The sequence below is a fragment of the Limosilactobacillus caviae genome (assembly GCF_014635905.1).
Lineage (GTDB): Bacteria > Bacillota > Bacilli > Lactobacillales > Lactobacillaceae > Limosilactobacillus > Limosilactobacillus caviae.
Window position 1 is genome coordinate 230,687 of sequence record NZ_BMDS01000002.1, and the last position, 57,671, is coordinate 288,357.

Annotated in this window: 55 protein-coding genes and 1 pseudogene (2 of these 56 running past the window's edge); 28 read left to right on the top strand and 28 right to left on the bottom strand. The window is 37.8% G+C overall.

What is annotated here, in order from left to right:
- From parE to IEU90_RS03895, 6 genes are all read left to right on the top strand, one after another.
- Positions 1-1,021 carry the 3' portion of a DNA topoisomerase IV subunit B gene (parE, locus tag IEU90_RS03870; RefSeq protein ID WP_220477787.1) on the top strand. Its footprint begins 1,001 nt before the window's first position, so 1,021 of the gene's 2,022 nt are visible here — the last part of the coding sequence; its start codon lies off the left edge, out of view; it ends in the stop codon at positions 1,019-1,021.
- Positions 1,022-1,042: 21 nt separating this feature from the next.
- Positions 1,043-3,508, top strand: coding sequence for a DNA topoisomerase IV subunit A (gene parC / locus IEU90_RS03875; protein ID WP_188357754.1), 2,466 nt, complete (start codon positions 1,043-1,045; stop codon positions 3,506-3,508).
- 16 nt (positions 3,509-3,524) lie between these two features.
- The gene (locus IEU90_RS03880) at positions 3,525-3,983 is read left to right on the top strand and encodes an NUDIX hydrolase (protein ID WP_188357755.1); all 459 of its coding nucleotides are present in this window, start codon (positions 3,525-3,527) and stop codon (positions 3,981-3,983) included.
- Positions 3,984-4,099: 116 nt separating this feature from the next.
- Complete coding sequence (locus tag IEU90_RS03885) at positions 4,100-5,035, top strand: manganese-dependent inorganic pyrophosphatase (RefSeq protein ID WP_153709694.1); 936 nt, start codon at positions 4,100-4,102, stop codon at positions 5,033-5,035.
- A 127-nt stretch (positions 5,036-5,162) separates the two neighbouring features.
- Positions 5,163-5,552 (top strand): iron-sulfur cluster biosynthesis family protein, encoded by a 390-nt coding sequence (locus IEU90_RS03890; protein ID WP_308738381.1) that lies wholly within the window; start codon positions 5,163-5,165, stop codon positions 5,550-5,552.
- 735 nt (positions 5,553-6,287) lie between these two features.
- Positions 6,288-6,782, top strand: coding sequence for a GNAT family N-acetyltransferase (locus IEU90_RS03895; RefSeq protein ID WP_153709690.1), 495 nt, complete (start codon positions 6,288-6,290; stop codon positions 6,780-6,782).
- A 153-nt stretch (positions 6,783-6,935) separates the two neighbouring features.
- Here IEU90_RS03895 and IEU90_RS03900 read toward each other — a convergent pair whose 3' ends face one another.
- The 7 genes from IEU90_RS03900 to IEU90_RS03930 all read right to left on the bottom strand — a co-directional run bounded on the left by IEU90_RS03900 (position 6,936) and on the right by IEU90_RS03930 (position 13,831).
- On the bottom strand, positions 6,936-7,319 hold the full coding sequence (locus IEU90_RS03900) for an Asp23/Gls24 family envelope stress response protein (protein ID WP_153709689.1): 384 nt from the start codon (positions 7,317-7,319) through the stop codon (positions 6,936-6,938).
- 18 nt (positions 7,320-7,337) lie between these two features.
- Positions 7,338-7,529: a hypothetical protein gene (locus tag IEU90_RS03905; protein WP_153709688.1), complete on the bottom strand. Its 192-nt coding sequence runs from the start codon at positions 7,527-7,529 to the stop codon at positions 7,338-7,340.
- Between the two features lie 11 nt (positions 7,530-7,540).
- On the bottom strand, positions 7,541-8,086 hold the full coding sequence (gene amaP, locus IEU90_RS03910) for an alkaline shock response membrane anchor protein AmaP (RefSeq protein ID WP_153709687.1): 546 nt from the start codon (positions 8,084-8,086) through the stop codon (positions 7,541-7,543).
- Between the two features lie 176 nt (positions 8,087-8,262).
- Positions 8,263-9,792, bottom strand: a complete 1,530-nt coding sequence (locus IEU90_RS03915) for a gluconokinase (protein WP_188357756.1) — start codon at positions 9,790-9,792, stop codon at positions 8,263-8,265.
- Between the two features lie 51 nt (positions 9,793-9,843).
- The gene (locus IEU90_RS03920; protein WP_188357757.1) at positions 9,844-10,863 is read right to left on the bottom strand and encodes a LacI family DNA-binding transcriptional regulator; all 1,020 of its coding nucleotides are present in this window, start codon (positions 10,861-10,863) and stop codon (positions 9,844-9,846) included.
- 81 nt (positions 10,864-10,944) lie between these two features.
- Complete coding sequence (locus IEU90_RS03925; RefSeq protein WP_153709684.1) at positions 10,945-12,288, bottom strand: gluconate:H+ symporter; 1,344 nt, start codon at positions 12,286-12,288, stop codon at positions 10,945-10,947.
- Between the two features lie 13 nt (positions 12,289-12,301).
- Positions 12,302-13,831: a gluconokinase gene (locus IEU90_RS03930; RefSeq protein ID WP_188357758.1), complete on the bottom strand. Its 1,530-nt coding sequence runs from the start codon at positions 13,829-13,831 to the stop codon at positions 12,302-12,304.
- Positions 13,832-14,060: 229 nt separating this feature from the next.
- On the opposite strand from IEU90_RS03930, the gene IEU90_RS03935 reads away from it, so the two are divergent.
- Positions 14,061-14,594, top strand: coding sequence for a GNAT family N-acetyltransferase (locus tag IEU90_RS03935; protein ID WP_153709682.1), 534 nt, complete (start codon positions 14,061-14,063; stop codon positions 14,592-14,594).
- A gap of 10 nt (positions 14,595-14,604) precedes the next feature.
- Entirely contained in the window at positions 14,605-15,348 is a 744-nt protein-coding gene (locus IEU90_RS03940; RefSeq protein ID WP_188357759.1) for a zinc ribbon domain-containing protein, read from the top strand.
- A 42-nt stretch (positions 15,349-15,390) separates the two neighbouring features.
- Here the strand turns inward: IEU90_RS03940 and IEU90_RS03945 are convergent, their stop codons facing one another.
- Together IEU90_RS03945 and IEU90_RS03950 are read right to left on the bottom strand one after the other, a co-directional pair.
- The gene (locus IEU90_RS03945; protein ID WP_153709680.1) at positions 15,391-15,702 is read right to left on the bottom strand and encodes a hypothetical protein; all 312 of its coding nucleotides are present in this window, start codon (positions 15,700-15,702) and stop codon (positions 15,391-15,393) included.
- A 152-nt stretch (positions 15,703-15,854) separates the two neighbouring features.
- Positions 15,855-16,085 (bottom strand): hypothetical protein, encoded by a 231-nt coding sequence (locus IEU90_RS03950; RefSeq protein ID WP_153709679.1) that lies wholly within the window; start codon positions 16,083-16,085, stop codon positions 15,855-15,857.
- A gap of 381 nt (positions 16,086-16,466) precedes the next feature.
- On the opposite strand from IEU90_RS03950, the gene IEU90_RS03955 reads away from it, so the two are divergent.
- Positions 16,467-16,742 (top strand): hypothetical protein, encoded by a 276-nt coding sequence (locus tag IEU90_RS03955; protein ID WP_153709678.1) that lies wholly within the window; start codon positions 16,467-16,469, stop codon positions 16,740-16,742.
- 63 nt (positions 16,743-16,805) lie between these two features.
- Here IEU90_RS03955 and IEU90_RS03960 read toward each other — a convergent pair whose 3' ends face one another.
- The 5 genes from IEU90_RS03960 to IEU90_RS03980 form a co-directional block, all read right to left on the bottom strand.
- A complete protein-coding gene (locus IEU90_RS03960; RefSeq protein ID WP_153709677.1) occupies positions 16,806-17,297 on the bottom strand; it encodes a DUF805 domain-containing protein in 492 nt (163 codons plus the stop codon).
- A gap of 100 nt (positions 17,298-17,397) precedes the next feature.
- Positions 17,398-18,153 carry a glucose 1-dehydrogenase gene (locus tag IEU90_RS03965; RefSeq protein ID WP_153709676.1) on the bottom strand — a complete coding sequence of 252 codons (756 nt, stop codon included), beginning with the start codon at positions 18,151-18,153 and terminating at the stop codon, positions 17,398-17,400.
- A 270-nt stretch (positions 18,154-18,423) separates the two neighbouring features.
- Positions 18,424-18,915: a DUF805 domain-containing protein gene (locus IEU90_RS03970; RefSeq protein ID WP_153709675.1), complete on the bottom strand. Its 492-nt coding sequence runs from the start codon at positions 18,913-18,915 to the stop codon at positions 18,424-18,426.
- Positions 18,916-19,246: 331 nt separating this feature from the next.
- Entirely contained in the window at positions 19,247-19,732 is a 486-nt protein-coding gene (locus tag IEU90_RS03975) for a hypothetical protein (RefSeq protein WP_225431262.1), read from the bottom strand.
- 101 nt (positions 19,733-19,833) lie between these two features.
- Positions 19,834-20,073 carry a hypothetical protein gene (locus IEU90_RS03980; RefSeq protein WP_229723579.1) on the bottom strand — a complete coding sequence of 80 codons (240 nt, stop codon included), beginning with the start codon at positions 20,071-20,073 and terminating at the stop codon, positions 19,834-19,836.
- Positions 20,074-20,246: 173 nt separating this feature from the next.
- Between IEU90_RS03980 and IEU90_RS03985 the strand changes: the two genes are divergently transcribed.
- Genes IEU90_RS03985 through IEU90_RS03995 form a run of 3 tightly spaced genes read left to right on the top strand, consistent with a single transcriptional unit; the run spans position 20,247 to position 26,234 of the window.
- Entirely contained in the window at positions 20,247-23,363 is a 3,117-nt protein-coding gene (locus IEU90_RS03985) for a type I restriction endonuclease subunit R (protein WP_153709674.1), read from the top strand.
- 11 nt (positions 23,364-23,374) lie between these two features.
- The gene (locus IEU90_RS03990) at positions 23,375-25,036 is read left to right on the top strand and encodes a type I restriction-modification system subunit M (protein ID WP_188357760.1); all 1,662 of its coding nucleotides are present in this window, start codon (positions 23,375-23,377) and stop codon (positions 25,034-25,036) included.
- On the top strand, positions 25,029-26,234 hold the full coding sequence (locus IEU90_RS03995; RefSeq protein WP_153709672.1) for a restriction endonuclease subunit S: 1,206 nt from the start codon (positions 25,029-25,031) through the stop codon (positions 26,232-26,234). The genes IEU90_RS03990 and IEU90_RS03995 overlap by 8 nt, the downstream gene beginning before the upstream one ends.
- A 74-nt stretch (positions 26,235-26,308) precedes the next feature.
- Here the strand turns inward: IEU90_RS03995 and IEU90_RS04000 are convergent, their stop codons facing one another.
- Both IEU90_RS04000 and IEU90_RS11505 read right to left on the bottom strand, forming a co-directional pair.
- Positions 26,309-27,160: a restriction endonuclease subunit S gene (locus IEU90_RS04000; protein WP_153709671.1), complete on the bottom strand. Its 852-nt coding sequence runs from the start codon at positions 27,158-27,160 to the stop codon at positions 26,309-26,311.
- The gene (locus tag IEU90_RS11505; protein ID WP_188357761.1) at positions 27,148-27,474 is read right to left on the bottom strand and encodes a restriction endonuclease subunit S domain-containing protein; all 327 of its coding nucleotides are present in this window, start codon (positions 27,472-27,474) and stop codon (positions 27,148-27,150) included. The genes IEU90_RS04000 and IEU90_RS11505 overlap by 13 nt, the downstream gene beginning before the upstream one ends.
- Before the next feature lie 139 nt (positions 27,475-27,613).
- On the opposite strand from IEU90_RS11505, the gene IEU90_RS04010 reads away from it, so the two are divergent.
- Positions 27,614-28,528 carry a restriction endonuclease gene (locus IEU90_RS04010; protein WP_369932692.1) on the top strand — a complete coding sequence of 305 codons (915 nt, stop codon included), beginning with the start codon at positions 27,614-27,616 and terminating at the stop codon, positions 28,526-28,528.
- Positions 28,529-28,901: 373 nt separating this feature from the next.
- On the opposite strand, the gene IEU90_RS04015 is transcribed toward IEU90_RS04010, so the two are convergent.
- The gene (locus IEU90_RS04015; RefSeq protein WP_188357763.1) at positions 28,902-29,744 is read right to left on the bottom strand and encodes an Rpn family recombination-promoting nuclease/putative transposase; all 843 of its coding nucleotides are present in this window, start codon (positions 29,742-29,744) and stop codon (positions 28,902-28,904) included.
- A 150-nt stretch (positions 29,745-29,894) separates the two neighbouring features.
- Here IEU90_RS04015 and IEU90_RS04020 point away from each other — a divergent pair.
- Together IEU90_RS04020 and rihA are read left to right on the top strand one after the other, a co-directional pair.
- A pseudogene (locus IEU90_RS04020) lies at positions 29,895-32,161 on the top strand (phospholipase D family protein).
- Positions 32,162-32,547: 386 nt separating this feature from the next.
- Positions 32,548-33,489, top strand: a complete 942-nt coding sequence (gene rihA / locus IEU90_RS04025; RefSeq protein WP_153709668.1) for a pyrimidine-specific ribonucleoside hydrolase RihA — start codon at positions 32,548-32,550, stop codon at positions 33,487-33,489.
- A 69-nt stretch (positions 33,490-33,558) separates the two neighbouring features.
- Here rihA and IEU90_RS04030 read toward each other — a convergent pair whose 3' ends face one another.
- From IEU90_RS04030 to IEU90_RS04045, 4 genes are all read right to left on the bottom strand, one after another.
- Positions 33,559-34,281, bottom strand: coding sequence for a potassium channel family protein (locus IEU90_RS04030; protein WP_188357764.1), 723 nt, complete (start codon positions 34,279-34,281; stop codon positions 33,559-33,561).
- A gap of 72 nt (positions 34,282-34,353) precedes the next feature.
- Positions 34,354-37,242 carry a YfhO family protein gene (locus tag IEU90_RS04035; protein ID WP_153709667.1) on the bottom strand — a complete coding sequence of 963 codons (2,889 nt, stop codon included), beginning with the start codon at positions 37,240-37,242 and terminating at the stop codon, positions 34,354-34,356.
- A 168-nt stretch (positions 37,243-37,410) separates the two neighbouring features.
- Entirely contained in the window at positions 37,411-37,953 is a 543-nt protein-coding gene (locus IEU90_RS04040) for an RNA polymerase sigma factor (protein WP_225431259.1), read from the bottom strand.
- A gap of 355 nt (positions 37,954-38,308) precedes the next feature.
- Positions 38,309-38,683, bottom strand: coding sequence for a PaaI family thioesterase (locus tag IEU90_RS04045; RefSeq protein WP_188357765.1), 375 nt, complete (start codon positions 38,681-38,683; stop codon positions 38,309-38,311).
- 33 nt (positions 38,684-38,716) lie between these two features.
- On the opposite strand from IEU90_RS04045, the gene menB reads away from it, so the two are divergent.
- Together menB and IEU90_RS04055 are read left to right on the top strand one after the other, a co-directional pair.
- On the top strand, positions 38,717-39,538 hold the full coding sequence (gene menB, locus IEU90_RS04050; protein ID WP_153709665.1) for a 1,4-dihydroxy-2-naphthoyl-CoA synthase: 822 nt from the start codon (positions 38,717-38,719) through the stop codon (positions 39,536-39,538).
- 14 nt (positions 39,539-39,552) lie between these two features.
- Positions 39,553-40,974, top strand: coding sequence for an o-succinylbenzoate--CoA ligase (locus IEU90_RS04055; protein ID WP_153709664.1), 1,422 nt, complete (start codon positions 39,553-39,555; stop codon positions 40,972-40,974).
- Between the two features lie 55 nt (positions 40,975-41,029).
- Here IEU90_RS04055 and IEU90_RS04060 read toward each other — a convergent pair whose 3' ends face one another.
- Genes IEU90_RS04060 through IEU90_RS04070 form a run of 3 tightly spaced genes read right to left on the bottom strand, consistent with a single transcriptional unit; the run spans position 41,030 to position 43,391 of the window.
- Positions 41,030-41,185, bottom strand: a complete 156-nt coding sequence (locus tag IEU90_RS04060; protein ID WP_153709663.1) for a FeoB-associated Cys-rich membrane protein — start codon at positions 41,183-41,185, stop codon at positions 41,030-41,032.
- A gap of 6 nt (positions 41,186-41,191) precedes the next feature.
- Positions 41,192-43,183: a ferrous iron transport protein B gene (feoB, locus tag IEU90_RS04065; RefSeq protein ID WP_153709662.1), complete on the bottom strand. Its 1,992-nt coding sequence runs from the start codon at positions 43,181-43,183 to the stop codon at positions 41,192-41,194.
- A 1-nt stretch (position 43,184) separates the two neighbouring features.
- Positions 43,185-43,391 (bottom strand): FeoA family protein, encoded by a 207-nt coding sequence (locus tag IEU90_RS04070; RefSeq protein ID WP_153709661.1) that lies wholly within the window; start codon positions 43,389-43,391, stop codon positions 43,185-43,187.
- A gap of 227 nt (positions 43,392-43,618) precedes the next feature.
- Between IEU90_RS04070 and sufC the strand changes: the two genes are divergently transcribed.
- The 7 genes from sufC to IEU90_RS04105 are packed head-to-tail and all read left to right on the top strand — an operon-like array spanning position 43,619 to position 50,084.
- Complete coding sequence (gene sufC, locus IEU90_RS04075) at positions 43,619-44,416, top strand: Fe-S cluster assembly ATPase SufC (RefSeq protein ID WP_153709660.1); 798 nt, start codon at positions 43,619-43,621, stop codon at positions 44,414-44,416.
- 11 nt (positions 44,417-44,427) lie between these two features.
- Positions 44,428-45,717 carry a Fe-S cluster assembly protein SufD gene (gene sufD / locus IEU90_RS04080; protein ID WP_188357766.1) on the top strand — a complete coding sequence of 430 codons (1,290 nt, stop codon included), beginning with the start codon at positions 44,428-44,430 and terminating at the stop codon, positions 45,715-45,717.
- Positions 45,698-46,936 (top strand): aminotransferase class V-fold PLP-dependent enzyme, encoded by a 1,239-nt coding sequence (locus IEU90_RS04085; protein WP_153709658.1) that lies wholly within the window; start codon positions 45,698-45,700, stop codon positions 46,934-46,936. The genes sufD and IEU90_RS04085 overlap by 20 nt, the downstream gene beginning before the upstream one ends.
- Positions 46,923-47,384, top strand: coding sequence for a Fe-S cluster assembly sulfur transfer protein SufU (gene sufU, locus IEU90_RS04090; protein WP_153709657.1), 462 nt, complete (start codon positions 46,923-46,925; stop codon positions 47,382-47,384). Before IEU90_RS04085 ends, sufU begins: the two co-directional genes overlap by 14 nt.
- Complete coding sequence (gene sufB / locus IEU90_RS04095; protein ID WP_153709656.1) at positions 47,377-48,786, top strand: Fe-S cluster assembly protein SufB; 1,410 nt, start codon at positions 47,377-47,379, stop codon at positions 48,784-48,786. Before sufU ends, sufB begins: the two co-directional genes overlap by 8 nt.
- A gap of 55 nt (positions 48,787-48,841) precedes the next feature.
- A complete protein-coding gene (locus IEU90_RS04100; protein ID WP_153709655.1) occupies positions 48,842-49,174 on the top strand; it encodes a metal-sulfur cluster assembly factor in 333 nt (110 codons plus the stop codon).
- 19 nt (positions 49,175-49,193) lie between these two features.
- A complete protein-coding gene (locus IEU90_RS04105; RefSeq protein WP_153709654.1) occupies positions 49,194-50,084 on the top strand; it encodes a helix-turn-helix domain-containing protein in 891 nt (296 codons plus the stop codon).
- A gap of 55 nt (positions 50,085-50,139) precedes the next feature.
- Here the strand turns inward: IEU90_RS04105 and IEU90_RS04110 are convergent, their stop codons facing one another.
- Positions 50,140-50,793: a LuxR C-terminal-related transcriptional regulator gene (locus IEU90_RS04110; protein WP_153709653.1), complete on the bottom strand. Its 654-nt coding sequence runs from the start codon at positions 50,791-50,793 to the stop codon at positions 50,140-50,142.
- Positions 50,794-51,310: 517 nt separating this feature from the next.
- Between IEU90_RS04110 and IEU90_RS04115 the strand changes: the two genes are divergently transcribed.
- Positions 51,311-51,547: a cytochrome b5 domain-containing protein gene (locus IEU90_RS04115; RefSeq protein WP_153709652.1), complete on the top strand. Its 237-nt coding sequence runs from the start codon at positions 51,311-51,313 to the stop codon at positions 51,545-51,547.
- A gap of 56 nt (positions 51,548-51,603) precedes the next feature.
- On the opposite strand, the gene IEU90_RS04120 is transcribed toward IEU90_RS04115, so the two are convergent.
- Positions 51,604-52,416, bottom strand: a complete 813-nt coding sequence (locus tag IEU90_RS04120) for a Cof-type HAD-IIB family hydrolase (RefSeq protein WP_153709806.1) — start codon at positions 52,414-52,416, stop codon at positions 51,604-51,606.
- Between the two features lie 140 nt (positions 52,417-52,556).
- On the opposite strand from IEU90_RS04120, the gene IEU90_RS04125 reads away from it, so the two are divergent.
- Together IEU90_RS04125 and IEU90_RS04130 are read left to right on the top strand one after the other, a co-directional pair.
- On the top strand, positions 52,557-53,924 hold the full coding sequence (locus IEU90_RS04125) for an RsmF rRNA methyltransferase first C-terminal domain-containing protein (RefSeq protein ID WP_188357767.1): 1,368 nt from the start codon (positions 52,557-52,559) through the stop codon (positions 53,922-53,924).
- Positions 53,925-53,941: 17 nt separating this feature from the next.
- The gene (locus IEU90_RS04130) at positions 53,942-54,808 is read left to right on the top strand and encodes an SPFH domain-containing protein (protein ID WP_153709651.1); all 867 of its coding nucleotides are present in this window, start codon (positions 53,942-53,944) and stop codon (positions 54,806-54,808) included.
- 140 nt (positions 54,809-54,948) lie between these two features.
- Here IEU90_RS04130 and scrK read toward each other — a convergent pair whose 3' ends face one another.
- Complete coding sequence (gene scrK / locus IEU90_RS04135; protein WP_163704063.1) at positions 54,949-55,827, bottom strand: fructokinase ScrK; 879 nt, start codon at positions 55,825-55,827, stop codon at positions 54,949-54,951.
- A gap of 122 nt (positions 55,828-55,949) precedes the next feature.
- Positions 55,950-56,963, bottom strand: a complete 1,014-nt coding sequence (locus IEU90_RS04140; protein ID WP_153709649.1) for a LacI family DNA-binding transcriptional regulator — start codon at positions 56,961-56,963, stop codon at positions 55,950-55,952.
- 162 nt (positions 56,964-57,125) lie between these two features.
- On the opposite strand from IEU90_RS04140, the gene IEU90_RS04145 reads away from it, so the two are divergent.
- Positions 57,126-57,671: the 5' end (the start) of an alpha-galactosidase gene (locus tag IEU90_RS04145; protein WP_153709648.1), read on the top strand. 1,644 nt of this gene lie beyond the right edge of the window; 546 of the gene's 2,190 nt are visible here — the first part of the coding sequence; its start codon is at positions 57,126-57,128; its stop codon lies beyond the right edge, outside the window.

Here is a 57,671-nt window from a genome sequence, read left to right on the forward strand (position 1 = left end):
CCGCATTCCAGAGCGGTTACTTCAGTTTGAAGGGCAAACAAAAGATAAATTAGGTACTCCTGAAGCTCGTAAAATCGTTGATGCCATTGTAAGTGAGCAATTAAATTACACTTTAATGGAAAACGGTGACTTTGCTCAAACATTGATTCGTAAAGCATTAAAGGCTCGTGAGGCTCGTGAAGCTGCTCGTAAGGCCCGAAATCAAGCACGTGGCGGTAAACGAAAAGGCAAAAAGGAACGAAACCTTTCTGGTAAATTAACACCAGCCCAATCAAAAAATGCAAAGAAAAATGAACTATTCTTAGTCGAGGGAGACTCAGCTGGCGGTTCCGCAAAGCAAGGCCGTGACCGTAAGTTTCAAGCTATTTTGCCGTTGCGAGGGAAAGTCCTTAATACGGAAAAAGCAAAGTTAGACGACGTATTAAAAAATGAAGAATTAAATACGATTATTTATACGGTAGGTGCAGGAGCAGGTTCAGAATTCAATGTTGAAGATTCTAACTATGATAAGATCATTATAATGACCGATGCCGACGATGACGGTGCCCATATCCAAATTCTTCTTCTTACCTTTTTCTATAAATACATGCGGCCGATGATTGAAGCAGGGAAGGTATATATTGCATTGCCGCCGTTATACCGTCTACAGCGAGGCCGCGGCGCTAAAACAAATATTACGTATGCCTGGACAAATGATGAATTAACCAAACTAACTAAGAGAATGGGCAAAGGTACCCAATTGCAACGTTTTAAGGGTCTTGGTGAAATGAACGCTGATCAGTTATGGGAGACGACAATGAATCCTGAAACGCGGACATTGATTCAAGTACGAATTGAAGATGCTGAATTAGCAGAAAGACGGGTTACCACATTGATGGGTAATAAAGTTGAGCCTCGCCGAGAGTGGATTGAAGAAAACGTTCAATTTACGTTAAGTGATGATCAGGAATCTGATAAGTTAGTAGAGAATAAGGGACAATTGCCACCATCAAAAGAACCAACGATTAATACATGGAATTAATAGAGAAGGGAATCAAGCTTTGTGAGAAACGGTAAAATTGAACATATGACGCTTGAACAGATCATGGGCGATCGTTTTGGGCGCTATTCAAAATCAATTATTCAAGAACGGGCCTTACCTGATATTCGAGATGGCTTAAAACCAGTTCAGCGTCGAATACTATTTGCAATGAACAAAGACGGCAATACTTATGATAAGGGATTTCGGAAATCTGCTAAATCAGTCGGTAATGTCATGGGTAATTTTCACCCGCATGGGGATAGTTCCATCTATGAAGCATTAGTACGGTTGAGCCAAGACTGGAAACTTCGAGAGCCATTGATTGAAATGCATGGTAATAATGGATCGATGGACGGGGACCCTCCAGCTGCAATGCGTTATACAGAAGCACGGCTGAGTAAAATTGCCGGATTAATGCTTCAGGATATCGATAAAGATACTGTTGAAATGACGCTAAACTTCGATGATACAGAGAAGGAGCCAACAGTTTTACCAGCCCGGATTCCTAATTTACTCGTTAATGGAGCTACGGGAATTTCTGCTGGGTATGCAACCGAGATACCTACTCATAATCTTAGTGAAGTTCTTGATGCATTGATTTATTTAATCAAACATCCAACTGCTTCTCTTGATAAGCTAATGGAATTTATTCCGGGACCTGATTTTCCAACTGGGGGAATTATTCAAGGAATTGACGGAATCCGTAAAGCCTATCAAACAGGTCGCGGACGAGTAGTGGTTCGGGCTAAAACCGAAATTGAAACTTTACGTGGTGGTCGTCAGCAGATTAACGTGACTGAGATTCCTTATGAAGTAAATAAGGCACAGCTAGTTAAGCGGATTAATGATTTGCGGCTTGCCAAGAAGGTAGAGGGAATCGCTGAAGCTCGTGACGAAACTGACCGAAGCGGGTTACGGATTGCAATTGAATTAAAACGTGGTGCTAATGCTAATGGTATCCTTAATTACCTTTTAAAAAATACTGATTTGCAGATCAACTATAATTTTAATATGGTAGCAATTGATGATCAGCGACCGATGCGGGTTGGCTTAAAGCGAATCCTAACATCATATCTGGAGTTCCAGAGAGAAATTATTCGACGTCGAACACAGTATAATTTAACTAAAGCACAGCACCGCCTTCATATTGTTGAAGGATTAATTAAGGCTTTATCTATCCTTGATAAGGTTATTAAGACCATCCGGGCAAGTAAAAATCGAAAGGATGCTAAGGAAAATTTAGTTAAAGAATATGATTTTACTGCTGAACAAGCTGAAGCAATTGTTACGTTGCAACTATATCGCTTAACGAATACCGATGTAACTGAATTAAAAGATGAGCAGGACCAATTAAACTCACAAATTAATGAATACCAGTTAATTTTGACAGATGAGAAAGAATTAGATAAGGTTCTTGCAAAAGAAATTCGTGCGATAAAAAAACAATTTGGTAATCCACGCCGAACTAAGATTGAAGACCAAGTTGAAAAATTGGAAATTGATACTAAGGTTACAGTTGCTAATGAAGATGTTGTAGTATTAGTTTCACATGCTGGATATATTAAACGAAGCAGTATTCGATCATTCAAAGCATCTGAAGCCGATGAAAATGGACTGCGTGAGGATGACTATCCATTACTTATTCAGCAAACCAATACATTGTCGCACCTATTTATGTTTACTAATCTTGGTCATATTATTTACCGCCCTGTTCATGAAATAGCTGATGCACGGTGGAAAGATACAGGAGAACATATTTCACAAACAATTGGGCTGGCTGATAATGAGGAAATTATTAAGGCCATGATTTTTGATAAGCTAGCACAACCAGGAACGATTATCATGGGAACAAGTGATGGTCAAGTAAAACAGACATCGTTCACGGATTATAAGCCTGGTTCGCGCTATAAGAGTCATGCTAGTGCTGCAATCAAGTTGAGACCTCATGCACGTGTGGTAAGCGTTGACTACTATGAACCATCAAATGAGAGCCAATCAATCCTAACAATTAGTCGTCAAGGATATGCAGTGCGATATGATGTAGCAGATGTGCCTGTAACTGGTATTCGAACTGCAGGTGTGCGGGCAATTAACTTAAAAGATGATGACCAAGTAGCTGATCAGGTCCTAGTTACAGAAGGCCAGTCAATTGCCGTGATTACACAACGGGGTGCATTTAAGGAGATGCCTGTTGATGAAATCGAGATAGGTGCACGTGCGCGACGTGGTGAATTAGTACTTCGCCGTCTTAAATCTAACCCTCATGAAATAGCAGATTTCCTTTCTTATGATAGTGATTACAAGGGCGCGTTTGAAATAATCACTAAGCGACCAGCTTTTCAGGATGTAATGGCTACAGATCACCATCTTAGTTCAATCAAATCGAATGGGACGTTTGTAATTGATACTGATACTCAAGGAGAACCAGTAAAACTACGGATAAAACAGACAAATATTTTAGATGAAGAGCCGGTTTCGCAAAGTTAAAAGAAGGTGTAATGCGATGGCCTATATTAAAGATATTAGAGCATTGGTTGGACATCAGCCATTAATTATGACCAGCGCTTCTGGTGCATTATTAAATGAATCAAGAGAGGTGCTTTTGCAAGAACGAGCTGATACCGGTGATTGGTGCTTTCCAGGTGGCTATATGGAATTTGGTGAATCTTTTGATCAGACTGTTAAACGCGAATTTAAAGAGGATGCGGGAATTGAAGTAGTTCCGATAAAACAATTAGCGATACTAGATCAAAATTTTTACACTTATCCAAATGGAGATAAAGTTCAGCCAATTAATGCTTTTTACTTAGTTAAAGAAGAAGGTTCAAAGCGTTCTCAGCCTAAGCCAAGCGAAACAACAACTACTAAGTATTTCTCACTATTAAAGGAGCCGCCGAAGTTGTTTAATGACCAGCATCAGCAAATGTGGCTAATTTTAAAAGAGTTTATTCAAAATAAGTGAGATATTTAATAATTATTCTTTAATCTGCTAACTTCCATGATAGAATAGGAATGTAGATCGGTTCACGTCTTGGAAATAATTATGATTAAAGTAGTGAACAAACAGGAGGAATTAATATGAGCAAAGAATTAGTGTTCGGACACCAAAAACCTGATACAGATGCGATTACTGCTGCAATGGCATTTTCATACTTCCAGAATCAATTAGGATATGAAACTGAAGCAGTTGCTCTTGGTGAACCGAATGATGAGACTAAGTTTGCATTAAAGACTTTCGGAATGAAAGCTCCACGAGTAATTGAAACGGCTGCAAACGAAGTAGACAAGGTAATGCTTGTTGACCATAATGAACCACAACAAAGTGTCAGTGATATTGATAAGGTTACTGTTACTCACTTGGTTGATCATCACCGAATTGCTGGTTTTGAAACTGCTCAACCACTTTGGGCAACAGTACGTCCTTACGGTTGTGTAAGTACTATTATTACTGAATTATTCCAAGAAAAGCACATTAATATTCCTGCTAACTTAGCTGGAATGATGCTTTCTGCAATTATTTCTGATACTTTACTTTTGAAGTCACCAACTACAACTGACCATGATCGTGAAGCAGTTAAATACCTAGCAAAAGTTGCTGGTGTTGAAGATTACGAAAAGTATGGTATTGAAATGCTTAAGGCAGGTACAAACCTTGGTGCCAAGTCTGATGCTGATATCGTTGACGGCGATGCTAAGACTTTTGAACTTGGCGGGAAGAAAGTTCGTATTGGCCAAGTTAATACTGTTGACTTAGATGACGTTTTTGCACGTCAGGCCGACTTAGAAAGTCAAATGCAAAGCTTAATGAATGATAATGGCTACGATTTATTCCTATTGATTGCCACTAACATTTTAAACAGTGACTCTGAATTGTTAGTAATTGGGGATCCTGCTGAAAAGGTTGAAACTGCTTTTGGCAAGAAACTAAACGAAAAGAATCGGATGAACTTACCAGGTGTTGTATCACGGAAGAAACAAGTTGTTCCTCCTTTGACAGATGCCTTTGAAGGTTAATATACAAATAAGAGATCGGGAAAACTTCTCGATCTTTTTTAATATCAATTGTGAGCTTTAAATTTAAAATTTTATTTTTGATTGGTTAAAATATAGGTATTGATTTCAAGAAATGAGGTTGAGATTAATGGATATTACATTTACTAATCAGGCAATTGAACGCTTACAACGTTATAACCCATCAGCCAAGAAGATGCTTCTCGATTTTGATGATGGGGTTGGTCCATTTTCTGCAGTTGGGAGTTGCAGCTTAGACGGCGGTTATCGATTAATCTTTGTCAAAAAAGACTTAGCTACCCCAGACTATGATAAAAAACTTACATCTAATTTGGGCGACGTTTTCATAAAAGAACATACGGCTGTTCAGTTTGACCAAGAGATGGAAGTAAGGTTTAATCCCCAATACTTTACGATGCCCCTTGTTAGCCCTAAGCGTGTTCTAACGAGTAATCTTGAAGTTTTAGATCTTAGTGATACAGAATTAAATTCTCAAATTAACAAGGCTCACGATTGCTAGTAATATCAGTAATTTAAGATTAGTTCAGAACGAAAAATTGTTCTGAGCTTTTTTGTTATTTTACTGAACATAAGAAAAAACGATAAGGATAAGACTTTAATCTATCCTTACCGTTTATTGCAGAACCTCTTTAAAGAATAATTCTAAAAATAAAAGTTATAATGATTGCAAGAATTCCAACAGCTGTTGCATAGGAAAAATGCTTACGGTGGCTTACTTTAATAAAAGCTTGTCTTCCCACGAGAATAGTAAATATGGCCCAGCAAAAAGTTGCGATGATTAAAATATACAATTTCCAACTGGTTGGCAGGTGATGATAGAAATCGCCATAGAATACCATCATTCCTATAAACATTACGAAGGCATAAGCATAATTGTCTCGGCGAAAATTAAAATTAAAGAGATAGGTAAAAATACAAAATAGTAGAATGCTAATAATATCATTTAAGACCATACACTTCACGCTCCCTTATACCCTTTATTATAGCTACTAGCAGGTTAAAGATAAAATATATAAGAAGTAATGTCGGATAATATGATATGATTATCTTGATAGACTTAGTGAAGGTGGTGCTAGCAGTGAAGAAAAAAGCTATGCGACAAGAGATAAAATTATTAACAGAAGAAAACCAACAATTACGCCAATATACCCTATTAGCATTCACGGGAATTATATTAAGTATGATGATAGGATTGGTACGACTAGTGCAAAAACATTAGCTTTTAGGGAAAATTATGAATTTAATATACGAAAAAGCTGCAATAGAAGATCTACCACGAATTGTTGAAATTTATAATCAAATTATCCCATCGCGAATAGCCACTGCGGACCTCAAGCCGGTAACTGTTGACGAACGTAAGAAATGGTTTGCGTCTTTTGACAAAAACCATCCAATATGGGTAATTAAAGATAAAAACGAGATCATTGGTTGGGTTGCGCTTGAACACTTTTATGGTCGGCCGGCTTATAACCATACCAGTGAAATTGCAATCTATCTTGATCAACATTTCCAAAAACAAGGAGTTGGGAAGAACACGTTGCGATTTGTTATTAACCAATTGCCTAATTTAAATATTGAAACAATTGTGGCATATATCTTTGGTCATAACCATCCTAGTTTAAATTTATTTAAATCATTTGGCTTCACTCAATGGGGGCTTTTACCACAGGTGGCAGAGCTTGATAATATTAAGCGTGATTTAGTGATTTTAGGACGACGGTTTAAATAATTACTGGATGACTAAAAATACTAACCACCGTGTTTGACCAACCTAGTTATTTTTAGGAAAGTACAAAATAAACGACCAGAATTAGCTGTTAGCCAATTTTGGTCGTTTGTTCTTATGCTTGATAATTTATAGTGTAGCTGTCTCGAAAATAATCTATTGTGCTTCTTTTTCTACTTCTTCTCTTGTTTTTACGTCATTAATATGCAATTCAAATTTAACTAAATTTAAGCCAGTCATCTTACTGATTGCACGCTCTACCTCGGAGCAAACAGCCTTAAAAATTTCTGGAGCACTTTTTCCGTATTCAATTGTTGCGTCCATTTTTAGCGCCACTTGTTTCTCACCAACATCAGCGCTGATTCCTTTAGTAGGATTACTACCAGAAGTTACCTTGTCTGCTAACTCACTAAACATATTTCCGTCAAGTGAAAGGATACCTGGTACTTTACTAGCGGTAATGCCAGCGATTTTCTCGATTACTTGGTCATCAAAAGTTAATTGCTCGTCGATCGTTTTAGTGTTTGTAGTTGTTGTCATGTTAATTCCTCCTCAGAATTAGTTGGCAAGTTTATCTAACATTTTAGTTGCAAGCTTATTCAATGAATAGCCTTTTGCATCAAGAAAATAGCCGATTCCACCTAGGATAGTTATAGCTACTAGAATTCCAATCATTGGGAGAAATCCCCATATGATCCAACTAACGCTAATAATTAGTCCTAAGATAACACCGATTGTAGCAAGTTTCATGGGGCACCTCCTTAGACAACGACAACTGATTTTTTATCCGTATATGGACTTAACTTAACATGTAATTTATTAAGATCAATGTCGAAATCTTGCTTAAGGTTCTCTTTAATCGTCTGAAGAAGTACAGTGTGAATTAATTTAGGATTGGTTCTGTTTGATAACATTCCATGGACTGTAACGTCTGCTTTACGATTATTTCGGTGCATTTTAAGTTTAATAACCGGGTTATAAAGATCATATTTAGCAATTGAAGTACCTAAGCTATGTTCAACTGCTTGCTGATCAATTTGTACCTTATTAGCACCTTCCTTAGCGATTACCATTTGTTTAGTTGTTGTTGGACGAAAAATAGCAACTGCCATTACGGTTAGGGCAACGATGATTAAGAACATCGCAACACCTGCTGAGAAACTTTGTCCAGTTGAACTATGAAGCCAATCGTTAACTGGGATAGTCCAAGCTTGGTCACGGTAAAACCATAATGACACTACAACAATTCCGACAATTATCTGAAGCAACATTGCAAATGAAATCCACCATTTTTTCCAGGCGGCCATTACAACCACATCCTTTCTATTAACATTTCCTTGCTATGAGGTAATCATAACATGGTAGAAAACGCTTTACCCTAATTAGTAAAACACTAAAGGTAATATTAAGGATGTGTTAACAGAATAGTCATAAACAAGAAAACCATCTTACAATAAGACGATTATTGCAAGATGGTTTTATGCTACTTATTTTGCCGTTCTTGAAGATTTGCTATTTCAGAATAGGCTGGGGAAAGCATTTCTTCTACTTGTTTGAAAAGGGGAGTGTAGCGCTGATATACCTTTACGGCTGCTGGATCTGGTTGATAGGAACTAACATTGCCGATTAATTGTTTAGGTATCTCAAGACTATCAATCATTCCAAGGCTTTTCATTCCCATAATCGCTGCCCCTAGACACCCAGATTCAAATGAGTCTGGAATATTAACCGGACAATTGAGAATGTCTGCTAACATTTGCCGCCAGACTTCAGAACGGGCGAATCCTCCGGTGGCAGTTACACTTGCTGGTTCACCGACAAGCGCACGGACAGCTTGGAAAACAGTTGCGATGTTCATGCTAATTCCTTCCATAACGGCCCGTAACATATCAGCACGTGTATGGATCTGTGACAAACCAAAGAAACTACCGCGAGCTTTTGCATTCCATAATGGAGCTCGTTCTCCTCCAAGAAATGGATGGAAGAGGAGACCGTGAGCTCCAGCGGGAACGCCTTCGATTACGTGATTAGCTAAAGTGTAGGGATCAACATTTTCATTTTTAACGGCACTACTATCAACCAAGTGCTCAACTGCCCACTGATATACATCGCCACCGTTGTTAAGGGGCCCGCCGACTACCCACTGGCCTTTACTAATTGCATAGCAGAACAAACGTCTTTCTGGGTCGATTACCGGATGATCTGTAACAACCCGCACGGCAGCTGAAGTACCGATAGTAATGGCAACTGTATTTTGTTTAGTCGCCCCGACACCAATATTTGAAAGAGCGCCATCGTATGCACCATAAACGAATGGCGTATCAGCTGGTATACCTAATTTTTCCTGTGCTTCTGGAACTAAACCATGTGCTTGGGTAATTCCGTCAACTATTTCTGGAAGCTGGTCTTTGGTAACGCCTGCTAGGGTAAGTGCTTGATCGTCCCACTGGCAAGTTTTAAGATTCATCAAGCCAGTACTGGAGGCGATTGACATATCTACTTTGAATTCGTTGAATAAGCGGTAGAAAAGATATGCTTTAATATCAGCAAAGTATGCTGTGCGGCTAAATAATTCTGGTTCATCTTTTTTTAGCCAGAGAAGTTTAGTCAGCGTTGACATTGGGTGAACGGGAGTCCCGGTCTTCATGTATAGCTGCTGGCCTTCAGTCATCATTTTAAGGTTATCAGCTGCTCGTTGGGCCCGACTATCAGCCCATGTGATTAGACGGGAAATAGGCTTTTTATTTTTATCTAATAAGAGGAGACTCTGGTTTGCACTTGAAATTGAAACCGCAAGTAATTTTCCTTTACTAAGATTAGCCTTAGCAGCGACATCATGGATAGCTTGTTCAGCTGCGTTGATTATTTCTTCAGGCTCTTGTTCAGCCATTCCAGCAGCATTACGATGAAGTTCGTATCCATAGTTAGCCTGGTCAATTACACGGGCATCCTGGTCGTATAATACGGCTTTTGTGCTCGAAGTTCCAATATCAACACCAATTAAATAGTTCATTTATTGTTCTCCTTTAAGTAAGTAATTTAATTCTCTTTGTAATATTATATGCTAAAGTGACTGGCGTGCAACGATTTCAACTGGTAAAAGAGTAGTTGAACTAACAGTACTTGCCCGGTTAATCTGTGTCAATAGTTTATTGGCTGCCAAATTACCCATTAACTCCATGTCCTGCTTTAATAAAAATATCCCATTTGCGACGTACTGCGACCATTCCCAGTCATCGAAGCTAACTAAACCGATGTCCTCTGGGAAAGAAAGGTTCAGTTCCTTGAAAATCGCTAATAAGTCGAATAATATCGGGCCCATTAATGAAACTACGGCTGTCTTTCCTTTAAGCTCATTTAACTGTTGCAGGAATGCTTTTGTAAGCCAATTACGATCATGTCCGCGAGTTTCAATATTATGGTAGCTAAGGCCGTTGTCAGCAGCAGCAACCTTTAACCCAGCAATTCGGGGGATTTGACCTGATGTTTCCGCAAAACGAGCACTAACAGTTAATATGTTTTGATAATTTTTTTGATAAAGAATTTTGCCGAGATTGTAGCAAGCATCACGATTCGCAGAAGTTACTTTACCAACAGTAGAAGGCTGATCGTCAACTTCACGGTCAACAATAACTAGTGGAATATCATGATGGATAGCAGAAGAAAATTGATTGAAGTATCGTGAGTTAGGCTGAACAATGATTCCATCAACCCTTTGCTGGTAAAGACGTTGGAGTGCCCGGCTTTCGTTCTCACGAGAATTATTCGTATTCATGAGTAAAATGTCGTAGCCTGCTTGCTGCAGAACGTCGTCAATCCCTTTGGCGAGTAAAGATGAAAAGGGGTTAGAGATATCACCAACGAGGATTCCGACAACATGACTATGATTTTGTCGGAGTAGGCGGGCAGAAGCAGTTGGAACAAAGTGAAGGTCATTAATCGCCTTTTCCACTCGTTTCCGTGTTGCCGGCCGCATTTTATCGTAATGGCCGTTAAGGATACGTGAAACGGTGGTAGCAGAAACGCCAGCTGCTTTAGCAACGTCGGCGATAGTAGTATGTTGCGTCATTTGTTTATTCATCATCCTTATTAGTTCTACTATTAAGAATACCAAACCATGCAAAAAGCGTCACTAGCTAATTCGCTAGGACGCTTGAATTATAGCTTAAACAAATAGTGAGATGGCATAAACTGCGCCTAATCCTGCAAGAGCTAAGACGGAGGTTAGGGTTGTCCATGAAAGCAATGTTTCTTTTAGCGAAAGGCCAAAGTACTCCTTGATCATCCAGAATCCGGCATCATTAACGTGACCGCAGAAGACAGAACCAGCACCGATAGATAGAACCATCAATGTTGCCATGACGGAATTGCCACCAAATTGATGCGCCATTGGAACGACAAGTCCGGCAGCAGTCATGGCCGCAACCGTTGATGAACCAAGTGACATTCGTAGTAGCGCGGTGATTAACCAGGCAGCTAGGATCGGCGAGATATTAGTTTGAGCGAATAGCCCAGAAATATACTTAGAAATTCCGCCATCAACAAGGACCTGTTTGAAGGCCCCGCCACCACCGATAATTAAAAGCATAACGGAAATTTGTTTAATTGAGTCGGCGAGAGAAGTTGAAATTTCTTCCATCTTCTTGTTGCGTCGTAAGCCCATGGTAAAAATTGCGAAAATTAATGAAAGGAGCATCGCAAGGTCAGGAGCACCAATAAATTGAATAAACTCGTTGACCGGGTTATTTTTAGGGAAAATAAATGAACAGATAGTAGCAACAGCAATTAAGATAACTGGCATCATGGCAGTTAAAACAGAAATACCAAATTTAGGTGTTTCTTCAAGCTTAAATTCTTTATATTCACCAAGAACGGAGATATCGATATTTTTCCGGTAAACACGCGGATATACTTTTTGTAATACCCAGTTATAAACAGGTCCTGCAATGATAATCGTTGGAATAGCAGCTAAAATACCGAGGAGCAAAACATGACCAAGGTTAGCACCAAGAATGTCGGTGATTGCTGTTGGTGCAGGGTGTGGGGGTAGGAAAGCGTGAGTAACGTTTAACGTGGCAGCCATTGGAATACCGAGGTACATTAATGGCATGTCAAGTTCACGCGCGATAATGAAAATAATTGGTAAAACGACAACCAGTCCGACTTCAAAGAATAATGCTAATCCGATAATGAAGGAAGCGAGGATAACGGCCAATTGAATCCAGCGCCGGCCAAATTTATTAATAAGGGTAGTTGCAATTCGGTATCCGCCACCAGCATCGGAAACTAATTTACCAAGCATTGAACCAAATCCAAAGATAATTGCAAGGTGTCCAAGCTGGCCGCCGATACCTGACTCAATTGTTTGGGGGATCTTTGTAAGTGGTAATCCAAGCAATAGACCAACGATGAAAGATGTGATTACTAAACCAACAAAAGTATTCATTTTGAGTTTAACAATCATAAAAATAAGAATAATAACTCCAATTAAAACGATAAGTAAAGGCATAGTAGGTAACCTCCTAGTGAGTGGATTGTTGTTGCAGTTTTGCAATTGTTGAGTAGGCTGGTGTTAATAGCCCTTCAACCTGTTGGAAAAGCGGTAAGTAGTTTTGATAAATATTAACCGCCTCTTGATTTGGCTGATATGAACTGATATCGCCAATAAATGTTTGAATAATTTCGTAGTTTTCAATCATTTCCAAACTTTTCATTGCCATCGTGACTGCACCGAGACAGCCGGATTCAAATGAGTTGGGAATGTTGACTGGACAATTTAAGACATCGGCTAACATTTGGCGCCAGACTTCCGCGCGGGCAAAGCCACCAGTTGCGGGTACGCTTGCGGGTTCACCAACAAGATCTCGTACAGCTTGGAAAACAGTTGCAATGTTCATACAGATACCTTCCATTACGGCCCGGAGCATATCAGCCCGTGTATGCATATGAGAAAGACCGAAGAAACTGCCACGGGCATTAGCATCCCATAACGGGGCACGTTCACCACCGAGGAATGGGTGGAAAAGCAATCCGTGTGCTCCAGCAGGTACGCCTTCAATAACTTGATTAGCGAGCGTATACGGATCAATATTTTCGTTCTTAACTGCACTTGCATCAACTAAGTGTTCGACAGCCCATTGATAGACATCGCCACCATTGTTAAGCGGACCACCGATTACCCACAATCCTTTATCTACGGCATAACAGAAGAGTCGTTGTTGGGGGTCGATTACAGGATGGTCAGTCACAACCCGAACTCCAGCTGAGGTCCCAATTGTAATTGCAACGGTATTTTGCTTAATTGCACCAACGCCCAAGTTAGATAAAGCGCCGTCAAATGCACCGTAAACAAATGGCGTATCAGCTGGAATACCCATTTTTGCTTGTGCTTCTGCCGTTAGCCCAATCGCTTGAGTTGTTCCGTTGACAATTTCTGGTAATTGGTTACGGTTCACCTTTGCAAGTTCTAGTGCCTGTTCATCCCAGTTACAAGTGTTGACGTTCATCATTCCCGTACACGAAGCGATGGAAACATCAACCTTAAATGTATTGAAAAACCGATAGAAGAGGTACGACTTGATATCTCCAAAATATGCTGCTTTTGCAATCTTGTCGGCTTGGGTTTTATTGAGCCACATGATTTTTGTTAATGGGGACATCGGGTGAATCGGTGTACCGGTTTTAGCATAGATTTGCTGCCCAGCAGGACTATGTTTTAACTCATTAGCGACATCACGTGCACGGGTATCAGCCCAGGTAATTACGCGAGAAAGAGGGGTGAAGTTCTTATCAAGCATGATTACGCTTTGATTAGCACTAGAAAATGATACCGCTAACAATTTTCCGTTTGTTAACTTTGCTTTTTCAGCAGCGTCATGAATAACTTTTTCCACTGCTTCAACAATTGCCGCCGGATCTTGCTCAGCCATTCCATTAGCATCGCGGTAAAGAGAATAACCTTGACTAAATTGATCTAAAACAGCTGCGTTTTGGTCGTATAAAACTGCTTTGGTAGAAGTAGTTCCAACATCGACACCGATAAAATAATTCATAGCAAATTCTCCCTCTATTTATTCTTTGAAAACGTTTTAGTTTATCGATACACCTAATAATATAATATTTTATGTAAGCGTTGTCAACACATTATTGAATATCAGTTTATCGATTTCCTAAAAAGCTAAATAAAAAGTAATTGCATATGCATATTAAGGTGTGATACTATTAGTTGCTTAATTTGTTATATTTTAGTTGTAAGCAATGATTTTACGGGGAGGGATTACAATGAAAATCCGAAAAGCAACAATGGCAGATTTAAATGTAGTAGTAGATATTTTACGTGATGGCCGTAACCAGTTGGCTGAACGAGGCGTTGATCAATGGCAGGGAGACTATCCTAACGTCACTCATGTAAGAGAAGATATTGAAAATGGCTATGCTTATCTCGTAAAGGCGGATGATGGACAAACGGTCGGTACACTAGCAATCGTTGAGGCACCGGATCATTTTTATGATAAGCTTAATGGGGAATGGCTAATTAATACTGAAAATTATGTTGTAATCCATCGTGTAGCAATTCATTCACGTCATGCGGGAAAAGGCTATGCGTCAAAATTATTTTTAAGTTTGATTGAATATCTAGAAACAGAACGTCCTGATATTAAGTCAATTCGTTTAAGCACAAATGAAAATAATGCCGCAATGCAACGAATCGCAATAAAAAGCGGTTTTAAAAAGGTGGGGACTTTACATGGGGCGTTCCGACCAAATGAACTTTCGTATGTTTACGAATTGTTAACTAAGGTACGGGTTGCTTAGGAGGAATACAGTGAAAAAGAAATATTGCCCTCAATGCGGAACACAACAGCCAGCTGATGCAAAATTCTGTTCAAAGTGTGGTTATGATTTCGGAAATCTTTTGTCGCGCCGATCACAACGAAGACAAGATAATAAGTGGCGCAAACGGATAATTTTAATTAGTATTATTGTCGTTATTTTAGTGATTAGCGGGGTGATTATTGGTCAACGCAACAATCATTATGCAAGTCATGATGTATCTGAAGCATCAAGTTCGATGACTAGCGGCAGCACTGACCAGGCAACTTCAGCAAGTGAGGATAACGAGACAAATACGCAATCACAACCGCAATCATCTGGTAACGCACTTTCACCTAATATTGGTCCTAAAGTGAGCGCGGCGGCAATTACTTATTACGCGGTAAAGACTAATACTCCTTGGCAAGATTTTTTAACTTTTGATAAAAATGAAGGGATAACAGTCCGTCTTTCAACTGACAGAGACTTGTTGGATAAGTTAACCGAAAAGGGACAGGGGATGGCTTACGAAGTTTTTGGCAATCACGATGCTGATGAAGATAGTGATCCTGAATTTGTTTATACAATTGATAAAGACGACGATATTAATATTTATTATTTATCTCATCGTAGCGATGCTGACAGTTACGATCCTGTTACGACCGTGTCCAGACAAGAGATTGTTGATTACTTAAACACCCATCATTATGCTAATGCAACCCAGCAACTAGGCGAAAAAGTTATTATTGAAAAATAAATGCCAAACACAGCCATGATTGACTGGATTTGACATTTACTGTTATTTTTGATTAATTTGTTTAGCATATTCACGAGCATTGTAAAGTTCATAGACTACCCATGTTTCGATAAGAGTGATAATACAGATAAGAACGGCTGTATACATATCTGGCAATACGAATAAGAGAAGCAAAAAGATCCACGAGATCCATGACCATTGCGTTTCAATAGTAATAATACGTTGAACTCGTTTAGTAGGCTCGATTCGACCTGATTGGTTAAAAATTGTACGAATTTGGTAAAAATAGCGAACTTCAAAAATGCTTTCGATAATAAAAATAACGGTTAAGATGATTAATAAAACATTCATCATAATAAGGACCCCTTATCCTTTAATTTACCTATAATTCTAGAACTATTGGAATGGGGAAGCAATTTAATCGCGTCAAAGAATAAAAAATAGGCTTTTATCAAACATTGATTGAATGATAAAAACCTATTTTTTCAATTCTACATATCAAGAAATTAGACATTCATTGTCTTGCCATATTCATTATTAATGGTGTCAACAACGTCCTTGGCATGCATATCGTCTTCAACAACTGTTTCACCATCACGAAGAGTGTACTTTACACTCTCGTCCAAGTTATCAAAGTCTACATCATTACCATCTGCATCCACAAAATTGAACTTCGAGTTTTGGAAGTTCTTAAGAGCATCTGCATTAATTTCCATGATTATGCTTCCTTTCGCCATTATAGTAACACCAAATTAGCAAAAGGTACAGGGGAGTGCTAAAAGAATTGAAAAATATTATGGGAAACGAACAGTAAGATTAGTTCAGTCGATAAAGAGCTGCACGTATACCCGTTTTTGATGCATGAAATACTTAATGAAACTAGTCGGAAATGGGAAATCTTTGACGAAATTTTGCGGTGGATTAATAAACATCGGTACTAATTAAAGTGAAAGAGCCATTGCTAACGTGATGACTCTTTTTTGCTGGCCATCTATAATAACGTTTAAGAAAAGAAAAATGTAAAAAGTTTATTTAATTTACACCTTTAACTAATGGTGTTCAGAACATATAATAAGAGGTAGGAAGAGAAGATTGTATCTTGATAGGAGGAAAACGAAATGTCTTTAATGCAAAATACCTCAGAAATTAATAAAACTGATAAGCAAGTTTACTTGGTTACTTTAATTCGGCGGAGTACAAATATGCCACAATATATTGATCATATGGTTTATGAAACTGCTGAAGGCGGCCAAAAGTTTATGGCACGTTTGGTTGAAGCATTTTCACGAGCTGGGTATCGGCAACAGAAGATCAGTGATGATAAGTATGATCTTGATAATGGGCTTGATAAAATCACATTGCGGGGTACTACTCAACCGATCTACAAGGATTAATAGAATAAATAACTTTTAATTAGAAAAAACTGATGCTGTATGAAAAATACAACACCAGCTTTTTTAGTCTTTGTTCTGCAATGACGGAATTTTAACGTCATCAGTATAATTTGGACTCCACCAACCATGCTGACTAATGTAGCCAGATGGTAAGCAGCACAGTACTATTTCAATTACGTCAAGGACAAATGATAGTGACACTAAGAAACTATTGTCACCACTACTTAAAACGATTGAAATTAGCCAAAAAGCTAAAACTGCCCACCCGGATAAGCCAGCATCACGGAAGCGGCGAACACTAATGGCGATTGATGGGAAAATATTGGCAATAGCAAAAATTCCAGTAAGAATCATCAACACCATTGCAAAACCGCCAGCGTTAGCATAACCATCTAATAGGTTAGTCACGGCGGAACCAACTGCCATTACAATTAGCAAGGTTAAGATTAAGAAAATAATGGTGGTGACAAGAACGGGCCACCAGAAGTCCGCCCGCGTTGACCGGGCCTTGTACTTGAAAGCGTTTTGCCAGTAGTACTTGTAAGCTTTAAACATAAAATCTACTCCTCCAAAATAATGTCGGACTTGATTATAACATAAAAAGACCAACCAACTAGTGCGCTGATTGATCTCTAATTTATTAAGATGCTAATTTTTATTGGGCAGTGTAGCCACCGTCAGCGACAAATTCAGAGCCGGTGCTAAAGCTTGATTCGTCAGAGGCAAGGTAGAGAGCAAGGTTAGCAATCTCAACTGGCTTTCCTAAGCGGCCCATTGGGTGCAGGCTGATAAGGTGTTCCTTAACCTTAGGATCAGTTTCCATTAAGTGTTCAACTAATGGGGTCACAACATAGCCGGGGTGGATTGAGTTGACCCGAATATCGTAGCCTTTTCGAGCACAGTCAAGGGCAGCAGACTTAGTCATGAGCCGGACACCACCTTTAGAAGCGTTGTAAGCAAAGAGGTCAGGATCACCAATTAGACCTTCAATTGATGAAAGGTTGATGATGGAGTTCTTTTCACCATTATCCTTCATCGCCTTAATACCGAGCTTAATACCCCACATGGTCCCAGTTAGGTTGATGCCGATGGTCTTGTCCCAGTTATCATCGTCCATTTGTTCAACGTCAGCGTAAACACCAATCCCAGCGTTGTTAACGATGATATTAACCTTGCCAAAGTGGTCAATGGTTTCCTTAATTACCTTTTCCCATTCAGCTTTCTTTGAGACATCTTGTTGAATGAAGAGGGCATTTTCACCAAGCTTGTTAGCCAGAGCTTCACCTTCCTCAGTGTGACGGGCAGTAATAACGACCTTAGCGCCTTCCTCAACAAAACGTTCGGCAATTGCTTCACCGATTCCCTTTGAACCACCGGTAACAATCGCAACCTTATTTTCTAAACGTCCCATGACATGCATCTCCTTGAAAATTTGTTATTTTGTTAACGGTTACATTATAACATTGTTTTATGAGATGAGTTGATAAAATTTAGTAAAAATAGGCAGATATTTTACTTATTTTAATTTAGGTTAGTTAGGCCATTTGTATAGCGTACGGTTACAATTAACAGCGCAATTTTCTAAATTATAATAGAATAATTTAGAGGAGAAATAAAAAACTGATATTAGCATAAAAAGTAATATTTTTATACCAACACCAGATATTGTAGCAACCTATTTTTAGTCTTTGCCCTGTAGTGACGGAATTTTAACGTCGTTTGTATAATTTGGACTCCACCAACCATGCTTGTTAATATAACCGGATGGCAAGCAGAGTAATACTAGCATGATGATTTCGAGGATGGCTAATAATGAATTAAGAATGCTGCTATTATTGCTTGAGAAAAGAATTGAGAGTAACCAGTAAACTAGTACTGTCCAACCAGTTAGACCGGTATCACGCAGGCGGCGGACACAAATTGCAATAGCAGGCAAGATATTAGCAACAGCAAATGCCGCAATGATAAATAATAAGAAAACAACAACAAAGCCACCGCTGTTATATCCATGCATGATTGCACTAACAGTTGTATAACCGGCAATTGCTAGTAAGAAATATAGAATAACTAAAATAATAAAATTAACTAATACAGGCCACCAAAAGTCAGCACGGGAAGAAACTGCACGATACTTAAAAGCGTTTTGCCAGTAATATTTGTAAGCTTCAAACATAATTAACTCCTCCTTAAATCTTATTTATTTAAATTATAACATTATTAATAGTGGAGGGTATTAAAAGCTAACATAAAAGGCTGATCTATAATAGTCAGCCTCATTAAAGCTATTCTTTGTTAGTGTTCTGTTGATTGAAATTGATGGGAAAATGTTGGCAATTCCAAAGACGATAGTGATTATCATAAACATTACTAAATTTATTGTTAACTAGTTATAGTAGTTTTTGAAGTTTAGTTATGATATGATAAATAAAATATAGAAGACCAACCGACGCATTTATTACGCTGATTGGTCTTTTGTAATTTAGGGAACAGAATAATTATAAATTTTACTGAAGGTATTTATCTGCTTCTTTATCAGACAAGTCATAGTTTTCTTTTAACTTTGCCTTAATATCTTCATCAGAAACTTTGACATCTCTTAGTGATTTAACGAGGATAGCAATAGCTTTCTCACGTTCTTCGTATTTTGCATCTGCAAGTAGTGTTTGAAACTTCATATAGCCACGCCTCCGCTCTGGATTTTCCTTGATATTTGCTATCTCTGTTTGGATTTGCCTAATAAACTTACTTTTATTGTCTACTTGATTATTCATTAATGCAAGAAAACTTTTGATTAGAATATCACTTTTTGAAAATTCTTTTGCTGTTGCATTAAAGATTATAATAGTCCTTTTGTCACCAAATTTAAGTTCTAATTTATTAGTGCAACGCATTTCAAATTCATAGCGTGCTAGGCCAAGATTGTAATAATCAAAATTGCAAAACATTATTACATTAAGTAGGGTACTTTGCAAGTACTCGATAATCATCATTAGGCTTTAGCAATTCTTGATCAATTTGCCCTAGGTAATATCGTAAACGAAAAGGGAGATTTTTCCGATCTGTAACCTGCATTTCAATAATAAAAATTCTATTATCTTTTATCAAGAACGTAAACATCGTAACGGACCTTCTTTGCAGCAACGTTTCCCACATCCTTTTGTGTTTCGATATTTACTATTTCTTTTAATTGAAGATGGGGAAGTGCTCGCTGGATTAGTTGGATACATATTTCTTTATTTTCTATTACCATTCCAAACATCGGGTCGCTGGTTATAGTCATTTCATTCCATTGTTGTTCATATTTTGCTACTTCATCTAAACTATGATGCACGATAATAACCTTCTCATATATTATCTATATTTGGAATTAAACTTCCTAAAGTATATATACGTAAAAATCTATAGTTTACATTTTTATTTTCGTTCGTTGCAAGCGAGTGATATTTTTTCTTATAATAAGTAATAGTAACTTTAATGAATAAATAACAGAGTAGGGATTTCTTAATGACAGTTGAATATAATGAATTAGAGTTTGAGAACAACTTAATCAATCACCTTGTTAATCTTGGTGGTAGTAAACAATGGGAATATTTACCGCAAGTTAAAACTACTGATCAGTTATGGGATAACTTCAAGCACATTCTTGAACAACATAATCAAGACCGGCTAGATCAACCATTATCAATGACAGAATTTAATCAGGTAAAGGCAGAAATTCAAAAGCAAACAAAAACTCCTTATGACGCCGGCCAATTTCTTTATGGAACTAATGGAATTTCACAAATTGAGATTGATCGTGATGACGGAAAGCATGTTTATTTAACTGTCTTTGATCAAGACCAAATTGGCGCTGGGAATACTGTTTATCAGATTGTTAATCAAATTGAGCGTCCAGCGATTATTCCTGGTCGTAAAGATCGTCGTTTTGATACGACATTATTGATTAATGGATTGCCAATTATTCAAATTGAAGAAAAAGCAGATGGGCGTGATGCCAAAGAAGCGCTAAATCAGATGCATCAGTATATTGAAGAAGAACAATATACTGATATTTTTGGCACTGTTCAAATCCTTGTAGCGTTAACGCCTCACGATGCCCGTTATATGGCTAATACAACTGCCGAAAAATTTAACACTGATTTTGCTTTTCAATGGCAACGGGCAGAAGATAATAAACCTGTATTAGATGCAATGCAATTTGCGGATCTTATGCTATCAATTCCAATGGCACACCAAATGGCTACAAATTATATGATTCTTGATGGTACACCTAAACATAAAATGATAAAAATTATGCGACCATATCAAGTTTATGCTACTAAGCGTGTTATTAGTAAGATTCGTAATCATACGTTTGGGATGGATGATCAACGGATTGGTTACGTATGGCATACAACTGGTTCAGGTAAGACAATCAGTTCTTTCAAAGCAGCATGGTTAGCATCTAGGTTACCTAATGTTGACAAGGTAGTATTCATGGTCGATCGGATCGCTTTAACGAACCAAACTGTTGATGAATATAAAGCTTATGATCCCGAAAACACAGAAGATAGTAATAGTGGAGTGGTTACTGAAACAGCAAATCGATGGGCATTAGCTAATAAGCTTAAACGCAAAGGTAATGGTATCATCGTTACTTCTACTCAAAAAATGGACGCGATGGTTAGAAGTAATGAATTTAAAGCTGTTAATAAAAATATTGTTTTTATTGTTGATGAAGCACATCGGTCTACTTCCGGTGATATGTTACAACGTATAAAACAAGCTTTTCCTAAATCAGCTTGGGTCGGTTATACTGGGACACCAGTATTTCCAGCAGAGAATGGGAAGTCAAAGACTCCGACAACAAGGGATATATTTGGAGATGTAATCCATACCTATACGATTCAGGACGCTATTAAAGATGGAAATGTTCTTGGTTTTAAAGTTGATTTTGAAACCACACTTACAGAAACTGTATTACGTGAACAATACCTACCGGAATATTTTAAGGCCCGTTATCCTAAAATGACAGATGAAGAGATTCAAGAACGAATTGTTAACATGACTGAAGATGACATGGACGACAAAGTAGAGCCGAGTGTCTATGATGAAAATCCTAAACATGTTGAGCTAGTGGTAAAAGATATTTTAAAAAACTGGAATAAGCGATCAGTTAATGGAAAATATAATGCAATTTTAACTACTCACGTTGGTGGCGGCAAAGCATCAACACCAATGGCAATGCAATACTATGAAGAATTTAAAAAGCAAAATGCTAAACGTGAGCAACCACTTAGAATAGGAATTACTTTTAGTCAAGATACATCTAATGGGGATAATCAGTTAAATACTAATAACTCATTACGTAAAGCAATGGCTGACTATAATGAAATGTTTGGAACTAGTTTCGATGATAAACAGGTCAAAGAGTATACCGAACAGGTTGTGTCACGATTAAATCGGACAATTGATGATGGTAAATATTTTGACATTGTAATTGTTGTTGACCAGCTTTTGACTGGGTTTAATGCGCCACAATTAAATACTTTATATGTTGACCGAACATTAAAAGGAGCAGCTTTAATCCAGGCTTATAGTCGAACCAACCGGGTTTATGACATGCAGACAAAACCGTTCGGAAGAATTGTTAATTATCGTTGGCCTAACCATACTGAATTACTAATGAAAAAGGCTCTAGCCAAATATGCTAATAGAGATTCAGCAAGTGTCCAAACTTCATTATTTAATGGTAGTGGTGAAAATGAAGGCGTTATTGCTCCAACTTATGATGAAGTGAAGAAAAAGCTTCATAAAGTAGTAAACAGTTTAGCCAGTTTTTCAGATGATTTTACTGATATACCAGCAAGTGAAGCTGCACAAGAACAAATGTATAAAGATCTGCGACAATATAATCATTTAATGGCAATCGCTAAACAAGATGATAACTATGATGATAAGCATCCAGAAAAGTTATTAACTTCATTGGGAATGTCAGAAGATAATGAAGAAATCTTAACAACAACTTTGGCAAACAAACTAAAGACAAAAATAGCACAAAAACACCATCTTGATCTTTCACAAGTTGACTTACAAATGGAGCACGTCAAGGAAATTAAAGTTAATTGGGACTATCTTGAAGGTTTAATTGCTGAAGTTATGAATAAATACCATGATAATGATATCGAGGGCGCCAAGAAGTCAGCAGAAGAAGTAGAAAAAATCTCAGATAAATTGGAAGACCGAAGCTATGCAGCTAAGATTCTTCGTTTCATTGAAGATATTTTTAACGGAAAGGTAAAGGCTAACGAATATCCGGTCTTGCAAAAGCATATTAAGGGCTTGATTGATAATAATAATGACGATCAACAACGAACCGCTATTTTCAATTATAAGAAGCGCTGGGGATTAGCTGATATTCAAGATTCACATCTAATTAACGAAATTTTAGATAGACATGTCATCGGTGCTGATGATCTTAATGGTAATGGGGAATTAGATAATATCGTTAGAGAAGGTCAAGCTGTTTATAAGACTGATGCAGAAGATGATGAAGTAAAGGGCTTGAGTAAGATTAAGTATCGAACACATTTGCGACGCGACATTAATAAGTTTGCGGATAAATTAAAAAAAGAATATTAGGAGTTTTTTGAATGAGTAAAGCTAAAGAGATAACAAGTCAATTATGGGAAATGGCAAACCGCCTTCGAAGCAATATGGATGCTAGTGAATACCGAAACTATATCTTAGGCTTCATGTTCTACCGTTATTTATCTGAACACCAAGAACAAGCTCTTATAAAAAACGGTGTAATTGATGTCACTGAAGGTCAAAGTATTAATGAAGCATATAAAGAGCAAGCGAACGGTGATGATCTAGAAGATTATTTAGAAGAAATTGCTTCTTCATTAGGATATGCAATTGCTCCTCAATACACTTGGGCAACGATTGTTGATAAAGTGGACAATAACACTATTGCTCCATCAGATTATCAGGATATGCTCGATAGTTTTAACCATAATTTGAACCTTAATCATAATGCTAAAATGGATTTTCATGGTATTTTTGATGATATGAACCTTGGAAATTCACGACTAGGTAATTCAACTTCCGCACGAGCTAAAGCGCTAACAGATATTGTTGTTTTGGTAGATCAAATTGAATATAAAGATGAGAATGGTAAGGATATTTTAGGCGATATTTATACTTATTTGATTGATAAGTTTGCAAGTAATTCTGGGAAAAAAGCTGGAGAATTCTATACTCCAGAGCAAGTATCTGTAGTATTAGCTAAATTAGTTGCTTCAAATTTAGACCCTGAGTTAGAAGCTCCAGAAGTATATGATTTTGCTTGTGGAAGTGGATCATTACTGTTAACTGTAAGAAAACAACTTGAAAACAAAATTGCTCGAAAAAAGTTAAAGTATGCGGGGCAAGAACTAAATACGACAACCTATAATTTAGCACGAATGAACCTTATGATGCATGATGTTCGTTATCAAAATATGACGTTAAAAAATGCTGACACTCTAGAAATGGACTGGCCTGATGGGGTAGACGAACATGGCGTTGATCATCCGCATAATTTTGACATGGTCGTTGCTAATCCGCCGTACTCAGCTCGCTGGGATAATAATGACAATAAGTTGAAAGATCCACGTTTCAAAGAATATGGAGCATTGGCACCAAAGACAAAAGCGGACTATGCTTTCTTACTTCACGGTTTGTATCACTTGAAACAAGATGGAACAATGGCGATTGTCCTTCCGCATGGGGTATTATTCCGTGGTGCCAAAGAAGCTAAAATTCGTCAGGCGTTATTAGAGAAAAATCAAATTGATGCCATTATTGGATTACCAGCCAACCTATTTTATTCAACAGGTATTCCAACGGTTGTTCTTGTATTAAAGAAAAATAAGGAAAATAAAGATGTTTTGTTTATTGATGCAAGCAAGGGCTTTGAAAAGGGGAAGAACCAAAATATCTTACGTAAAGAGGATATTGATAAGATTATTAATACCTATAAAGAACGTAAAGATGTTGATAAGTATGCCCATGTAGCATCAATCGATGAAATTAAGGAAAATGATTATAATCTTAATATTCCACGTTATGTTGATACTTTTGAACCAGAGCCACCGGTTGATCTAGGTAAGTTAACTAAAGAGATGGAAGAAACACAAAAAGAGATTGAAAAGACCCAAAGTGAACTTTTGAGAATGATGAAAGAGCTAACTTCAAAAGACGAAAAGACCCAAAACGACTTAAACGATTTTATCAAAATGTTAGAAAACGAGGTAAAGCGTAATGGATAAAAAGCCTAAAAGAATGGTGCCTGAGGTTCGTTTTAAAGGCTTCACTGATGATTGGGAGCAGCGTAAGTTAGGAGAAGTGGCGAAAATTATTGGAGGAGGAACACCAAACACTAAAAATCCAGAATACTGGAATGGAAAAATAAATTGGTATACTCCTGCTGAAATTGGAAATAATATCTATGCTACTTCTAGTGAAAGAAAAATAACCGAAGAAGGATTGAAACATAGTTCAGCTAAAGTACTACCAATTGAAACTATTCTTTTTACTTCTCGTGCTGGAATTGGTAAAACAGCAATTTTGACAGAATCAGCTGCTACTAATCAGGGATTTCAATCTATTGTTCCTAATAGGCAAATAATAGATAGTTATTTTCTATATTCGCTTTCTAACTCCCTTAGAAAATATGGTGAAACACATGGAGCAGGTTCTACTTTTGTCGAAATTTCAGGACGTGAATTAGCAAAAGCTAATATAAAACTACCAAAACTTTGGGAGCAAAAATTAGTTTCAAAATTAGTTAAGAGTATCGATAAGCTACTTTCTCTCCAGCAACGAAAATTGAAACAACTAAAACAAGTAAGAAAGGCGATGTTAAGGCAATTATTGGGCCCCAAAAAAGATAAATCAATTCCTAATATTCGTTTTAAGAATTTTACTGAAGCTTGGGAACAGCGGAAGTTGGGAGAAGTGGCAACTTTCATAAATGGTCGTGCCTATAAGCAAAGAGAACTATTGGATTCTGGAAAATATAAAGTACTTCGTGTCGGTAACTTCTACACAAATGATTCTTGGTATTATTCTAATTTAGAGTTAGCGGATAAATATTATATTGATAAAGGTGACTTAGTATATACTTGGTCAGCCACTTTTGGTCCTCATATTTGGAATGGAGAAAAGGTTATTTACCACTACCATATCTGGAAGATCGTACTTTCTAAGTTTTTAGATAGAGATTTTACTTTACAAATATTAAAAGCTGACAAGGCTAAACTATTAGTAAATACAAATGGATCAACAATGATTCACGTGACAAAAAAAGATATGGAAAGTAAAATCATCTCACTACCAAATATTGAAGAACAAAAACGAATTGGATCATATTTAATAAAATTTGACTCCCTCATCGCCCTTCAGCAGCGTAAAACAGATAAATTATCTAATCTGAAAAAATTTTGCCTCCAAAAAATATTCATTTAGAAAAATCTCTATCAAATACGCTCGTATTGTTAAATACTTAATTATTTGATGGAGATTTAATTTTATAGAATCAATTATACAAAAAGCTTTTGAAGAAAAAATTTTTTTAGAATCTTGAGTTGGCTAATATTATTATTTTTTTGTGTGATAATTTTATCAATTTTAGCTAATAATTCGTAAATATCATTCTGCTCTTTTAATTGTGGGAGAGCTATAGATAAATCCAAAATGCTTTTTTTGGATATGTTAAATCTTGAAATTCCTTGAGCTAATGGAAATATATTTTTACGCAAAAAGGGAGTTCGTAAATAATAAGACAAAAAGAATGGATTAACTTTATTTTGCATTGGACGATATCCAAAGCAAAAACTATTTAAATATAGATCTTTACCATTATCACCAGGCCAAACAGAATTTAATGCTACTTCTTCAGGAATTTCAGAGGAAATAGTAAACAGTAAATCTCCTTTTTCTACCTTGTGCTGCCTCAAATCCCTTTCAATCCTATCAACGCCTGATGTTTTAGCAACAACATTATCATGAATATTTAGATATGTGATGTATCGAGCTTCACCGTGACCAAAATCATCTTTTGTTTTTCCGGCTATACCTGAATATACAGAAGTTTGCAGTTCGTTAAGAGACTTTATTTGCCATTCACTATTAAAATTATTAAATCTGACTTCTGGCATTGTTTCGCTTTTATTTTGTACAAACAATTGCTGTAACATTGTCTTTTTCAACTGCTTTAGTTGCTCTAATTTTCGTTGCTGGAGAGAAATAAGATTATCTAGCTTTGTTAAAAATGTGCCAATTTGTTTTTGTTCATTAGATTCGGACGGTATTTTTATGTTTATTTGGTATAAATCTTTACTACTTAAATTTGGAGGATCACTGCCTGAAAGATTATTTTCTATTTCAAGCACCACTTTTTTCTTTCGAGAAGATGCACAATGTATTCTAAGTTTTCACTAGTAGTTAACTTTGCCACACGTTGGTTTAATAGTGCATTTCTATCGAGTTTACTTATCTTTAATCGATGCTCTAATATAGGACGAGTCAAAGCGACCACATAGTTACCTCTTTTTAGCTGATATTTAGGATAATCATTCCAAAAATACTCTGGTAGATATGCTTCAGTATTCCAACTAATACCATCAACACCAACATTAACAATTTTTAACCATGGAATACCCTTATTAACACTATCGTTACTCTTGAAAGGACCTCCACCTATCAAGTTAATTACATCCCCTAACTTACGCTGCTCCCATTTGATATTAAATAACCCCACTAAAGAAATAAACGTTAAGTTATAGAAAAAGGATGTAAAAATTACTGTATAATTACTAATGAAATTTATATAGTGGGTGAGAGAAGTGGCAGAATATAAAAGAAGATCAGTCGAGAAAGCAATCATCTTAGCATTACGTGACTTAGGTGGATCAGCTAGTCGAAAGGTAATTAGAAAATCGATGGCTGATAACGGGTATGATGGTCTAACATACGAGCAAGTGTATTCAACAAAGCAGGGGAAGACAGGATTGTATTCACCTTTTATGTTTGATTTTAATTTCGGAATTCGGAACTTACATAGTGTTGGTTATATTGAACAACCGCAACGTGGAAAAGATATTGTGCTAACTCATGCAGGAACAAATGATGATTTAACAAACTATCCAAATAAAGAGCAAGAGAAACTAATAAGAGCCTACTGGGACAAAAAGGATCGGGAACGAGCTGAACGAAATAAAGCTAAGCACAATGATAGAGTAGCGGACAATGGAGATGCAACTACTGGGGTGGAAGATCAAGAAGACACAGATGACTTGAATTGGAAGACACAATTGATTAACCAACTAATGAAATTTGATCCTGGTAAGTTTGAAAGCTTTTCTCGTTTGCTAATTTCAAAAATGGGAGTCGTAATTGATAAAGAACGGGGAATCGTTCGTTCGGGCGACCATGGTATCGATGGGTTTGGCTATTTTACTTCTGATGAATTTAGAACAAATCGGGTTGCTATTCAATGTAAAAGATATACGACTGGGGCTGTTACTGAGCCTGATATAGATAAGTTCAAAGGTGTCATGGATAGTTTTAATGCAGAGTACGGCATCTTTATTACAACCAATTACTACACGGATCGTGCTCGAAGGAAAGCGATGCAGGGAAATAATACTGTGACATTGATTGATGGACAAGAATTAGCAGAATTAGTAGAGAAATATCAATTGCATATCACGCCGGTTCTCACATATGTATTGGATGATTATTATTTTGATTTAAAATAGGGCATTTAGGAGGACAACGAAAAGAAGTGGCGTAGTAATTATTCAATATAAGGTTGGTATGGAAGTACAGGTACAGTATAATCTTTATTGAGTAGATAGAGATATATTTATAGAATAGTCTTTTTAGGGTTAAATCTATTTGTGAAAGCGTTATAATTAAATTAACTTATACAAGGGAGCGATTAGGTATGAAATGTCCATGTCATAATTTATCAAAGAAGCAAAAAATTGTCCTTATTACTTTAGTAGCAGGCGCGGTAATTTGGCCATTGGTATTAATGTGCAAATTATTGAAGAAGTAATTATATTAAAATTGAGAGAAGCAGGCTTATAGTCACGACATAATGGTGAACTACGAGCCTGCTTTTTAGAATTATTTTCTTTCTAAATACTCTGTTGCTTGTTTATCGGTTAAATCATATTGTTTCTTTAATTCTTGCTTAATGGTATCTTGGTCAATGTCTAAATCACGTAATGAACTAATAAGTCGTTTAATTCCTTTCTCACGACCTTCTTCACGGCCTTCTTTAATTGCTTCCTCTAAGCGGCGTTGCTGATCCATTTCATATATTGAGAGTCGCATATATTCTGCCCTCCATTTCCGGTTGTGCTTGACGTATGCTATTCTTTTCTTCAATTTTACGACAAGCTCATCATGAGCATCAACCTTTCGTTTAGCGATTACATCAAGTAAAGTTTGCATTTTGGGGTTAACATTATGTTTTGGTGAAGTAATATTAAATAAAATATCGGTTTGTCCGTCATAAACAATTTCTTCAGGAACGTTATCAATATGTTTATGGAGAGTATAATATTGTAATCCCAATCCAAACGGGTCAAAATTGCAAAAGAAAATAACGTATGAATCGTCAACATGATTATAAGTATTACCTTTTTCATATGATTCAATCGTACTAGCTGTTTGGTAGTAACGAATTCTTTTTGCGATGTTATGCTCGTCAACTACCTGCATTTCCACGTCATAGTGATTACCATTCTCATCGGTAGTATAGATATCGAAACGAACCGCGTGAGCATCGGGAGCAATTATGATTTCTTGTTGAGCGTTGGGGAATTCGATTTCTTTAATATGCAAATGTGGTAAAATTCGTCGTAACACTTCTAAGCAAATATCAGGATCGGTCATCACCCGATTGAAAATATAATTGTCAGTAAGATCAGCATTTTCCCATTTAGGGCGTGCATGATAGGTCATTTGTTAATATTTCTCCTTAAGTGTATTTTGAGGATTACCCTCTAAAATTATATATACGTAAAAAAGCTGCTTTTGCATTTTGTTTTAATCTATTTTGTGCTCATCGCTTCATGATATAATTTGAAAGTTAACTGAAAAGGGGCGGTTAAAATGTTGGATATTCTAGATTACACGAAACAAAAATTGATTTCAGATGCTGACTTTTGGCAATTTGCTGAAGAACACCTTGATAACCCGGTTGAATTTAAAGGTGTTTCGTTTGTCTCATCGATTAAGTTTATTGAAGACCAGCTCTTGCCACGCTATGATAAGGTTACTTTGATCCTAGGACTAAGTGATAATGGAGCAAATTCAATTGGTAAACGGATGATGCAATTAACTGACCGTAATGAATTTGTAAAATATGGTTATGAACACCAGGATAGCGAATTTACGAAACGGATTTTAGATGGGAGTTTACAACTTTTCTTTACGAAAAAAGAATTAATTCACACTAAAATGTACTTATTGACCAATAAAGATGAGTATCTTTCATTTGCTGGATCAATGAACTTAACTGAAGCAGCTATCCATCAAAATTTAGAGCAACTTGATAGTGACTATGGGATGCAGGCTGATCCGCTTTATCAATGTCATTTACAAATGTTTAATGATAATTTTGCCCACGCAGCAACCTATTTAGATGCAAAGAAAATGACTGGTTTCATTAAAGCTAAGAATAATGAGCAGCTTCAGGTTAATGTTTATACTGATACTGTTAATATGTTTGAAAATAAAGATAAAGCCGGTCAAAATACGATTGTTTACCAGCTGCAGAGATAAAAGAATATAAGGATTCTTACAGTTCAGATGAAGAGCTTAAGAATTTATCTGCTAAAGAGAAGTTGAGTGTTGCACAAACGGTTAAGCTCTTTGGGGACGCAGGTTATAAAAAACGTAATCTTGAAAACATTGGGAAAGAACTTTACAGCCTTACCCAAGTAGTTAAACGTGTCACTCGTGACGAGGATAGTTCAGGAAAAATTAGCCGTGAAGAAGATCTCTACCCAAAGCTAGTCCTATTTTATAATGATGGTCAGTTATTTGAGGCACCCCGCGTGGGAGATAATGTGAAATCCGAGTTACTGAAATCCAATTTGTCAGGAGATGCTCTCCGCCAACAACTTCAACTATTTAGCGACATTGCCCATGAGTACGATAGCTATAAAGAAGTCGGTGAGGGTTGGCAGGCCTGTGACTTTATGTGTTTCCTATTTGAAGCACCCTGGCTATGGAAAATTCGGAATATGTATGAAATGTCGCCTAGTAGTAAATCTCGTGAAGATGTTCCGCTGGGGGTAGCCCTAATCGGTCAAGGACGAACAGGAAAGTCAACATTGGGAAAGAGATTAGCAGCCAAATTAACTGGAAGTGGTAATTTCCTTGATGGCGGAATCTTTGATGCCAAAAATTATGCTCTGGGAAAATCAAATATTAATATGACGATTACGAGCGTTTTAAGTGACTATATGTATAGTGACGGACCAGTTAATCCAATGATGATTGATGATATTAGCCCGGATTTAACAACGCGGCCATATTTTGATCGATTCATTAAAGAGATTACAAATAATCGGAGCTTAACTGGGCCGCTTCCATCATTTATTTTTACGATGAATCGGCGTGAAGGGGATAGTAAATCACAATTTTCTCTTAAGCCAGAAATTATGCGGCGGTTATGGTACCTAAGTTTTGAGTCAACTTTTGCTGGAAATGAAAAAGAACGTGAAGATGAATTAAACGATTTATTGGGGAGGGCTAATGACCAGCTCTATCGTTACTGTCAGGTTGAACTTGCAAAGTTTTTCAATAATGTATCACATGAAACGGAACAAAAGATTGAAAAAGATTATCTCTATCCAATCAAGCATGTTTTGAAACAAGCAATGGATCAATTTGGAATGTTTGACCTAGTAAAGGACTATTTTACAGATAATTATGATTATTCGCTTTTTGTTGGGCGTAATGACTGGACTATGCTAATCAATCAGGCTGAAGTAGGTGTTGATGTAACATTTATTAAGCAGGACGGTGAATTAAAGGCACAGATTAATAAGCAGCTCTTTAATAAAGTCTCTGACAGCACGGCGAGAAATAATGGTTCCATGATGATGGAAAGATACTTTCAATACCTGCCACGAAAGTATCGGATCAGCTATCAATATACGAGTACAGGTTTTATTGTTGATGTTAATAACTTTGATCGGTGGTTAAACAGCGATACACTTAGGCAAAAGTATGATAGTAGTAAAGTTGCCTTAGCAGCACAAAAAGTTAATACTGATGCTAAAATGACTGAGTTGCTTACCCGTTTAACGGAGGCCCAAGAAAAGCAGGCACACCGTCATGGCATATTTAGTTGGCTCAAAAAGAAATAGGGTGAAATTATGAAGCACATTTGGAAACTTAACTTATTTCAAAAAATAATTGTCTGGATTTTTATCATTGCCCTTGTCACCTGGCCCATATATTTTTACGTAAAGGCAAAATGGGGCTAAAATAAGAGTGTAGGTAGTGATAGGTTATTTGAAATAAAGGAGCCGATTTTTATGAAGAAAAATAAAACTACACAGCCTAAAAAACATTCTAAAAAGAAATTTGTTGCTTTAGCTCTATTAGCTGGAGCCGTTGCGTTGCCGACATATTTATTTAAGAAAGCCTAAATGATAATTTTTGAGGGTCACGTCTGTGTGGCTCTTTTATTTTGTTATAATTAATGTAACCGCTATATTTATGATCAATTAGGAAAGGATAAGGATAGCAAATGACTAAAAAGATAATTCTTGACTGTGATCCGGGGCACGATGATGCATTAGCATTAACGATGGCTGTTGCTTCACCAAAGATTGATGTGCTTGCTGTAACGACTTCTGCGGGTAATCAGACACCCGATAAAACGCTGAATAATGCAATGAGGATGCTGACCTTGTTGCATCGGGAGGACATTCCGGTGGCTCAAGGAAACCAAACGCCATTAGTGAAACCGCTCGAGACAGCTCCTGAAGTTCATGGAGAAACAGGACTTGACGGTGCCGACTTACCTGATCCAGATTTTAAGGTTCAACCAATTCCGGCTATTGAATTGATTGCTAAGACACTACAGGAAAGTGATGAGAAAGTAACATTAGTTGTTACCGGTCCGATGACAAACGCAGCCTTATTCCTCAGAGTATATCCTGATTTAGCCAAGGAAAAGATTGACCAGATTGTCTTTATGGGTGGCGCTATGGGACTAGGTAATTGGCGACCATCAGTTGAGTTTAATATCTTCGTCGATCCTGAAGCAGCCAAAATTGTGATGAACTTTGGTTTGCCTTTAGTAATGGCTCCATTAAATGTTACTCATAAGGCACAGATCATGAAGAATGAGATTCAAGCAATTAAACAAATTGATAACCCGGTTGGTCAGGCTTTTTATGGACTATTAAATTTCTTTGAGCAATACCACGAAAATCCTAAATGGGGGTTCAAAGGCGCACCGCTTCATGACCCATGCACGATTGCTTGGCTGATTGATCCGGCAATGTTTGAAACCGATAAAATGAATGTTGACGTTGAAACTCAAGGAGATTTAACACGGGGAGAAACAGTTTGTGATTACTATCAATTGACTGGTAAGCCGCAGAATACCGAAGTCCTTCTTGATGTTGATCGAGATAAGTTTATTAACTTGATTATGGACTCAATCAAGAGTTTTGCCAATTAGCCAACATAATTAGTAAGCTAAAAAGACTCAGTTCAATGAATGTTAAATTCACTGGACTGAGCCTTTTTATTAATGCTTATTTTTGATTAGATTCTTAATCTCATCTAATTCTGCTTTTAATTGCTGATTTTCTTGTTGAATCTTAGCTAGTTGAGAAGAGATTTTTCGTTCATCTTTTTTGGCGAAAAACTCAGTGATCGTACTGGTCAACATTCCGATAAAACCAATTCCCAAAAGCATAAGGACAATTGCTGCTGCACGTCCGATTCCGGTCTTTGGAATTACGTCCCCATAACCGATTGTAGTGGCAGTAGTAATTGCCCACCACAATGCCGTCTCATACGATACCTTTTCTGAAATGCAAAACATTGCAGCGGCAACCATAATAACGGCGATACTGATATAGAGATAATATAGTAATTCATTTCGCTCGAAAAATACCCCTAAACGACCAGTGAAACCAACTAATCGCATGATGCGGATAAGTTTGAGCAGGCGGAATGTTCGGCCAATCTGGGCGATGCGGAAAAAGAAGAAAAGACTGCTTGCAGGAATAATCGAAAGAAGATCAAAGATGTTATCTTTAACAAATTCACGCTTATTTGGCGCTATGATAAGGCGAATAAAGTAATCAACGAAGAAAATTAGCCAAATGCTATTATCAATCGTGCTGTATGGATATGCGTCAATATTAATGCGATTTGCGTAATAAGCAATTAGCATTCCAATCGATATAATTGCCAAGATCGCCATGATGATTTGATAGATAACGTAAGTAAACTTTTTATGCACAATCTTTCCCCTGCCCCGTAAATATAATTTTATCTTAAGCGTCCCCGTGAGATGATGCAAGATTTAATTATGTTATTTACGCTTATAATCCCAGATGAGTGTAACAACACCAGCAATTAGCGTCCATCCAAGACCAATTAAACTAATAATAGCCCCAGCTTTTATCCCGGGAAGTTGATAGTTGAAGGTTATTTGATGGGTGCCGGCTGGTAAGTATACTCCTAGGAAAGCTTGATTTGTTCGCAGGGTAGGGGCATCTTTGCCATTAACTTTGACTGACCAGCCAGTAGAATATGGGATAGAAGATGTTAAGACACCTGGACGGGTAGTTTTAATTGATCCTTTAATTTGGTTACGACTAAATTTAACGTTTTTTAGCCGGTCTTTTTGTAATGTCTTAACTTCATGATAATAATTATTATCAAGTTTTTCTGCGACAACACGGTATTTGAGTTGATAAGTTCCTAGCTTTGATGGTTGGAAGGTAAGTGAGGTTGGGAGCTTTCCATCATAATACCCGATATTCAGCGTTGAATTAGTAACATGCTTAAATAAGGATAAGGTACTTTGACGGGCTTGCTCAATCGTTGCCGTACCAAACTTACTACCGATATTCAGCTTAAAACTAATATCAGGTGAGCCGTTTAAGACATGGTAACGCCAGTAACGGTAATGAGTATAGCGTTCATTAATAACGCTGCCAGGGTTATTTGCAGTTTCCTTTAGGTGTGCTTGTTCATATGCAATCTGCTTTTTCATTGAGAATGGCGTGTACTTAATTTTAGAAAATTCAATGTGCAGCTCGCTTCCCCGTAATTTTTGTTGCATTTTCTTGCTTTGTAGTTCCGGCAACTGCAATTGGTAGGTTTCTTCGCTATCAGTATAGTTTAGCTTGGCAGGATTAACCTTATTTAACCGATTAGAAACTAATTCACTCTTAAGCGGGTAAACGTGGCTATTGAACTTGGCTGCCTTCATCCCCCGTAATTCTCCTTGCTTATCAACGAGGACACCCGTAGCTAAAGCCCGTTCCTTTTCGGTTGGTGAGAGTGAGCGGTAATCTTTTTGGCTAATGTAGTTATCTTGCCAGTAAAGTAATGGGAATGCGTAGTTTGTTTTATACCGCATGGTTTGTGTGGGCACAAAGTCATCCTTGCTTTGCGGGTTGCTTGGCTGTCCTTCATCGTAATTAATAACCGGGTCGGTAGCTTTATCTAAAAAGTAGCCAGCAGGAATCTTTGTTGCATTGTCACCGTTACTTTGTACAAAGAGATATTTTACCCCAAAGAAATTATTCATAATTGTCCGGTCATCAGCCTGCCGAATAGGGATATTAGCCTGATACTGATTGTTTTGCAGGCTAGTATTGAATTGCCCCAGATACTTATTTTGTAGTGAGTAATAGGAATCGATATTATGAAGACCCGAAGTAAGGTCATTATCTAAATTAGGACCATCGATAATTTTATTTTGACTGATTGTCGATACGCGATAGAAAGGGTCTTTACCGAGGCCTTGGTTAAGATTTCCATAACGGTTATTAGTAATGGCCTGGTACTCTCCACGGTTAAGCATACTGCTAGAGAAATCCCCGTTATAAGGGAAAGCAGCGTAAATTGCATTAAAGCCGGCATTAAGCATGGTAATCGCTAATAGCCAGCGATAGGGGTGGTCAAGCTTGTTTAAATGAATTAACCAAATCGCCATTAGTGAGATAATGAGAAAAATGACTGGCATAAAGATGTCATCTTCATTTTCAAAAAAGAAGGTCGCAATGAGAACGACAAGGTAGATTGCGGTTGCCCAGCTTAAAATCTGCATGGTCCGGTGATCAAGCGTCAGTGCGTTTTCGGCTAGAATGCAGACGGCCATTGCTAGTGGCAGGTAGATCAAAAGTGTCCACCGATTTGATGCAGACATCATCCCGTTAAAAAATGCGCCAACAGCTGGAATTAATAACATAATGAGGGCTAACCCTAGGCTAATCGTGATCAATGGATATTGCCGTGGACGTGAATAAATGTAAACCAGTGCAATAAAGCCGATTGAGACAATCCCAAGGGCTGACCAAAACATAAAGTACCATTGACCACCGTTAATCAATGATTTTGGCAAGAATAAGTAATAATAAAGCGGGTAAGTTTTTAGCCCATTTGCAAATAAGGACCCGGTTCGCGTTGAATTAGTTACCGCAATTAACTCTGGCACAAGCAAAACTGCTGAGAGAAGCACACTTGTAACCGTGGCAAAAGCAAGCTTCAAAAAAGTCCGGCCATAGTTAAGTGTTCGTCGATACTGAGTTCCTACGCGTAGCACAAGGTAAAGAATGGAACCAATTCCTAAGACGTATGCTAAGTAATAATTACTAATTAGCATCCAGGTGAAAGCGCCTGCGAGTGGCCAAGCGGATCCTCCTTGTAAAATTCGCTCAATTTGCACCACAATTAGGGGAAAGATAATGAACGGGGTAGTAAAGAAAGGCTGGGCAATACAAGCATATAGCAAAAATGAATTAACGAGATAAGTAGTTGCACCGATTAAGATGACGCTATTTCGAAATTTAAAATGCTGGGCAAAATAAATAAACGCTAAGCCTACGCAATACATCCGAATAACATTAATAACCTGGTATGCTAAAGTGATTTTTGCAGCAGGAAAGAGGAGTGCTAGGTAGGCAAAAATATCCCCGATCGTATAATACGAATAGACTTGGAAAGCATCACTCCCTAGACCCATTTGCCATGACCAAAAATTTAAATGGGGGTGGTGAATGAAACTAACTAGCGCTTCACGATATTTGGCTAATAATGGCAGGTGCTGGTTTAAAGCATCCTTGCTGAGAATAAAAGTGTGACCGGTTACTAAATAGGTACCGAAAATACAAATAGCTAAGAAAATAAATAAAATGGAATATTCAATATATAATTTCTTAACTGGTCGTTTTTTAAATGAGAAATCCATAATTACTCCTTGAACTAACAATCATTTTTAGGATATCTTCACTATTCTATCAAAAAAAGACAGATCATGTTGATATTTGAAAGAAAGATAGAAAAGTCAACATAAAAAGCTATGGTCACGTTATTAAAAACATGGTCATAGCTTTTTAGCATTATTTTGTTAATACATTTAGAAGTTTAATATGACAACGATGCAAAGCACTCTGAATGCTGCGCTTAGAGCATTTAAGGGTCGCAGCAATTTCAGTAAGTGGAGATAAACTAATACTTTTCGCTCAAACTTAGAACAATAATTAAGAAGATAATTTAGGCTTTGCCGGCAGTAAATAATATCATCAGGAGAATGGCGCAAATAATCAATAATTATTTCTGAATACTCGTCTGTTAAAGCATAAAGGCGCTCAGCGGGGATGCGTTTATAAGCTTGTGTCTGACGTTGTAGGTCACGAATACGGTTTGTTAAACATTCCTTAAAAAAGCAGCTAAACATTCGCGGACCCTGGTTGTTGTACAAACGAATTACTTCTAGCATGACCACCCTGGCTTCTTGTTCCCAATCGGCAAGTTCTAAGTTGTTGACATTATAACGTTGCCATAAACGTCGGACCAGCGGCCAGTAACATTGAAATAATTCTTTGAAATCCTCATTGCTTCCTCGCCGAGAATTATTAATTAATTTAAGATATTTTTCTTCATTTTCCTTGAAGCGCATCTCAAAATGCTCTCCTTTAAAATTGTAATTTACGCGATATGCTTCCCATCATACTCCTATTTACTCTTTCTCCCAAGAATAGGTAAACTGACGACCTAAAAAAGGGGCTCAATCCTTTATTAGGCAAGATAAAACGTTTTAAATTTTATCACGCAGTTCGCCTCGCGTTGGTACTAATTTATCAAACGTCCCATTTTGAGACAATATTAAAATGAGCGGAATTAGAACGGTCAATCGAACGTTAAGGATTAAAAAGGGCGTGAGATAAAGGCCATAACTATTTTTAATAATTATAATAACTTTGGCTAAGTTAAAGTAGTTAAATAAATGATCAGAAAAATACTGAATTTAACTTCTAAGGATGCGGTCGATTGATCAAAGTAACGATACTTGTGCTAGTTCGCTGGTTATTACAGTAAACATCAGCTTGCCAAGTTTGAATTCGGCGACCACATTTAATTGGTACCGCAATAGTATTTAATTCGCCATCAGATACCGCAATTAAATGCTCTGTGGTAATATTAATTCCGAGAGCTATTTGATCTTGTTGATGATCAGCTAGCCACTGATTTGCACCTAAGGAAGCGGCCGTTTCAGCGAGGACGGCATTCATTCCCCCATGGACGATACCATAAGGCTGTTTGATTTTATCGCTTACTTTGACAGTGATAACGCATTTGCTAGCTGTGACTGATTGAGTTTGAATATCTAAATTTTCTAATAGATTCATTATTATTAACCTCACAAAAGGAGTAGATTGATTATGACAACAGTTGATTGGCAACCAGTTAAGGATTATTCAGAGATCATTTTTGAACGGGCAGGAAAGATTGCGAAAATAACGATGAATCGTCCGCAAAAAATGAATGCCTTCACGCCGGTTACAATCCAAGAAATGATCGATGCATTTACGATCTGTCGTGATGATAGCACAATTGGCGTAATTATCCTAACTGGTGCCGGTGATAAAGCCTTCTCATCTGGTGGTGATCAAGGTGTTCGGGGGAATGGCGGTTACGTAGGTCCAGATAAGATTGCACGCCTTAACGTTCTTGATTTGCAACATTTGATTCGGATCATTCCTAAACCAGTTATTGCGATGGTGAAAGGCTGGTCTGTTGGCGGCGGAAATATTTTACAATTAGTCTGTGATTTAACCATTGCAGCTGATAATGCAAAATTTGGTCAAACGGGTCCTAAAGTTGGGAGCTTTGATGCTGGATACGGATCAGGATATTTAGCACGGGTTATTGGTCATAAGCGGGCTAAGGAAGTATGGTTTCTAAATCACTTTTATAGCGCAGAAGAAGCATATCAGATGAATTGGATTAATAAGGTTGTTCCGCTAGACCAGGTCGAATCGGTTACTCTTGACTGGTGTAATGAGATCCTAAAGAAGTCACCAACAGCTTTACGGTTTATTAAGGCGGCGATGAACGCTGATACTGATGGACTAGCTGGTCTCCAGCAATTAGGCGGGGATGCAACGATGCTCTTCTATACTACTGATGAGGGTAAAGAAGGGCGCGATGCCTTTAATGAAAAACGGGACCCAGATTTTGACCAGTTTCCAAAGTTTCCATAAAAGAAGGTTGTTAAATGGAAACACAAAATTGGCTGCTAAAACAGGCGGCTACTCAACCATATCATGTTGCGGTTGATGATGGAAATGAACAGTTAACTTTTGCAGAATTAAAAAAACAAGTTGAGCTGTTGAAAGGAAAAATTGACCAGCTTAACCCCGGTTCACGCGTGGGGTTGCTTGCAGCTAATACCCTTATCAGCTATCAGCTTGCATTAGCGATTATTTGCAGCGGACGAACAATTGTCTGGCTCAATTGGCGGTTGGCTGATGAAGAATTAAGACGGCAAATTAATGATAGTGAATTACGTTTATGTCTAGTTGAAGACTCTTTATGGCGTCCAAAAATGGAAAAACCATTTAAAGCATATTCGGCATTTATGGCAATTGTGGCTGAGCCAAGTGTACTCGTCCCAACGTTTAACGCCGAACAGGTTGCAAGTATTATGTACACTTCAGGAACAACTGGCAATCCTAAAGGGGTATTACAAACTTTTGGCAATCACTTTTATTCTGCCGTGGCCTCCACATTAAATCTAGGATTATCATCGTCTGATAAATGGTTGTGTGTAGCGCCGATTTTTCACATTAGTGGTTTTTCCATTATTATGCGTGGCCTGATATATGGGATGACTGTTCGGCTTGTAAAAAAATTCCGTGTTGAAGAAATTGAAAAAGTTCTAGCAAACGAAGCTGTAACAATTATGTCAGTTGTCCCGTTTATGCTCAAAAAACTAATCCTGCAACAAGAACACACCAATATTCATTACAACCCGGCATTTCGTTGCATGTTGCTTGGCGGCGGGACCATTGACCGGCAAACGTTAAAAAAGTGTTTTCGGTTATCAATTCCAGTTGTTCAGTGTTACGGGATGACTGAAACATGTTCCCAAATTATTGCATTACGTTCGGCGGATGCATTAGAAAAGGTTGGTTCAGTTGGTCAGCCTTTATTCACTACACAATTAAAGTTAAGTGAAGAGGGAGAAATACTACTAAAAACGCCAGCCTTAACTCCCGGTTACCTTAATCTACCAGCAAAGTTACCAGCCAAAATGATTGATGGCTGGTATAGGACTGGTGATATTGGACACTTAGATGCGGACGGCTACCTTTACATTGATGGACGTGCGGATGAAATGTTGATTTCTGGTGGTGAAAATATTTTTCCGCAAGAGATTGAGCAGGTATATCAGCATTACCGCGGGATTAAAGAGATTGCGGTCGTCGGAAAAAACGATGCCGAATGGGGGCAAGTCCCAGTTGCCTTTATAGTCAGTGAGCATCGCTTTTCACCAGCACAATTGATAGATTATGGATATCAGCACTTGGCCCATTATAAGGTGCCACGATGCTATATTTACGTTGATAAATTGCCTAAAAATGCTAGTGGCAAGATCCGTCGCTTTATTCTTCAAGAAAAACTTAATAAGAACTAGAAAATGAGTGTAATTAACTGCTTGTAATAGTAGCGGTTAGTTACACTCATTTTAATTACTTTTTATTTTTTACCAGCTGTTTCTTTAGCTCGCAATCGTAATCACAGGCAGCACATTTGCCCTGTTTTCCACGTTGAAAGGTCTTGATAAGGAGATAAAGAGCAAACGCGATAATTAACATAATAATAATGATATTAATAATAAGTTTCATTTGAATTCACCCAAAAAATAATTGTCCAACTTGAAAGAAAATAAACGCAATCGCATAAGCAATCACTAAACTTGAAGCAACTGAATATAACATCCATTTAGTTGAACCAGTTTCTTGCTTAATTGTTGCCAAAGTTGCAAAACATGGCGCATATAGCAGAATAAAAATCAATAGTGCATAGGCAGTCAGCGGCGTCATAAATTGGCTTAGTGATGCAATCAAGAATGCTTTACTGCTTGTATGAAACATTACCATCATACTAGAAGTAATAACCTCTTTTGCCAAAATTCCGGTAAAAAGAGCACTAATTGCCTGCCACTGGACGAGGCCAATTGGTTTAAAGACGGGTACAAGAATTCTTCCAAGATCGGCTGCAAAACTATTAGCTGAATTAGTCACAAACCCGCTAGTACCAAAACTTGATAGTACCCAAATTAGCACGGTTCCTGCAAAAATAATGGTACCTGCTTTTTTGATGAATCCTTTACCTTTATCCCAGGTTCCATGCCAAATTATATCTAAGCGGGGGAGGTGGTAGTGAGGTAACTCAACGACAAAAACAGAACTTTCTTTTACCTTAAAAAGTATTTGATAAAACTTTGCCATTCCTAAAGCTACAACTATCCCCAAAAAGTAAATAGACAATACAATTAAGGCCTGGTGACGAGGGAAAAAAGCAGCAACAAACAAGCTATATATCGGCAGCCGGGCAGAACAACTCATAAAAGGCATAATTAAGGTCGTTATCAACCTTTCTTTAGGCTGCTCAACCGTTCTTGCTGCCATAATCCCTGTGACATTACAACCAAAGCCGATGATGAGGGGGATAAAGGATTTACCGTTTAAGCCAATCATTTGCATAATCCGGTCCGTTACAAGTGCCGCCCGCGCCATGTAGCCGGAATCTTCAAGAAGCGAAATGCAAGCAAAAAGCATAAAGATTTGCGGAATAAAGGCAAGGACACCACCAACTCCCGCAATAATTCCATTTACTATTAAGGATCTTAGTGCGGGAATAGCGCCTAAATTGGTTAAAAAATTATCGACCGTTGATGAAACAGGTCCGGAGATAAAATGATCAAGCATATCCGAGAGCGGAGTGCCAACCCAATCAAAGGATAATTTAAACATAATAAAAAAGATTAAGACAAAGATTGGCAAACCTAAAATAGGGTTAGTAACAACTTTATCGATCCGGCTGGTTAATTCTACTTGGTTGCTGCCGCTTAAAGGCTGGCGGGCGCTTTTTAATGTTTCTTCAATGAATTGTAAGCGAACTTCAAAAATTTTATCAGCGAACTTTTGTGCCTCATAATATTTTTGCTGATTAAGCAGTGGTGCTAACTTTTTTTCTTGAGCAAATTTATGAATAACTTTATTTTTACTCATAAACTGGATAGCCAGCCACCGTGCAACTTGGGGCGAGAATGAAAAATCATTAACAAGAGCAGTACTTGCCTGCCTGATTGCCTGCTGAATCATTGGCGGATACTCCAAATTCAGTTGGGCAGGGTGGAGTGCTTCATAACGGATCGTTTCTTCACGAACCTTATTAATTCCTTGGTGTCCCCGCGCATTAGTTGCTGTTACTTTACAACCGAGCGTCTTTTCTAGGATATCTAAATCATATTCGTAACCAGCACGGCGTAAATCATCAATCATATTAAGAACTAAAACAACCGGGTAGCCAAGTTCAAGTACCTCGATTGTTAATAATAGGTTTCGTTTCAGCTGACTAGCATTAGTTACATTTAAAATCATATCTGGATGATTATGCATCAAATAATTAGTCACAACTGCTTCATCTTTGGTAAGCGGGTCAAGGGAATAGACACCGGGCAAATCGATGATTACGATGTCTGTTCCCTTTAATGTTCCTTGTTTCTTTTCAACAGTAACACCAGTCCAGTTGCCAACGTATGCATATTTATCGGTTAAAGAATTAAAAAGCGTGGTTTTACCAGTATTGGGATTCCCAATGAGTGCAACTGTTGCCATATCACTCGGCCTCCGTAAGCGATGTAAAGACAGCATACCGTAAGCCGATTCGTTGGTGGTCATTTTCGATTATAACCGGTCCATGAAAAGGATATTTTTGTACGACTTTGATTGGACAGCCTTCACATAATCCCATGTCGTGAAGCCGAGCAGCCGTTGCGCCATTTAAACAATCAAAAGAATGGAGAATATAATTTTGTTGAGCCATTGTTACTATTCGCCTCACTAAATATTCCTAAAGTATATAAGTGACATATTATATATGTTTATTATACACTTAAGATTATTTATAAGAAAGCGCTTGAAATAATTTAAAATGCATAGTTTTATTTTTTTAATATTCGGATATAATAAGAATGTAAAGGAATTATAAGTATTTTATAGAATATTTACTATGAATATTTTGGAATATTTCCGATCAGGAGGATGAACTATATGGCAACATTAGAGATAAAAGACCTACACGTTTCAGTTAAGGATGAGGAAAGCAAAAAAGAAAAGGAGATCCTTAAAGGGGTTAACCTTAAGATGAAGACTGGTGAGATCCATGCGATTATGGGACCGAATGGGACAGGAAAATCGACCCTTTCACAAACAATTATGGGGCACCCCAATTACCATGTTACGCAAGGAGATATTCTCTTAGATGGTGAAAGTATTGTCGATATGCCTGTTGATGAACGTGCACGAAAAGGCTTGTTCCTCGCTATGCAATATCCGGCTGAAATTCAGGGGGTTACCAATGCCGAATTTCTCCGTGCAGCGATTAATGCTCGTCGTCCTGAAGATGATCAAATTTCGGTTATGGACTTTATCAAGAAACTCGATAAGAACCTTGAATTACTTGATATGAATCAATCAATGACTGAGCGTTATCTTAATGAAGGATTTTCTGGTGGTGAAAAGAAGCGAAACGAAATTTTGCAGCTTTTAATGATTGAGCCTAGTTTTGCCATCTTGGATGAAATTGATTCAGGACTTGATATTGATGCTTTGAAGGTCGTTTCAAAAGGTGTTAATTCAATGCGCGGCGATAATTTTGGATCATTAATTATTACCCACTATCAGCGCCTATTAAACTATATTGTCCCTGATACTGTTCACGTAATGATGGGTGGCCGAATTGTCAAAACCGGTGGACCTGAACTTGCAAAGAAACTTGAAGACGAAGGTTATGCTGGACTACGTGACGAACTAGGCTTAGACATTAAACTTGTAGATGATGAAGACTAGGAGGCAGTTTAATGACAGAATTAAATTCAGCAAAGGAACAAATAATTGCTGCTAGTAAAGAAAATAATGAGTCTCAGCAATTGCTTGATCGCCGCCTGACTGCTCGGGATTTGATGGAAAAACTGCAATTACCACGAATGCAGCGTTTTAACTTCCGTAACTGGCCTTTAATACCTGATCATCCGTTAACATGGCTTAAATCTGACCCGGCCTTGGTTGAAATGCCTGCTTCGGATGATGAAGTGATTAAGGTAACTCAATTTGGGCAAACACTGCTTCATGTTAACTTGCCACAAACGTTGAAAGATCAAGGAATTATCCTCACTGATATCTTTACTGCTGCTCGTGAATATCCTGACCTATTTAATAAGTTTTTTATGACTGCAATAAAGCCGGAAGAAAACTTGTTAACGGCTTATCATCTTGCATATTTAAACTCGGGGTTATTTTTATATATTCCTAAAAATGTTGAAATTAAAAAGCCAATTGAAGCAGAGATTATCCAAGACAGTACAAGTAATGAACCACTAATTTCCCATATTTTAGTGATTGCAGATCGTGGCAGTCGGATTAAGTTTATCCAACACCTTACAACAGTTGGGGATCATGAAAACACAGCTAATATGATGATTGAATTAATGGCTCAGGAAAACAGTGAAATTGACTTTTCTTCTCTCGATGAATTTGGTCCTCATACTCATACTTACTTTAAGCGCCGAGCTGATATTGGGCGTGACGCGCATGTTGAATGGGCAGTTGGGCTGATGAATAATGGCAATACTGTTGGTGATATGGATTCTGAGCTTCTTGGCGATGGCGGTTATGCTAATTCAAAGATGATTGCAGTGACGACACGCGATCAAGAAGTTGGTGTTAATAATCGTGTTACTAATCACGGTCGACATACAACTGGATTAATTAATCAGCGTGGTGTTATCCTTGAAAAATCTGAACTAATTTTTAATGGAATTGGTCAAATTATTCATGGTGCGCATGGAGCTAAAGCAGACCAGCAAAATCGAGTATTGATTATGTCTGATCAAGCCCGCGGAGACGCCAATCCGATCCTTTTGATTGATGAAAATGATGTTGAAGCTGGTCATGCTGCTAGTGTTGGTCCAGTTGATCCTCATCAAATGTACTATTTAATGAGTCGTGGAATTCCATGTGCTCAGGCTGAGCGAATGGTTATTCGAGGATTCTTGGGTGCCGTTTTAAGTGCAATCCCATCTAAAGATGTACGTAATAAATTAATAACGATTCTCGAAAGGAAGCTCGCTGATGGACAACAATACGAATAATTACTTAGCAGATTTTCCGGCACTGGACCAGCAAGTTAATGATGAACGTCTGGCGTATCTTGATAATGCGGCAACTGTTCAACGTCCCCGACAAGTGATTAAGGCGTTAACCGACTTTTACGAGCAAGATAATGCAAATGTGCATCGCGGGGTTCATACATTAGCGGAAAGAGCTACTAAGGACTACGAAGAAGCGCGAAAAAAGGTTCAGCAATTTATTAATGCGCAGAGTTCTGATGAAATAATTTTTACTAAGGGATGTACTGATGGGTTAAACTTGGTTGCATCAACCTATGGAGAGCAAAATATTCAATCTGGTGATGAGATTGTAATTTCAATAATGGAACATCACAGTAATTTAATCCCTTGGCAGCAATTAGCTAAACGAAAGAATGCTATTTTAAAGTATATTGAGTTAACTCCAGATGGGGAGCTTGATCTTACAGATGCCAAAAATAAAATTACTGATAAAACAAAAATTGTCGCTGTTACTCATGCAAGTAATGTACTGGGGACAGTTACACCATTGAAAGAATTAGCTGCGATTGCGCACCAGCATGGGGCTATTATTGTCGGTGACGGAGCACAAGCTGTTCCACATATGGCGATCGATGTGACAGACCTTGATGTTGATTTCTATGCTTTTTCTGGTCATAAAATGATGAGTCCAATGGGGATTGGTGTTTTATATGGCAAAGCATCATTACTCCGAGAAATGCCCCCGTATCAATTTGGCGGTGAAATGATTAATGATGTTCACCGTGATCAAAGTACGTGGGCAGATATCCCGTTTAAATTTGAAGCGGGGACGCAAAATATTGCTGGTGCAGTCGGCTTAGGTGCAGCAATCGACTACTTAAACAATATTGGAATGGATAATGTTCAGAAAAAGGAGCAGGAACTGGTTGATTACGTGCTCCCACAATTAATTGCTATTCCAGATGTTCAAGTTTACGGACCACAATCACCAGCAAAACATACAGGTGTAATCGCATTTAATATTAACGGGTTACACCCGCACGATGTTGCAACGGCTCTAGATATGGATGGTGTTGCTGTACGTGCTGGTCATCATTGTGCCCAGCCATTAATGGAAGATTTAGGCGTAACTGCTACAGCACGTGCTAGTTTTTATTTCTACAATACTAAAAACGATGCAGATCAACTAATAAAGGCAATCAAGGAAACAAAGGAGTTCTTTAACATTGGGACTATCTAAGTTAAATGGTTTATATCGTGAAGTGATTCTCGACTATGCTAACCATCCACATAATAAAGGGGAGTTAGCAACAACGACAAATGCAATGACTCTTCATAATCCGACATGTGGTGATACAATCAATCTCCAAGTCGAAGTTGAAGACAATAAGATAAAGGACATTGCTTATACTGGTGATGGTTGTACGATTAGTCAGGCTTCTGCCAGTATGATGACTGATGCGGTAAAGGGGAAAACAACTGATGAAGCTTTGGCAATGGCAAAAACTTTTTCAGATATGGCAATTGGAAAAGAGCATTCGGCAGCGGACTTATCTCAATTAGGAGATGCTCAAATCCTGACAAGCATCATGGAATTCCCCGCAAGAATTAAATGCGCTACGTTATCGTGGTGGGCATTGCAACGAGCTTTATTAAAAGATAGCGAGGAGGAAGAAAATAATGAGTAATGACGCGGCCAGTATCATAAATAATAATGACCAGTATGAATACGGTTTTCATGATGATGTAAAACCCGAGTATTCGACTGGAAGAGGGTTAACAGAAGAAACCGTTCGGCAAATTTCAGCAGCAAAGCATGAGCCACAGTGGATGCTTGATTACCGCTTAAAAGCGTATGAAATTTATAAAAAGTTGCCAATGCCTAAGTTTGGTCCTGATTTGTCAGAACTAGACCTTAAAAACATGCTTTACTATCAAAAAATGACAGATAAAAAGTTTCGGGATTGGGAAGACGTTCCGGAAGATTTGAAACGAACCTTTGACAGATTAGGTGTTCCGGAAGCAGAGCGAAAATATCTTGCTGGGTCATCTGCTCAATATGAATCGGAAGTTGTTTATCACAACATGAAAAATGAGTTTGAGAAGCTAGGGATTATCTTTACTGATACTGATACGGCATTAAAAGAATATCCTGAACTATTTAAGAAATGGTTTGGTAAGCTAGTTCAACCAACCGATAATAAATTTGCTGCCTTAAATGCGGCCGTTTGGTCAGGCGGGTCCTTCATTTATGTACCAAAAGGGGTTAAAACAAAGACCCCAATTCAATCTTATTTCCGTTTAAATGCTGAAAATTCTGGTCAGTTTGAACGGACACTGATTATTGTTGATGAAGGAGCAAGTGTTGATTATGTAGAAGGGTGTACAGCCCCTAATTACTCATCAGATAGCCTTCACGCTGCGGTTGTTGAGGTAAATGTATGTAAAGATGCCTATTGTCGGTATACTACAATCCAAAACTGGTCTGATAATGTCTATAGTCTTGAAACAAAGCGGGCTGCTGCTGCTGAAAATGCAACGATGGAATGGGTTGATGGTAACCTTGGTTCAAAGGTGACAATGAAATACCCAAGTGTCTACCTTAATGGTGAAGGTGCTCGTGGAACGATGCTGTCTATTGCAGTTGCAAGTAATGGTATTCACCAGGATTCAGGAGCACGGATGATTCATAATGCAAAGAATACTTCTAGCTCAATCGTTTCAAAGTCGATTGCTAAAACTGGCGGTTCGACTGATTACCGTGGAACGGTGCGCTTTGGCAAGCATTCTGATGGTTCAAAAGCCCATGTTGAATGTGACACGATTATTATGGATGACCAGTCATCCTCTGATACAATTCCGTATAATGAGATTGATAATGCACATGTAGCCATGGAGCATGAAGCAAAAGTATCTAAAATTTCAGAAGAACAGCTTTATTACCTGATGAGTCGGGGTATTTCTGAAGCAAAAGCAACTGAAATGATTATTATGGGCTTTGTTGAGCCGTTTACTAAGCAACTGCCGATGGAATATGCAGTTGAATTGAACCGCTTGATTAGTTTTGAAATGGAAGGTTCAATTGGTTAATATGTGTTTTTGATTATGGCAATTGAACTAACAAATAAAGTTGGGAGGAACGTTTATGGCTGACGAAAAAGAAACTCCTTTTTCCCCCATTGAAAACAAAGTAATGGACGCCCTTGAAGAAGTTATTGATCCTGAACTAGGGATTGACCTTGTTAATTTAGGACTTATTTATGATGTTAAAGTTGATGAGAGTGGGGAATGTACTGTTACCATGACATTAACTACAATGGGATGTCCATTAGGTGATATCTTGAACCGTGACATCACTAAGGCAGTTACTTCTGTTGAGGGAGTAAACAAGTGCAATATTAACTTAGTCTGGGAACCGGTTTGGGATTTGTCAAGGATGAGCAGGTTTGCTAAAATTGCTTTAGGCATTCACGGTTAAAGATCAATAGGGGGCAAACATGGATATTAAGCGCTTTGTTCATCAACGAAAAAGACTTGGCTATTCACAGGTGGCTTTAAGCAAGGGAATTTGTACGCAATCAACCCTAAGCAAGTTTGAAAATAATGGCCAAATACCATCACTTTCAATTCTTGAACAGCTTTGTGACCGGCTTGGCTTAACAATTGATGATTTAAATAAAAATAATACATCGTCTATTCGCTATATTCGTAATCTTCTTGATGAGATTGAATTAGCCTTAATGATCGAACAATTTCCGCAAGCAGTAAGTAAGTTAAAGAAGGTTCAGTTAGCGGACTTAAAATCCCCGCAAGATAAGATGCAGTATTATTACGTAAAGGGAATGATATATACTCTTACTAATAATAATGCGTCGACTAGCCTATTTAATTTTACTAAGATCCTTGATGAGCTAGATGAACAGCATCGAACTATCTATTCACCATTGGCTTATCTTGGCTCAGGAATCCTTTATGCGCGGCAGAATTCAATGGAACATGCCGATTTCTTCTTTTCAAAGGTAATATCGTACTTACGTTCAAAAGCAGATGAAGATTTAGCTGGTGCTGAGCGGAATTATTACTTGCGAATTGTAACAATGATGTATTATGCTGCAGAATACCATGCCCTTAATAAACGATTAGCTGTTAGCAATCGGGTGCTCGAAACGACAACTAAAATTTGTGCAGGTAATCACGTCACGTACTTCTTGCCACGAATTAAATTGTTAGAGGCCAATAATGCAATTGAACTGGGCGAAAGTTCTGACAAGGTTCGGCGGTTACTAACAGAAGCAGAGGTCTTTGCTCGTTTCAATTCAAATAATGTAGTTGAAGTTCAGGTAGCGGCGTTATTAAATAATCTTGATAAGACGATTAGCAACAAATAATTATAAAATCCAAAAGGGAAGAAACTAGAATTATAGCTTCTTCCCTTTACTTATATTATAAGTCTACTAAATTGTGATGAACGGCATAATGGAGCAACTGGGCGTGCGAACTAAGATTAAGCTTTTGCATGATATTAGCCTTATGTGCCTCAACTGTTTTGGGTGAAATAAATAATTTAGTTGAAATCTCTTTATTTGTATAACCTAAAACAATAAAGGGTAAAACCTCGCGTTCACGTTTTGAAAGTGTAACATACTTGTCTAAATTTAATTGGGTAGGGCCGCCTTTGATAACTAACAGGTCTTCTTTCGTTACCATGATATTATTATCTAGGTATTTCTCACCCTTAGCAATCCGCTTCAGACCATCAACAAGTTCGATTACAGCAGAACTTTTTAGTACATAACCCATTGCACCATTATAGATTGCCTGATTAATATATTTTGGTTCGCTTTGCCGTGAGAAAATCATGATTTTAATATTTGGAAATCGTTCATGGATCCGTTTTACAGTAATTAAGCCATTCTCGCCAGGAGGCATCGATAATTCCATGATGATTATGTCAATATCTCCTTGCTCTATTCGCATTGAGACATCAATCCCGGATGACTTTTCACTTATTACTTTAAAATCATCTTGTTGGTCAATGAGATTTTTTACGCCCATTCGTACAATTGGATGATTATCTGCAACAAGTACTTTATACATCGTAAAGCCCACTTTCAATTTAAAAATAGTTACCCCCTACAAAAGCTATTATAAAGTTATAGCAATTAAATTACCACTAGCTAAAAGCTATTTGAAATAGTTTTAGTAAACGGCTGGAATAATTATGAAAATTTATTGCAGAAAATCACTAATGCTGTAAAATAAAAGAGGATCATTGATGACATGACAACACCAATGGTCCACAGTAGAAGTATGTTGGCGAAAGTGATTGCAGAATCACCTTCGCCCTTTATTATAACAATTTTTTATAGTAATGTAATTAAGATTTTTCTTTTGAGTATAAATTATTTTATAAAATTAAAGAAATTAGTTAACGGCTGCTTGTTTTGACTTGCCAAGCGAGAAATAAGTTCAGAATATAAAAATTTTTAATTACGAAACGGTAATATCAATGAAAGAAATAATAACAATAATCTAATAATTGGTGCATTTACTAACCTTTTGAATTAGAATATAATTATTAGCTATTCTTGAATCATGGAAAGGTGAATTATTAATGGCAGAAAAAACATTTACAACAACCGAACTTGCTAAGTTCGATGGTCGAAATGGACATCCTGCATACGTTGCAGTTAAGGGCATTGTTTATGATGTCTCTAACGTACCTGTATGGAAGAATGGCAAACACCATGGAAACCTTGCTGGTCGTGATCTAACTTCCGCGATGCCACGCTCGATTCACATGGAATCAGTATTAAAAGACATCCCTGTTGTTGGAAAACTCGTTGACTAGGAATAACTATGTAAAAAGCTGAGATTACATTTTTTTGTAACCCCAGCTTTTTATTATTAAATTGCAACCTTAAAATAATCCCGCAAGTACTTTGCCAGTCCATTATGGTCATTATCAATTGGCGTAACATCATTAGCGATTTTCTTGAGTTCAGGGATAGCATTGTTCATAGCAACACCACGTCCAGCAGCATCAAGCATCTCAAAGTCGTTGTGTTCATCACCAAATGCAATAATGTTTTGACGATCGATTTGATATTGTTCTGCAATATAAAACATGCCCGATTCTTTATGAGTCCCACGATGAATTAATTCTAAAATATTGTAGGGGCCACCCCAAACTCGCGGCTCAACAAAGTCACCGTATTTTTCGTTAACTGCTTTAATAATCTCTTCTTCATGCTCAGGCTGGTATTGGATTGTTAGAGCAATAGGGTTACTTGTTAAGTTAGCCGAGTTTAATAACTGGTCCTTTCTTAGTTTATTCGGTAAAAATTCAGGGAGATCATTGCTTGCCTGGTTCGCCCAAACATGATATTTATTTTCAACGGTGATTGTATTAATACCAAGTTCCTGGCGGTTAGCAAGGAGGTCAAGGGCCAGTTCCCTTGTTAATTCAATATCATATTCTTTATCCCAGTGTTCATGCGGGATGTGAGTGAGCGCGCCGTTAAAGTTAACCATTGGCGTTTTGATTCCGATTTGATCATAAATATGTTGAGCGATTCGGTATGGCCGCCCGGTAATGATACTAACGATATGACCTTCACGTGCTAGGGCGCGAAGAGTTACGATTGTTTCATTAGTTAATTTAGACTGATTATTTAAGGTTGTACCATCAAGATCAAGGGCTATTAAATGTTGATCCATTGCCATATCACTTCTCTTTCCATAAAATATACAATTATAATATTTTATACAAAAAGTTAGCGCTTTGCCAAGCATTTTGGCTCAAAAAATAACAAAATAAGTTACAATAAAGACACTAAGATATAGAGGAGCGAAATAACGTGCAATTACCGGATAAATTTGTCACGAAATACAAAAAATTAATGGGGGCAGAAGCAAATGAATTTTTAGCAGCTCTTAATCAGCCAAGTTATAGTGGCTTTCGCGAGAATCCCCTAAAGAACGGCCAACCGACATCAGCGATTAATCAATCTATTGGCAAAGTACCGTATGTTTCAACCGGTTACTATGGTCAAGTTAATGGTAAATCATTAGATCATGTTACTGGATGGGTTTATAGTCAAGAACCTTCTGCAATGTTTGTCGGGGAAGTAGTTGATCCGCAACCGGGGGACCGTGTTTTTGATTTGTGCGCTGCTCCTGGCGGCAAGACTACTCATTTGATTGGAAAAATGAATAATGAAGGGTTACTAGTTGCAAATGAGATTTTTCCGAAGCGCGCTAAAATCTTAGCGGAGAATCTTGAAAGATGGGGAGCAAAAAATGCTGTTGTTACTAGTGAGAGCCCTGCTGATCTAGAAAAACAGTTTCCAAAATACTTTGACCGTATTCTTGTGGATGCTCCGTGTTCTGGAGAAGGAATGTTTAGGAAGGAACCAGCAGGAATTGAATATTGGTCGCCAGATTACCCAGCGGAATGTGCTAATCGCCAGCAAAAGATTTTAGCTTCAGCGATGAAAATGTTAAAGCCGGGCGGGGTACTTGTCTACTCTACCTGTACATTTGCTCCTGAAGAAGATGAGCAAAATATTTCATGGCTGCTTAATAATTATCCGCATTTAGAATTAATGGCAATAAAAAAGGCCGCCGGAATGGATGACGGTCGACCGGAGTGGGCTGATAATAATAGCGACCTAAAGAAGACAGTGCGACTATTTCCTCATCATATTAAAGGTGAAGGCCACTTTATTGCTAAATTGATTAATAAAACTCCAGCCGCAGTCCCAGAAAAGCATAAAAAGAAAAATAAGCGCAAAAAACAATCTATTGTAAGACCGGATAAAACGCAGCTTAAGTTGTTTGAACAATTCCAGACGAAGGTATTTCCTAATTATCAACCTCATCAGCTAATTTTATTTGGCGATCAGTTATATGATTTGCCACTTGAGGAAGATAAAATGGCGGGATTAAATGTTTTACGTCCCGGTTTACATTTAGGAACTTTTAAGAAAAATCGGTTTGAACCATCTCTTGCGTGGGCCTTAGCTAGCCTCCCTGATGAAACAGAGCAGGTAATTGAACTCGATGAGGATCAATGGCGCCAGTATGTTCATGGAGATGTGATAAATATTGCTGATAATCAGGCAAATGGATGGTATCTCTTAGTTTGCAACCGTCATTCTGCTGGCTTTGGGAAGCTAGTTAACGGGACTGTTAAGAACTTCTATCCAAAAGGTTTACGATTCTAAGGGGGAGAAATAATAAAATGAAAGAAAAAACTGCTGTTCACGTTAATGGTTATTTAGGACTCTTGTGTGCAATCCTTGTTGGTGCAGCGAGTCTTTGGCTTATTTTTGCTGGCTTTACTGGTAGTATGCCAGTGTTATTAACAATCGGCATCATTCTGCTGGTGGTTGTGATTCTCTTTAGTACATCACTGACTATTATCCAGCCTAATGAGGCCAAAGTACTAACCTTTTTTGGTAACTATATTGGAACCATTCGCGATGCCGGCTTATTTATGACAATTCCGTTTACGAATAAGGAGACGGTTTCTCTACGGGTCTGCAACTTTAATAGTCAAATTCTTAAAGTAAATGATTCAAAAGGAAACCCAATCGAAATTGCCGCCGTTATTGTATATAAAGTTGTTGATACGGCCAAGGCGCTTTTCTCGGTTGATGATTATGAACAATTCGTCCAAATTCAAAGTGAATCTGCTGTGCGACACGTTGCTAGTGAATATCCTTATGATAGCTTTGAAAATCAAGATGTTATTACTTTACGGGGGAACCCAACAGAGGTATCGGAAAGGTTAACTGCTGAACTTCAGGACCGCTTAAATGTTGCAGGCGTTAAAATTATCGAAACCCGATTAACGCACTTAGCCTATGCAACTGAAATAGCGAGTGCAATGCTTCAAAAACAACAGTCATCGGCGATCCTTTCAGCACGTAAAATTATTGTTGAAGGAGCTGTTTCAATTACTGAAGAAGCAATTAATCGTTTGAATAAGGAAGCCAACCTTAACTTAACCGATGAACAGCGCCTTCAAATTATTAATAACATTATGGTAGCAATAATTAGTGAACGTGGAACGCAACCAGTAATCAACACAGGAAACCAAGGATAGATGATATGTTTAACGATTCTAATGGCTGAACAGGTATAGCTGATGGAATGACTAAAGCCGGATTATTAAATTATCTTTGGAAATAATGAACGGAGACCACTAAAATCATAGTAGCCTCCGTTTATTATTTTTAAATATAACTATTTATTTTCTTCAACTAGTTGTTTTGCTAGGGCGAAGTTACCGAGGGTTGCTGAACCGTTTCCAGGAACCGAGGGATTGACAATATATTCGTCAAGCGGGCCAACTGGAAGATAGTCATTCCATAACATTGCAAACTGTTTACGAACACGCTCTAAGAATGCTGGACGAGAAACGCTTCCACCGAAAATAATCTTTTGCGGACGTAAAATTGCTGTAATCTGAACAGCGGCTTGAGCAACATAGTAAGCCATGATATCCCAAACCGGGTGATTATCCGGGACATCTTCACCGCTGATCCCCAGTCGTGCTTTGAATGTTGGACCAGATACTAAGCCTTCTAGGCAATCATGATGGTAAGGACAAATCCCAGTAAAGTTCATATCTGCAGGGTGACGTTGAAGGCGTACATGACCCATTTCAGGAGTGCTTATTCCGCCAATAAAATGACCGTTTTGGATTGCGCCAGCGCCAACACCGGTTCCTAAAGTGTAGTAAACAAGTGCCGGATTATCAAACTTGTTTCTTAAATTAACATATTCGCCGTATACTGAACCGTTAACGTCCGTTGTCCAGTAGATTGGGATATCAAGGGCATCTGTCATTATTCCAACAAAATTGCAATTTTGCCATTTGACCTTAGGCGTATCCGTGATATAGCCATACTTCTCACTAGCCGGGTTCGTATCGATTGGCCCAAAACTAGCAATTGAAAGGGCGGCTAAATCTGGATACTGCTTAAAGAACTCGATACAGGCACCTAACGTTTCTTCAGGGGTAGTGGTAGGAATAATCTTTTTATCAATTTCGTTAAACTTTTCGTCACCAACAGCACATACAAATTTAGTACCGCCAGCTTCTATACTTCCTAATAGCATAATTAAAACCTCATTTAATTTAAAGTGAACGTTTATCAGATTGATAACTATGTTTGAGTATAAACCTTAGAAAGCGGTATCACAAGAACAATTATTAGCTTTTTGTGTATAAAACGTTTCACCTAGTTAATTAATTTTGAACTTTCCCGCCATGTAATCTTAGCAGGGAGGTTAATATGAATCGGTACTTCATCAGTATTGATAATTCGCTGAACTAGTCGTCTTACGGCTAATTGACCCATTGCTACGCTAGACGGGTTAATGGATGAAAGCGACGGGGTCATATATGCGGCAATTTCCGAATCATTATAACTAATAACGTGAATATCTTGTGGAACAGTAAGTCCATACTGCTTAATTGCACGGTATGCGCCAACTGCTAACTGATCACTAGCAATTAAAACTAATTGTAAATGATTTTTAAGAAGGCGATTCATCCCTTCAAAGCCATCTTTGGGAGTCCAGCCCTTAATTACTAAATTAGGGGTTAACTGATGAGCCTTCATCCACATCAAGTAAGCTTTTGCACGGATATCTTGGTAACTGTCAGGTACGATTCCAGTTAAGGACATTGGCTGAATATTACCGCCAAGGAAGCCGATATCAGTAATTTTATTTTTAAGAAAATGATCTAAGATGGCTTGGGTTTCTTCAAAGTACGAGTTGCGAATAATGTCATACTGTGAAAAATAACGGGTCTCATCAATCAAAATAAGGCGGGGATTATTCTGATAAAGTTCTGCGTAAAATTCTTCAGTGAATACACCTGCCACAATGATTCCGTCATATTTTTTTACGTCAGCAAACTGAAAACCTTTATTAGGAAAACGAATAAAGCCTTTAACTTGAATGCCTTCTTTAGATGCTTCCTGAATTATCCCATCATGAACTTGAATAAAATATGGATCATGAGCTTCATTTTCAAGGGAATGGGTAGTAATAACTAAAAGCGAAAGAGATTTTGGACGGTTGACGGTCTTATTCGCGTGTGGCTGATAGTTATATTTTTCAACAATCCTTTTAATCCGCTTTTTAGTTTGATCACTAACTGAGAAAGACGGATCGTTATTTAAGACTCGTGAAACAGTTGCTGGAGAGACGCCAGCTTCTTGGGCAATTTTTCTAATACCAATCATATGCTCACCTCTACTATAATTACCATCTAGCATACCACATTTTAGTAAACGTTTAGTAAGCCGTAATAGCGCCTTATCTAACTTTTGACAGTGATGAAAGCGCTTGACTGAATTTAGATAAACGTTTATCATATAATCGATTTAAGAAAGGGGTCACTAGCAATGATTACATTTGATGAAAAACAACGTGTATTTCACTTGAAAAACAAGACCATTTCATATTTATTTTCGATTGAAGAGGGAAATCTTCTTAGTCACCTTTACTTTGGACCAGTAATCCGAAATTACCATGGTGAGCGAAAGTATCCTCGAGTAGATCGTGGCTTTTCTGGTAATTTACCGGAATCAATGGATAGAACCTATTCTAAGGATGACTTATTACAAGAATACTCCGGTAACAATACAGGGGACTATCGTGTACCAGCAATTGTTATTAAAGCAGAAAACGGATCACGATTAACAGATTTTCGCTACCAATCATATAAGATTATCCCTGGTAAGCCTAAATTAGCTGGACTACCGGCCTCCTATGTCAAAAGCGATGATGAAGCTGAAACATTAGAGGTCACCTTAGTTGATAACACAATTGGAGCACAACTCGTCCTTTCATATACTATCTATAACGAGCGACCGGTTATAACAAGGAATGCGCGCTTGGTTAATAATAGTAATCAAAAATTGCAAATTGAAAAGATAGCTTCAATGCAA

Excerpts from the sequence above, each read along its gene's own strand:
- IEU90_RS03880 (WP_188357755.1), top strand. The coding sequence starts at position 3,525 with ATGGCCTATATTAAAGATATTAGAGCATTGGTTGGACATCAGCCATTA.
- IEU90_RS03885 (WP_153709694.1), top strand. The coding sequence starts at position 4,100 with ATGAGCAAAGAATTAGTGTTCGGACACCAAAAACCTGATACAGATGCG.
- IEU90_RS03890 (WP_308738381.1), top strand. The coding sequence starts at position 5,163 with ATGGATATTACATTTACTAATCAGGCAATTGAACGCTTACAACGTTAT.
- IEU90_RS03895 (WP_153709690.1), top strand. The coding sequence starts at position 6,288 with ATGAATTTAATATACGAAAAAGCTGCAATAGAAGATCTACCACGAATT.
- IEU90_RS03900 (WP_153709689.1), bottom strand. The coding sequence starts at position 7,319 with ATGACAACAACTACAAACACTAAAACGATCGACGAGCAATTAACTTTT.
- IEU90_RS03905 (WP_153709688.1), bottom strand. The coding sequence starts at position 7,529 with ATGAAACTTGCTACAATCGGTGTTATCTTAGGACTAATTATTAGCGTT.
- amaP (WP_153709687.1), bottom strand. The coding sequence starts at position 8,086 with ATGGCCGCCTGGAAAAAATGGTGGATTTCATTTGCAATGTTGCTTCAG.
- IEU90_RS03915 (WP_188357756.1), bottom strand. The coding sequence starts at position 9,792 with ATGAACTATTTAATTGGTGTTGATATTGGAACTTCGAGCACAAAAGCC.
- IEU90_RS03920 (WP_188357757.1), bottom strand. The coding sequence starts at position 10,863 with ATGATGAATAAACAAATGACGCAACATACTACTATCGCCGACGTTGCT.
- IEU90_RS03925 (WP_153709684.1), bottom strand. The coding sequence starts at position 12,288 with ATGCCTTTACTTATCGTTTTAATTGGAGTTATTATTCTTATTTTTATG.
- IEU90_RS03930 (WP_188357758.1), bottom strand. The coding sequence starts at position 13,831 with ATGAATTATTTTATCGGTGTCGATGTTGGAACTACTTCTACCAAAGCA.
- IEU90_RS03935 (WP_153709682.1), top strand. The coding sequence starts at position 14,061 with ATGAAAATCCGAAAAGCAACAATGGCAGATTTAAATGTAGTAGTAGAT.
- IEU90_RS03945 (WP_153709680.1), bottom strand. The coding sequence starts at position 15,702 with ATGATGAATGTTTTATTAATCATCTTAACCGTTATTTTTATTATCGAA.
- IEU90_RS03950 (WP_153709679.1), bottom strand. The coding sequence starts at position 16,085 with ATGGCGAAAGGAAGCATAATCATGGAAATTAATGCAGATGCTCTTAAG.
- IEU90_RS03955 (WP_153709678.1), top strand. The coding sequence starts at position 16,467 with ATGTCTTTAATGCAAAATACCTCAGAAATTAATAAAACTGATAAGCAA.
- IEU90_RS03960 (WP_153709677.1), bottom strand. The coding sequence starts at position 17,297 with ATGTTTAAAGCTTACAAGTACTACTGGCAAAACGCTTTCAAGTACAAG.
- IEU90_RS03965 (WP_153709676.1), bottom strand. The coding sequence starts at position 18,153 with ATGGGACGTTTAGAAAATAAGGTTGCGATTGTTACCGGTGGTTCAAAG.
- IEU90_RS03970 (WP_153709675.1), bottom strand. The coding sequence starts at position 18,915 with ATGTTTGAAGCTTACAAATATTACTGGCAAAACGCTTTTAAGTATCGT.
- IEU90_RS03975 (WP_225431262.1), bottom strand. The coding sequence starts at position 19,732 with ATGATGATTATCGAGTACTTGCAAAGTACCCTACTTAATGTAATAATG.
- IEU90_RS03985 (WP_153709674.1), top strand. The coding sequence starts at position 20,247 with ATGACAGTTGAATATAATGAATTAGAGTTTGAGAACAACTTAATCAAT.
- IEU90_RS03990 (WP_188357760.1), top strand. The coding sequence starts at position 23,375 with ATGAGTAAAGCTAAAGAGATAACAAGTCAATTATGGGAAATGGCAAAC.
- IEU90_RS03995 (WP_153709672.1), top strand. The coding sequence starts at position 25,029 with ATGGATAAAAAGCCTAAAAGAATGGTGCCTGAGGTTCGTTTTAAAGGC.
- IEU90_RS04015 (WP_188357763.1), bottom strand. The coding sequence starts at position 29,744 with ATGACCTATCATGCACGCCCTAAATGGGAAAATGCTGATCTTACTGAC.
- rihA (WP_153709668.1), top strand. The coding sequence starts at position 32,548 with ATGACTAAAAAGATAATTCTTGACTGTGATCCGGGGCACGATGATGCA.
- IEU90_RS04035 (WP_153709667.1), bottom strand. The coding sequence starts at position 37,242 with ATGGATTTCTCATTTAAAAAACGACCAGTTAAGAAATTATATATTGAA.
- IEU90_RS04040 (WP_225431259.1), bottom strand. The coding sequence starts at position 37,953 with ATGCGCTTCAAGGAAAATGAAGAAAAATATCTTAAATTAATTAATAAT.
- IEU90_RS04045 (WP_188357765.1), bottom strand. The coding sequence starts at position 38,683 with ATGAATCTATTAGAAAATTTAGATATTCAAACTCAATCAGTCACAGCT.
- menB (WP_153709665.1), top strand. The coding sequence starts at position 38,717 with ATGACAACAGTTGATTGGCAACCAGTTAAGGATTATTCAGAGATCATT.
- IEU90_RS04055 (WP_153709664.1), top strand. The coding sequence starts at position 39,553 with ATGGAAACACAAAATTGGCTGCTAAAACAGGCGGCTACTCAACCATAT.
- IEU90_RS04060 (WP_153709663.1), bottom strand. The coding sequence starts at position 41,185 with ATGAAACTTATTATTAATATCATTATTATTATGTTAATTATCGCGTTT.
- feoB (WP_153709662.1), bottom strand. The coding sequence starts at position 43,183 with ATGGCAACAGTTGCACTCATTGGGAATCCCAATACTGGTAAAACCACG.
- IEU90_RS04070 (WP_153709661.1), bottom strand. The coding sequence starts at position 43,391 with ATGGCTCAACAAAATTATATTCTCCATTCTTTTGATTGTTTAAATGGC.
- sufC (WP_153709660.1), top strand. The coding sequence starts at position 43,619 with ATGGCAACATTAGAGATAAAAGACCTACACGTTTCAGTTAAGGATGAG.
- sufD (WP_188357766.1), top strand. The coding sequence starts at position 44,428 with ATGACAGAATTAAATTCAGCAAAGGAACAAATAATTGCTGCTAGTAAA.
- IEU90_RS04085 (WP_153709658.1), top strand. The coding sequence starts at position 45,698 with ATGGACAACAATACGAATAATTACTTAGCAGATTTTCCGGCACTGGAC.
- sufB (WP_153709656.1), top strand. The coding sequence starts at position 47,377 with ATGAGTAATGACGCGGCCAGTATCATAAATAATAATGACCAGTATGAA.
- IEU90_RS04100 (WP_153709655.1), top strand. The coding sequence starts at position 48,842 with ATGGCTGACGAAAAAGAAACTCCTTTTTCCCCCATTGAAAACAAAGTA.
- IEU90_RS04105 (WP_153709654.1), top strand. The coding sequence starts at position 49,194 with ATGGATATTAAGCGCTTTGTTCATCAACGAAAAAGACTTGGCTATTCA.
- IEU90_RS04110 (WP_153709653.1), bottom strand. The coding sequence starts at position 50,793 with ATGTATAAAGTACTTGTTGCAGATAATCATCCAATTGTACGAATGGGC.
- IEU90_RS04115 (WP_153709652.1), top strand. The coding sequence starts at position 51,311 with ATGGCAGAAAAAACATTTACAACAACCGAACTTGCTAAGTTCGATGGT.
- IEU90_RS04120 (WP_153709806.1), bottom strand. The coding sequence starts at position 52,416 with ATGGATCAACATTTAATAGCCCTTGATCTTGATGGTACAACCTTAAAT.
- IEU90_RS04130 (WP_153709651.1), top strand. The coding sequence starts at position 53,942 with ATGAAAGAAAAAACTGCTGTTCACGTTAATGGTTATTTAGGACTCTTG.
- scrK (WP_163704063.1), bottom strand. The coding sequence starts at position 55,827 with ATGCTATTAGGAAGTATAGAAGCTGGCGGTACTAAATTTGTATGTGCT.
- IEU90_RS04140 (WP_153709649.1), bottom strand. The coding sequence starts at position 56,963 with ATGATTGGTATTAGAAAAATTGCCCAAGAAGCTGGCGTCTCTCCAGCA.